This window comes from Archaeoglobus neptunius, from assembly GCF_016757965.1.
Taxonomy (GTDB): domain Archaea; phylum Halobacteriota; class Archaeoglobi; order Archaeoglobales; family Archaeoglobaceae; genus Archaeoglobus; species Archaeoglobus neptunius.
Genome location: NZ_JAEKIW010000015.1, coordinates 1 through 56347 on the forward strand (window position 1 = coordinate 1; position 56347 = coordinate 56347).

At 46.2% G+C, this 56347-nt stretch carries 57 protein-coding genes, 1 tRNA gene and 2 pseudogenes (1 of these 60 cut by a window edge); 38 read left to right on the forward strand and 22 right to left on the reverse strand.

All coding sequences use genetic code 11. The annotated features are described in order from the left end of the window. Window positions 1-107: pseudogene (locus JFQ59_RS11075) on the forward strand (IS481 family transposase); the annotation flags it as partial. Window positions 108-219: 112 nt separating this feature from the next. Here JFQ59_RS11075 and JFQ59_RS12835 read toward each other — a convergent pair. The 8 genes and pseudogenes from JFQ59_RS12835 to JFQ59_RS11110 all read right to left on the reverse strand — a co-directional run. Beyond that, window positions 220-333, reverse strand: a pseudogene (locus tag JFQ59_RS12835) (stage II sporulation protein M); the annotation flags it as partial. A 161-nt stretch (window positions 334-494) separates the two neighbouring features. Continuing rightward, window positions 495-567, reverse strand: a tRNA-Thr gene (locus JFQ59_RS11080). 37 nt (window positions 568-604) lie between these two features. Next, window positions 605-1120 (reverse strand): nicotinamide-nucleotide adenylyltransferase, encoded by a 516-nt coding sequence (locus JFQ59_RS11085; RefSeq protein ID WP_202320560.1) that lies wholly within the window; start codon window positions 1118-1120, stop codon window positions 605-607. 21 nt (window positions 1121-1141) lie between these two features. After that, complete coding sequence (iorA, locus tag JFQ59_RS11090) at window positions 1142-3016, reverse strand: indolepyruvate ferredoxin oxidoreductase subunit alpha (RefSeq protein WP_202320562.1); 1875 nt, start codon at window positions 3014-3016, stop codon at window positions 1142-1144. Between the two features lie 70 nt (window positions 3017-3086). Continuing rightward, complete coding sequence (paaI, locus tag JFQ59_RS11095; protein WP_202320564.1) at window positions 3087-3494, reverse strand: hydroxyphenylacetyl-CoA thioesterase PaaI; 408 nt, start codon at window positions 3492-3494, stop codon at window positions 3087-3089. Between the two features lie 136 nt (window positions 3495-3630). Further along, window positions 3631-5565 (reverse strand): type B DNA-directed DNA polymerase, encoded by a 1935-nt coding sequence (locus tag JFQ59_RS11100; protein ID WP_330999882.1) that lies wholly within the window; start codon window positions 5563-5565, stop codon window positions 3631-3633. Between the two features lie 7 nt (window positions 5566-5572). After that, the gene (locus JFQ59_RS11105; protein ID WP_202320568.1) at window positions 5573-5833 is read right to left on the reverse strand and encodes a hypothetical protein; all 261 of its coding nucleotides are present in this window, start codon (window positions 5831-5833) and stop codon (window positions 5573-5575) included. After that, complete coding sequence (locus JFQ59_RS11110) at window positions 5834-6340, reverse strand: hypothetical protein (protein ID WP_202320570.1); 507 nt, start codon at window positions 6338-6340, stop codon at window positions 5834-5836. It abuts the gene before it with no gap. An 81-nt stretch (window positions 6341-6421) separates the two neighbouring features. Here JFQ59_RS11110 and JFQ59_RS11115 point away from each other — a divergent pair, with 81 nt between their 5' ends. Both JFQ59_RS11115 and JFQ59_RS11120 read left to right on the forward strand, forming a co-directional pair. Next, window positions 6422-7513, forward strand: coding sequence for an ORC1-type DNA replication protein (locus JFQ59_RS11115; RefSeq protein ID WP_202320572.1), 1092 nt, complete (start codon window positions 6422-6424; stop codon window positions 7511-7513). A gap of 35 nt (window positions 7514-7548) precedes the next feature. Then, complete coding sequence (locus JFQ59_RS11120; RefSeq protein WP_330999883.1) at window positions 7549-7827, forward strand: transcriptional regulator; 279 nt, start codon at window positions 7549-7551, stop codon at window positions 7825-7827. On the opposite strand, the gene JFQ59_RS11125 is transcribed toward JFQ59_RS11120, so the two are convergent. Further along, window positions 7824-8459: a PD-(D/E)XK nuclease family protein gene (locus JFQ59_RS11125; protein ID WP_202320576.1), complete on the reverse strand. Its 636-nt coding sequence runs from the start codon at window positions 8457-8459 to the stop codon at window positions 7824-7826. The genes JFQ59_RS11120 and JFQ59_RS11125 overlap by 4 nt on opposite strands. A 50-nt stretch (window positions 8460-8509) precedes the next feature. Here JFQ59_RS11125 and JFQ59_RS11130 point away from each other — a divergent pair, with 50 nt between their 5' ends. Both JFQ59_RS11130 and JFQ59_RS11135 read left to right on the forward strand, forming a co-directional pair. Then, window positions 8510-9040: a YfcE family phosphodiesterase gene (locus tag JFQ59_RS11130; RefSeq protein ID WP_202320578.1), complete on the forward strand. Its 531-nt coding sequence runs from the start codon at window positions 8510-8512 to the stop codon at window positions 9038-9040. Continuing rightward, window positions 9037-9741 (forward strand): molybdopterin synthase catalytic subunit, encoded by a 705-nt coding sequence (locus JFQ59_RS11135; RefSeq protein ID WP_330999884.1) that lies wholly within the window; start codon window positions 9037-9039, stop codon window positions 9739-9741. The genes JFQ59_RS11130 and JFQ59_RS11135 overlap by 4 nt, the downstream gene beginning before the upstream one ends. Here JFQ59_RS11135 and trm14 read toward each other — a convergent pair. Beyond that, window positions 9726-10817, reverse strand: coding sequence for a tRNA (guanine(6)-N2)-methyltransferase (trm14, locus tag JFQ59_RS11140; protein WP_202320580.1), 1092 nt, complete (start codon window positions 10815-10817; stop codon window positions 9726-9728). The two genes, JFQ59_RS11135 and trm14, sit on opposite strands and share 16 nt — an antisense overlap. Before the next feature lie 71 nt (window positions 10818-10888). Between trm14 and JFQ59_RS11145 the strand changes: the two genes are divergently transcribed. Together JFQ59_RS11145 and JFQ59_RS11150 are read left to right on the forward strand one after the other, a co-directional pair. Beyond that, entirely contained in the window at window positions 10889-13480 is a 2592-nt protein-coding gene (locus JFQ59_RS11145; RefSeq protein WP_230972477.1) for an ATP-dependent helicase, read from the forward strand. Then, window positions 13467-14339 (forward strand): UbiA-like polyprenyltransferase, encoded by an 873-nt coding sequence (locus JFQ59_RS11150; RefSeq protein WP_202320582.1) that lies wholly within the window; start codon window positions 13467-13469, stop codon window positions 14337-14339. Before JFQ59_RS11145 ends, JFQ59_RS11150 begins: the two co-directional genes overlap by 14 nt. Here the strand turns inward: JFQ59_RS11150 and JFQ59_RS11155 are convergent. Next, the gene (locus JFQ59_RS11155; protein WP_202320631.1) at window positions 14336-16756 is read right to left on the reverse strand and encodes a CDC48 family AAA ATPase; all 2421 of its coding nucleotides are present in this window, start codon (window positions 16754-16756) and stop codon (window positions 14336-14338) included. The genes JFQ59_RS11150 and JFQ59_RS11155 overlap by 4 nt on opposite strands. A 73-nt stretch (window positions 16757-16829) precedes the next feature. Here JFQ59_RS11155 and larC point away from each other — a divergent pair, with 73 nt between their 5' ends. Next, window positions 16830-18011, forward strand: a complete 1182-nt coding sequence (larC, locus tag JFQ59_RS11160; protein WP_202320584.1) for a nickel pincer cofactor biosynthesis protein LarC — start codon at window positions 16830-16832, stop codon at window positions 18009-18011. Continuing rightward, window positions 17989-18645, forward strand: coding sequence for a DNA repair and recombination protein RadB (gene radB, locus JFQ59_RS11165; protein WP_202320585.1), 657 nt, complete (start codon window positions 17989-17991; stop codon window positions 18643-18645). The genes larC and radB overlap by 23 nt, the downstream gene beginning before the upstream one ends. A gap of 3 nt (window positions 18646-18648) precedes the next feature. Here the strand turns inward: radB and pth2 are convergent, their stop codons facing one another. Both pth2 and JFQ59_RS11175 read right to left on the reverse strand, forming a co-directional pair. Next, the gene (gene pth2, locus JFQ59_RS11170; protein ID WP_202320586.1) at window positions 18649-19002 is read right to left on the reverse strand and encodes an aminoacyl-tRNA hydrolase; all 354 of its coding nucleotides are present in this window, start codon (window positions 19000-19002) and stop codon (window positions 18649-18651) included. Next, window positions 18992-19261, reverse strand: a complete 270-nt coding sequence (locus JFQ59_RS11175; RefSeq protein ID WP_202320587.1) for a DUF5749 family beta-barrel protein — start codon at window positions 19259-19261, stop codon at window positions 18992-18994. The genes pth2 and JFQ59_RS11175 overlap by 11 nt, the downstream gene beginning before the upstream one ends. Window positions 19262-19379: 118 nt before the next feature. On the opposite strand from JFQ59_RS11175, the gene JFQ59_RS11180 reads away from it, so the two are divergent. From JFQ59_RS11180 to ligD, 4 genes are read left to right on the forward strand one after another with little or no spacing between them, the layout of a single operon-like run. Further along, window positions 19380-20735, forward strand: coding sequence for a B12-binding domain-containing radical SAM protein (locus JFQ59_RS11180; RefSeq protein WP_202320588.1), 1356 nt, complete (start codon window positions 19380-19382; stop codon window positions 20733-20735). Between the two features lie 39 nt (window positions 20736-20774). Beyond that, complete coding sequence (gene mer, locus JFQ59_RS11185) at window positions 20775-21773, forward strand: 5,10-methylenetetrahydromethanopterin reductase (RefSeq protein ID WP_202320589.1); 999 nt, start codon at window positions 20775-20777, stop codon at window positions 21771-21773. A gap of 56 nt (window positions 21774-21829) precedes the next feature. Beyond that, window positions 21830-22597, forward strand: a complete 768-nt coding sequence (ku, locus tag JFQ59_RS11190; RefSeq protein ID WP_202320590.1) for a non-homologous end joining protein Ku — start codon at window positions 21830-21832, stop codon at window positions 22595-22597. Continuing rightward, window positions 22594-23550, forward strand: a complete 957-nt coding sequence (ligD, locus tag JFQ59_RS11195) for a non-homologous end-joining DNA ligase (RefSeq protein ID WP_202320591.1) — start codon at window positions 22594-22596, stop codon at window positions 23548-23550. Before ku ends, ligD begins: the two co-directional genes overlap by 4 nt. Here ligD and JFQ59_RS11200 read toward each other — a convergent pair. Then, complete coding sequence (locus JFQ59_RS11200; RefSeq protein ID WP_202320592.1) at window positions 23543-24460, reverse strand: ADP-ribosylglycohydrolase family protein; 918 nt, start codon at window positions 24458-24460, stop codon at window positions 23543-23545. The two genes, ligD and JFQ59_RS11200, sit on opposite strands and share 8 nt — an antisense overlap. A gap of 76 nt (window positions 24461-24536) precedes the next feature. Here JFQ59_RS11200 and JFQ59_RS11205 point away from each other — a divergent pair, with 76 nt between their 5' ends. Then, a complete protein-coding gene (locus JFQ59_RS11205; protein ID WP_202320593.1) occupies window positions 24537-24926 on the forward strand; it encodes a response regulator in 390 nt (129 codons plus the stop codon). On the opposite strand, the gene JFQ59_RS11210 is transcribed toward JFQ59_RS11205, so the two are convergent. After that, a complete protein-coding gene (locus tag JFQ59_RS11210; protein WP_202320594.1) occupies window positions 24923-26041 on the reverse strand; it encodes a GAF domain-containing protein in 1119 nt (372 codons plus the stop codon). The genes JFQ59_RS11205 and JFQ59_RS11210 overlap by 4 nt on opposite strands. A gap of 69 nt (window positions 26042-26110) precedes the next feature. Next, window positions 26111-27319: a tRNA guanosine(34) transglycosylase Tgt gene (gene tgt / locus JFQ59_RS11215; protein WP_202320595.1), complete on the reverse strand. Its 1209-nt coding sequence runs from the start codon at window positions 27317-27319 to the stop codon at window positions 26111-26113. Between the two features lie 120 nt (window positions 27320-27439). Here tgt and JFQ59_RS11220 point away from each other — a divergent pair, with 120 nt between their 5' ends. From JFQ59_RS11220 to JFQ59_RS11235, 4 genes are read left to right on the forward strand one after another with little or no spacing between them, the layout of a single operon-like run. After that, window positions 27440-27955, forward strand: coding sequence for a TetR/AcrR family transcriptional regulator (locus JFQ59_RS11220; RefSeq protein ID WP_202320596.1), 516 nt, complete (start codon window positions 27440-27442; stop codon window positions 27953-27955). Beyond that, window positions 27952-29376, forward strand: a complete 1425-nt coding sequence (locus JFQ59_RS11225) for a COG1361 S-layer family protein (protein ID WP_202320597.1) — start codon at window positions 27952-27954, stop codon at window positions 29374-29376. The genes JFQ59_RS11220 and JFQ59_RS11225 overlap by 4 nt, the downstream gene beginning before the upstream one ends. Before the next feature lie 3 nt (window positions 29377-29379). Then, on the forward strand, window positions 29380-30075 hold the full coding sequence (locus JFQ59_RS11230; protein WP_202320598.1) for an ABC transporter ATP-binding protein: 696 nt from the start codon (window positions 29380-29382) through the stop codon (window positions 30073-30075). Continuing rightward, window positions 30059-32389, forward strand: coding sequence for an ABC transporter permease (locus tag JFQ59_RS11235; protein WP_202320599.1), 2331 nt, complete (start codon window positions 30059-30061; stop codon window positions 32387-32389). Before JFQ59_RS11230 ends, JFQ59_RS11235 begins: the two co-directional genes overlap by 17 nt. Before the next feature lie 2 nt (window positions 32390-32391). On the opposite strand, the gene JFQ59_RS11240 is transcribed toward JFQ59_RS11235, so the two are convergent. The 4 genes from JFQ59_RS11240 to JFQ59_RS11255 form a co-directional block, all read right to left on the reverse strand. Next, complete coding sequence (locus JFQ59_RS11240) at window positions 32392-32883, reverse strand: C-GCAxxG-C-C family protein (RefSeq protein ID WP_202320600.1); 492 nt, start codon at window positions 32881-32883, stop codon at window positions 32392-32394. A 39-nt stretch (window positions 32884-32922) separates the two neighbouring features. Then, complete coding sequence (locus tag JFQ59_RS11245; RefSeq protein ID WP_202320601.1) at window positions 32923-33237, reverse strand: AzlD domain-containing protein; 315 nt, start codon at window positions 33235-33237, stop codon at window positions 32923-32925. A 4-nt stretch (window positions 33238-33241) separates the two neighbouring features. Next, window positions 33242-33883 carry an AzlC family ABC transporter permease gene (locus JFQ59_RS11250; RefSeq protein ID WP_202320602.1) on the reverse strand — a complete coding sequence of 214 codons (642 nt, stop codon included), beginning with the start codon at window positions 33881-33883 and terminating at the stop codon, window positions 33242-33244. Window positions 33884-33965: 82 nt separating this feature from the next. Then, window positions 33966-34211, reverse strand: a complete 246-nt coding sequence (locus JFQ59_RS11255) for a hypothetical protein (protein ID WP_202320603.1) — start codon at window positions 34209-34211, stop codon at window positions 33966-33968. 50 nt (window positions 34212-34261) lie between these two features. Between JFQ59_RS11255 and JFQ59_RS11260 the strand changes: the two genes are divergently transcribed. The 12 genes from JFQ59_RS11260 (at window position 34262) to JFQ59_RS11315 (ending at window position 46080) form a co-directional block, all read left to right on the forward strand. Then, window positions 34262-35077 (forward strand): metallophosphoesterase, encoded by an 816-nt coding sequence (locus JFQ59_RS11260; protein ID WP_202320604.1) that lies wholly within the window; start codon window positions 34262-34264, stop codon window positions 35075-35077. Between the two features lie 72 nt (window positions 35078-35149). Further along, a complete protein-coding gene (locus JFQ59_RS11265) occupies window positions 35150-35614 on the forward strand; it encodes an NADH-quinone oxidoreductase subunit J (protein ID WP_202320605.1) in 465 nt (154 codons plus the stop codon). Beyond that, complete coding sequence (locus JFQ59_RS11270; protein WP_202320606.1) at window positions 35611-35931, forward strand: NADH-quinone oxidoreductase subunit K; 321 nt, start codon at window positions 35611-35613, stop codon at window positions 35929-35931. Before JFQ59_RS11265 ends, JFQ59_RS11270 begins: the two co-directional genes overlap by 4 nt. Further along, complete coding sequence (locus tag JFQ59_RS11275) at window positions 35928-37391, forward strand: complex I subunit 5 family protein (RefSeq protein WP_202320607.1); 1464 nt, start codon at window positions 35928-35930, stop codon at window positions 37389-37391. Before JFQ59_RS11270 ends, JFQ59_RS11275 begins: the two co-directional genes overlap by 4 nt. After that, on the forward strand, window positions 37388-39310 hold the full coding sequence (locus JFQ59_RS11280) for an NADH-quinone oxidoreductase subunit 5 family protein (RefSeq protein WP_202320608.1): 1923 nt from the start codon (window positions 37388-37390) through the stop codon (window positions 39308-39310). Before JFQ59_RS11275 ends, JFQ59_RS11280 begins: the two co-directional genes overlap by 4 nt. Continuing rightward, window positions 39307-40521, forward strand: coding sequence for an NADH-quinone oxidoreductase subunit N (locus JFQ59_RS11285; RefSeq protein WP_230972478.1), 1215 nt, complete (start codon window positions 39307-39309; stop codon window positions 40519-40521). Before JFQ59_RS11280 ends, JFQ59_RS11285 begins: the two co-directional genes overlap by 4 nt. A 3-nt stretch (window positions 40522-40524) precedes the next feature. Next, window positions 40525-40899, forward strand: coding sequence for an NADH-quinone oxidoreductase subunit A (ndhC, locus tag JFQ59_RS11290; RefSeq protein WP_202320610.1), 375 nt, complete (start codon window positions 40525-40527; stop codon window positions 40897-40899). Beyond that, entirely contained in the window at window positions 40892-41944 is a 1053-nt protein-coding gene (gene nuoB / locus JFQ59_RS11295) for an NADH-quinone oxidoreductase subunit NuoB (protein WP_202320611.1), read from the forward strand. Before ndhC ends, nuoB begins: the two co-directional genes overlap by 8 nt. A 5-nt stretch (window positions 41945-41949) precedes the next feature. Next, window positions 41950-43182 carry an NADH-quinone oxidoreductase subunit D gene (locus JFQ59_RS11300; RefSeq protein WP_202320612.1) on the forward strand — a complete coding sequence of 411 codons (1233 nt, stop codon included), beginning with the start codon at window positions 41950-41952 and terminating at the stop codon, window positions 43180-43182. Between the two features lie 11 nt (window positions 43183-43193). Further along, window positions 43194-44294 carry an NADH-quinone oxidoreductase subunit NuoH gene (gene nuoH / locus JFQ59_RS11305; protein ID WP_230972479.1) on the forward strand — a complete coding sequence of 367 codons (1101 nt, stop codon included), beginning with the start codon at window positions 43194-43196 and terminating at the stop codon, window positions 44292-44294. Beyond that, window positions 44291-45046 carry a 4Fe-4S binding protein gene (locus tag JFQ59_RS11310; RefSeq protein WP_202320632.1) on the forward strand — a complete coding sequence of 252 codons (756 nt, stop codon included), beginning with the start codon at window positions 44291-44293 and terminating at the stop codon, window positions 45044-45046. Before nuoH ends, JFQ59_RS11310 begins: the two co-directional genes overlap by 4 nt. Further along, a complete protein-coding gene (locus tag JFQ59_RS11315; protein ID WP_230972480.1) occupies window positions 45043-46080 on the forward strand; it encodes a Coenzyme F420 hydrogenase/dehydrogenase, beta subunit C-terminal domain in 1038 nt (345 codons plus the stop codon). The genes JFQ59_RS11310 and JFQ59_RS11315 overlap by 4 nt, the downstream gene beginning before the upstream one ends. Here JFQ59_RS11315 and JFQ59_RS11320 read toward each other — a convergent pair. Both JFQ59_RS11320 and JFQ59_RS11325 read right to left on the reverse strand, forming a co-directional pair. Beyond that, window positions 46077-46643, reverse strand: coding sequence for a DUF447 domain-containing protein (locus tag JFQ59_RS11320; RefSeq protein ID WP_202320615.1), 567 nt, complete (start codon window positions 46641-46643; stop codon window positions 46077-46079). The two genes, JFQ59_RS11315 and JFQ59_RS11320, sit on opposite strands and share 4 nt — an antisense overlap. After that, window positions 46640-47482: a triphosphoribosyl-dephospho-CoA synthase gene (locus JFQ59_RS11325; RefSeq protein WP_202320616.1), complete on the reverse strand. Its 843-nt coding sequence runs from the start codon at window positions 47480-47482 to the stop codon at window positions 46640-46642. The genes JFQ59_RS11320 and JFQ59_RS11325 overlap by 4 nt, the downstream gene beginning before the upstream one ends. A 68-nt stretch (window positions 47483-47550) precedes the next feature. Between JFQ59_RS11325 and sucC the strand changes: the two genes are divergently transcribed. The 8 genes from sucC to JFQ59_RS11365 form a co-directional block, all read left to right on the forward strand. Further along, a complete protein-coding gene (gene sucC, locus JFQ59_RS11330; protein ID WP_202320617.1) occupies window positions 47551-48687 on the forward strand; it encodes an ADP-forming succinate--CoA ligase subunit beta in 1137 nt (378 codons plus the stop codon). A 4-nt stretch (window positions 48688-48691) separates the two neighbouring features. Continuing rightward, entirely contained in the window at window positions 48692-49564 is an 873-nt protein-coding gene (gene sucD / locus JFQ59_RS11335; protein ID WP_202320618.1) for a succinate--CoA ligase subunit alpha, read from the forward strand. Beyond that, the gene (locus tag JFQ59_RS11340) at window positions 49561-50187 is read left to right on the forward strand and encodes a S4 domain-containing protein (RefSeq protein ID WP_202320619.1); all 627 of its coding nucleotides are present in this window, start codon (window positions 49561-49563) and stop codon (window positions 50185-50187) included. Before sucD ends, JFQ59_RS11340 begins: the two co-directional genes overlap by 4 nt. Window positions 50188-50295: 108 nt before the next feature. Then, on the forward strand, window positions 50296-50862 hold the full coding sequence (locus JFQ59_RS11345) for a hypothetical protein (RefSeq protein ID WP_202320620.1): 567 nt from the start codon (window positions 50296-50298) through the stop codon (window positions 50860-50862). Between the two features lie 162 nt (window positions 50863-51024). Further along, a complete protein-coding gene (polC, locus tag JFQ59_RS11350) occupies window positions 51025-54450 on the forward strand; it encodes a DNA polymerase II large subunit (RefSeq protein ID WP_202320621.1) in 3426 nt (1141 codons plus the stop codon). Window positions 54451-54486: 36 nt separating this feature from the next. Beyond that, on the forward strand, window positions 54487-54903 hold the full coding sequence (locus JFQ59_RS11355; protein WP_202320622.1) for an Lrp/AsnC family transcriptional regulator: 417 nt from the start codon (window positions 54487-54489) through the stop codon (window positions 54901-54903). 33 nt (window positions 54904-54936) lie between these two features. After that, a complete protein-coding gene (locus JFQ59_RS11360) occupies window positions 54937-55728 on the forward strand; it encodes an enoyl-CoA hydratase/isomerase family protein (RefSeq protein WP_202320623.1) in 792 nt (263 codons plus the stop codon). Between the two features lie 31 nt (window positions 55729-55759). After that, on the forward strand, window positions 55760-56347 hold the 5' portion of the coding sequence (locus JFQ59_RS11365; RefSeq protein ID WP_202320624.1) for a hypothetical protein. Its footprint extends 456 nt past the window's final position; the window shows 588 of its 1044 coding nt (coding positions 1-588); its start codon is at window positions 55760-55762; the stop codon falls past the right edge of the window.

The following is a 56347-nucleotide window of genomic DNA, read 5'->3' on the forward strand; positions in this document are numbered from 1 at the left end:
ACATGAGTCTGAATTTTGATGAACTTGAGACTCCCTATCAGGCTTTTCTCAGGAAGTTGCCTGCTGAAAGGGTGTTTGAGTACGGAAGGTGGTTGTTTGAAGAGTGAAATTATTTCGGGATATCACACTCTCCGGCAGATCAACTTTTTCGAGGGGTTTAAACACTCCCGTTTTCGTACACGACCTCTATGATTTTTTCCATATCTCTATTCCAAACCTTCAAATACCTTTTGCCCCCATGGCTCTGGCAATTCTCAGAGTAATGTTCGCTTCGACCCAAGCTGCTATTACGATTAAGATGATGGAGATCAGGGCGAGGGTTAGGTACTCCTTGGGTTATTGTGTTTTTGAGATTGATACTAGCTGTATCTCTAAAAGCTGGTTTTCTCAGTAATATATCAGAGAACCGGAATTCAGATTTCATGGACAAACCCATAGAAGCGGCAAAACACGGGTTTGAACCTTTCATAACAAGCCAGATCCAGAAAAACATAAGCCGCCGGCGGGATTTGAACCCGCGACCTGGTGATTACGAATCACCCGCTCTGCCAGCTGAGCCACGGCGGCGCCTTTTGAGCCTCATCCTCAGGTCATAAAAATTTTGCTAATCCATGCTTGCAGCTCTTCTTATCCTTTCAACACCGTTCAGCTTACTGATAATTTCAGCAACAGCGTCTGGAACCAGCTTCTCCCATTCTCCACCCTCAAGCATCAGCCTCCTGATGTAACTGCCCCTGTATTTGTTTCTCTCAAACTCTGGAGGGCTTAGTACTTCGAGTCCGGCATCCCTGAATACCTGAGCAATGACAGGATTTCTGGTTATTATGGCACCGACAGCGGGAACAAGATTTATGATGTAGAAGGCATGGCCCACGTAAACGCTCATTGTGGGGACAGTCGCCGTAACGATCCTGCTCAGATCAACATTCTCTGACCTGAGCGCCTCTCTTATCATCCAGATTCGCTCTCCGGCGGTAAAGGGATTGAGTAGTGTGTGACTTTCGTCAGCCATTCCGACAAGCAGAACGAGCTCATCAAAGTCGTTCAAGGCCCATTTGACAACTCGAAGATGGCCGTAATGGAAGGGCTGAAACCTTCCAAATATCAGCGCTCTTACCATGAATAGAAATAAAAATTCTGGTTAATTACTCTTTCTGGGCTTTATTGCCCTGTTCGGACATATTTTTGCACACACTGCACATCCAACACAGAGGGATTGATCTATTGCAATCCTTTCACCATCAAATATCAGGGCTGGGCAGGCAAATGTGTTTACACACTCCATGCAGAGAGTACAATCCTCTGTAACTGTGTACGGAATAATTTTCTTCCCCTCCCTTTTTCTAGCTCTGGTCCATAGAATTGCGCAGGGCTGTCTGGCTATAACGACTGCCACTCCATCGTGGTCTAGAGCTCTTTTGAGCGTATCAATCATTTTTCTCACATTGTACGGGTTGACAACCTCAACAAAACTGACACCGCAACCTCTCACGATATTCTCGATCTTTACAGCCTTTCCAGCTTCTCCACAACCTCTGACTCCCGTTCCCGGATGAGGCTGATGACCTGTCATACCTGTTGTTGAGTTGTCGAGAATTACCAGAACGAACTTCGCATTGTTGTAAACCGCATTTATGAGGGCCGGTATTCCTGCATGGATAAAGGTGGAATCTCCAATTGTGGCGATTGTACTGTCATTGAGTACGTGTGCAAGGCCGTTAGACACTCCAACGCTTGCACCCATACATATCGTTATATCGACACCCTCAAGCGGTTTGTTTATCCCCAGAGTATAGCATCCTATATCGCTGGGTAGTGCAGCATTTCCGATCATGTCGACAACCCTTCTGATTGCGTAAAACGAAGCGGAATGGGGACATCCCGGACATAGAACTGGTGGTCTTGGAGGAGCTTTTGTAGAGATTTTTGCTGCTTTTGCAGTTATTTTTTCGTAATCTCTGCTTGGTTTAATTCCGAGAACCCTTGCAATACCCACCTCAACCCTAGGAATATCGTACTCGTAGTTCATCGGCATGTATCCGTTCATTTTTCCGTAAACCTCCGCTTCCGTCATTGCTCTGACGTGCAGCTCGACAAAAGGATCGACCTCTTCCACGATAATAACCCTCTTCATCTGGGAAACAAAGTCCTCAATTAGTTTTTCCGGAAGAGGATGCATTGAGGAAAGCTTCAAGGTGGGCAAGCTGACACCTAAATTTTCCATCGCCTCTTTGGCGTAAGCGTAACTTAATCCGCAAGCTATTACACCCGTGTCTCCGTCTCCATCATCAATCCAGTTTATTTCAGACTTGTTGAAATAACTCATAATTTTGCTGAGTTTCTCCAGAAGTACCGGCTTCAGCCTCCTAGCGTGGGCAGGTAGGACAACGTCAGTATCCGGATGTTTCTCCCAGTCCACCCTACTGAATTCTTTTTCAGGGATCTTTCCCAGCTCGACCAAGCCGCTTGCGTGACTCAGCCTTGTGTAGCTTCTAAAAATCATCGGCAAACTAAATTTTTCGGAAAGTTCAAAACAGAGCTTGGCATAATCTTTGGCCTCCTGAACACTTGAAGGCTCAACAACGGGAAGCTTTGCAGCCATTCCATACCATCTGTTGTCCTGCTCGTTCTGGCTGCTGTGCATTGTGGGGTCATCTGCAGTAACAAGAACAAAACCGCCTCTCGCCCCAACATACGCAAAGCTGAAAAGAGCATCTGCTGCCACATTCACACCTACGTGCTTCATCGTTACCATAGCCCGTTTACCAACAAGAGAGGCACCTATAGCAACCTCAAAGGCAACTTTTTCGTTGGATGAGTATTCCATATAGAAATCCATCTTTCCTCTCAAAACTCTGCATGCACTGCTGAGTGTATCGGCAATTTCGGAAGAAGGAGTGCCGGGATAAGCAGCAAAAACATCAATTCCGGCTTCAATGGCCCCTCGTGCTATCGCCTCGTTTCCGAGAAGAAAGACCTTTTCTCCCTCGGCATCCTTGACAACATCCTTTAACATAGTCAGGGAGTTTATTTAGAGATTATAACATTTGCCCTTTGGCCAGCTTAGCCACTCTGTTTCCGCTGATTTACAGGGGAAGTTCTCTATCCAAGCGAAAAACCGTTCCCTTTGCAAGAGCAAGCAGTTCATTTTTCGAGTTCCTTACCTCTATTAGGTAGGTTGCAGTTCTTCTCCCTGAATTCACCTCCTTTGCCTCAGCAAAAATCCTTTCACCGGCTGATGCTGTTTTCATGTATGTGATGCTGACCTCAAGGGCCAGAGAAATCTTTCCATGACTGTTGCTCGCAACAGCAAATGCAAGGTCAGCAAGAGTGAAGATTACGCCACCATGACAGACATCGGCGGCATTGAGATGTTCCTCCTTAACCTCCATTTCAACCTTTGCGTGACCTTCTGAGACCTTCACCAGTTCTGCTCCGAGCAAATCAAAAAGCCTGTCCCTTCTTCGCATGAATTCTCCAACTTTTCCTATCATTGGGGTCGGTTGAGGCTGGCTGAATATAAATTATTGTCAAACTCACTCATTATGATTATAACTATAGTAATAATATATTAACCAAAAATTTAAATACATTGAAGCTTAATTTGTAATATGAAGATCGTGCTTGAAGTTAAGGACCTGATAATTCTTGCGTTGATCGCTTTAATACTGGTTTCCATTCAGCTAACTCTGTTTGGGTAAAATTTACTGTGAAGTTTATTTCGTGCCATGCTCTGTTGAGTAGCTTGAGGTAATACCGGTAATCGAAATCTGAGAAATCCTTAATTCTTACAATGCGTTTCTGGGAATCAACAACAACATACTCGATCAGCATTCCTGGTGATATCTGTCTCCCTGCCCTTCTGTATTCCCTCAGCACTCTGGACTCGATGCAGTCCCTCCTGTAATCGACCCTCCCGACAGCCTTTTTTATGACCAATTCAGCAGGATCGGCAAATCTTAGGTTATCAGCGAATTTGCGATAGGTGTCTCTCAATCGAGGAGCCAGTTTTTTGATATCCTCCAGATTCTCCGCTCTGGAGAGAATATCGAAGCACCGCAGTTGCATTTTTCTGATGTATTCCGGAATATCCCTTCTCCTCATGGCAACTCCGCGAATTCTCATCTCCCCATTTGAGAGTCTGCCGTAATATCTGTTGTAAGCCCCTTCGCCATCCTTCATCGGAAGAAAGGTGATCCAGTTGTACATTTCCAGCTCTGTGAGCAGGCCAGTCTTCTTTTCCACCCGCTCTTTAAGCTTCCATGGGTCACCTTCACCGGAAATCCACAAACAGTCTATTATACCATGAAGAACGCTAAATCCCATCTCTTCTGCAATCCCCTTGCTCTGAAGAAGTATCTCCCTGCCAATCCTGTTTATCTCTTCGTGGACTTCTATTCTGCCAAACTTGGCATTTCTGTATCCCGTGTAACCAAAGCAGGTAACTAGCATCCATTTCAGAATGGAGTCCAGATCCATGCACCTCATTCTCTTCGTTTTTATCCGCATGCTGAGGAGGGGACTCAGAACCTCAGCAAGGAACCCCCTCTTTCCATTTCCGTGAATGGTTTCAGGGGACAGGTTGTATTTTACAATAATTGACGGATACATTGATGTGAAGTCGATCTGCCATACATTCTCGTAAACACCGGGTTGGGGCTGAAAAATCATCCCGCCCCTGTCAGCAATTCTAAGCTCTGAAAGTGTTTTCACCCTCTCTGCGTCACTTTTTCTGAACGGGACAGCTATATCCCTTCTTAAAGCCTCAAAAATTTCGTAAAGTGAAATCAGGGATCCGGGACTGAAGCGGGATGCAAGATTGGGGGATATTGCAGCCAGACGAGATGCAAGAAGTACACCACGAATTCCGCCTTCTTTGAAATTGAAGCTTCCAGTATCGATTAGTATTCTCCCCTCGGGAATGAGTGCCTCTCTTCGCAATCTGGCCTTTCCGTAGCTCCAGTAGGACTTCTGGGGAAGCTTTCTGAACTTTCCCGTTCTACTTATGGTGTTCTCAACACCGCATTCTCTGGCTATGGAATCTATGCGTGGCATCCAGAAGTCAGCATCTGTAAGAAGGATTATGTCGGGGTTTGAGGACTCAATGCACGAGAGCATGTCTTTAACTGCATCTTTCTCACCCCTCGCCATTCTTTCGCCATCAACACGTATTTCGTTAATTCTGTTGTCACCTCTGATTGAAATCTCCATTATCGTGAAGGGCAAGTCAAATTCGATCTCAAACCTTTTTCCACAGTCTTCGAGTATGTGGGAGCATGGAAAAACGTTCTTTTTAGCCATGACCTTATGTTCGAGTCTTACATCAACGTTAAACAGCTTTGAGTCTTTTGTCTGCCTCTCCACCTTTTCAGCAACCTTCCTCCCGGCATAAATTTTGTAGCCATTAACCGTACCGTATATGGTTTTTATCTCGCAATCTTCAACCCTGTATCTGCTTTCAAGATTCTCAAGCATCTCGTAGTGCAGTGAAGCATCTGGCAGATATAAAAGAAAGTAGTTTTCAGCCTTTACTGTGTGTTTTCTGACCCTGCTGCCCCTCTTCACCCAGAAATTAACACCTTTTTTCCATGAACTGCAGTCCAGAACCCACATTGGTATCGAGCTCCTTAAGCAGCTCGATGAGTACTGAAAACACTGCAGCCTCCAGTGGATCGCTGAAGGCGTAGAAGGCCTCGCTGCTGTGTTTTTTGATCATTTCAGCTAACTTTTCAGCGTAAATTCTCTCCTCCTTTTTCAGAGCTTTTGATGTCCTCAGCCACCTTTCAGCCATCTTTTTAACCTCCATCCTCACACTTGAAACGCTCCTACCCATTCAGAACACCTCCAGAGTCAGTTGCCCCGATATTTTAGGATAGAACCGCTGAGTCAATCCGTTGACTCCCACATCGGCAATATAGTATCCTCCCGCATCCTCCTCAACGTAGATGTATCTATCGGCAAGATTTGTTATGAAGTCGAAGATTCGATCTCTTTCGGTTGTGAGATATATCAGAAGCCTGTCTCTGCCGATCTGTCTCAGAAGCATCACAAAATCTTCAAGGGTGTAGAAGCTGCAATCTTCAAAAAGCAGTGGATCGTGTTCGATGAACACCGTGTCCTCGTAAGAATTGAGCAGTATTTCCATGACCTGGTGTATTGTAAAGCCCCTTCTGATGTGCAGATTTCCGTCTATTCTGTCGATAATGGATGAGTGGTTTCCACAGATGTACATGGACGGAAATCTACTGTCGGCGCTTCTGATGCTTTTTGCGCAAACTTCAGCCGGTGCTGATAATGCCGTAAATCCACCATCTATCTGGACTGACAGTACCTCTATCATGTAAGGTAATGCGTCCCGGAAAATAAGAAGTTCAACCCCCGGATGCAAGTGAAAAAGATTATACATATTGAGGTATGTTTTATGTCAATGCTCTCATGGGACGAGAGTCTGTTCAGAAATATTGAAGTTTTCGACCCTGATTACATACCAGATGAAGTTCTGTTTAGAGATGGGCAGATAAGACAGCTCGTCTCATGCATAAAACCCGTTTTCCACAGCTCATCTCCCATAAATGCCTTCTGCATTGGCCCACCATCCACTGGAAAAACCTCGACAATAAGGTATGTTTTGAGAGAGGCCGAGGAGGAGATTGAGGGGTTCAAGTACTCATACATCCGTTCTCCAAGGTTCAAGGAGCCTTACAAGATTTTTGCAAAAATATTTCAGGATGTTATTGGACATCAAGCTCCTGCGACCGGAATAAGCAAGACTGCGATGATGGATAGGGTCTGGAGAAATCTTGAAGACCCTCTTGTGGTGGTTCTGGATGACGTGAACTTTCTCAGCAAAAATTATGCTGACGAGGTTCTTTACGAGATACTCAAGGCTCCTGAAGAGTACGGGGTGAAGGTGGGGGTTATTGCTGCTGCAACCGACATACGGTTTCCGATGCTTCTCGATCCGTTTGTAGGCGCCATTTTTCACTATGTGGAAATTCACTATCCCACCTACACTTACTCTGAGGTGAGGGAGATACTTAAAAAGAGGGTCGAATACGGTTTTATACCGGACGTTTTTGAAGAGGAGGCTTTTGAGAGGGTGGTGGAGATAGCTCACAATGCAGGGGACGTCAGATACGGGATATATCTCTTAAAAGCTGCCGGTATGAACGCAGAAAGCAGGGGGAGCAGAAAGGTGCAGGTTGAGGATGTGGAAAAGGCAAATGCAGGGGAGTCTCTATCCTTCATTGCGAAGATAGTTTCCGCATTAAACAGTGAGGAGAGGGCGGTTTTGAGGATTATATACTCTCAAGAGGAGATTTCGACAGGGGACCTGTACGATCTGATCCACAGTGAGGTCAGAATGGGATACAGGAAGTACTACAACGTTCTTGAGAAACTGGAGAGACTCAGATTAATTGACATTGCTTTTGGTGACAAAGGAAGGGGAAAAACAAGGTACATCTACCGGAAATTTGATCCTGAGGTGGTGGAGAAGGCTCTGGAGTTTTAGGAAAATTCCAAATAACCTGTATGAAACTTTTTTGCGTGGCTCTGGTAGAGAAGGTGATAGGTCTTTTAGAAAATCAGAGCGGGCTCTCTGTCAGGGAGATCTGCATTGCCCTGCAAATTGAACCCGAAAGGGAAAGGGAAGTATATGGGGTTTTGAAAAAAGCTGCGAAAGTTCTGAAAAGAAAGGGGAAAAGGCTTCTGATGCAGCCTCCGAGATGCAAGAAATGTGGATTTGAGTTTGAAAAAATGAGGGCAACAAAATGCCCGAGGTGCAGGAGTGAGTGGATAGAGGAGGCAAGATTTTTCATAGATTAAAGGAATTTGGAGGCAAACGTTTCCGGCTTTGAGTGACATTCCTCTTTAAAATTGCACAAATCGCAGTATTTGCTCTCCCTTTTTTCCGGAAGAAAGCCCCTCTCTACCATTTTGACCCTCTCAATAAGCTTCAACACTCTTCTTTTCGTTCCATAGCCAGTTTCAGCACTTCTCAGGTCTCCCGAATAGGCGTAGTAAATCCTCGCTCCATCAAATCCGATTAATGCTGCAAATCCAGCCTTTATCACATCTCTCAGCCACACACCCTTTTCCGGAGGGTTAAGGGAGATGAACAGCGGGACATCTCTTTCCCCATCCCTCACGATCTCATCAACAACCATACCAACACCGAGCTTCTCGGATCTGACGTAAACATCAAAGTCAACAGTGCGTAGGCCGTGATCTATGTAAACAAACTTTTCTGCAGCTCTTCTGAAAACACCCTCGTCAAAGTTTTCATAGAGAGATCTTGTTCTGCTTTCGGCCCATTCTAGATCGAATCCCTGTCGAAAACTGAAATATATTTCCCTCACAGCATGTATCTCCGCAAAAACGTTCTCTCCAAAGTGGATACGGTAATAGCAAAGTCTCGGACATGTTAGATAGCTCACAACATGGCTTAGTCCTATCACTGCAAAACATCGCCACCAACATTTTTAACCCTGTCGGTTAGTTTTAACACATGAAAAAAATTCTTGCGATCTCCGACACTCATCTTAAAGACTGGAACATTCCCGAAAGGCTTGATGAGATGATGAATGATGCCGATATGCTGGTTCATGCCGGAGATTTTGACAGTTACGCCGTTTACAAAAAGTTCTCAGATTATGATCTAGTGGCGGTTGCTGGAGACAGCGATGATGAAAAGATCAGAGAGGAATTGCCCGATTCTGCAGTGTTCGAAGTGGAGGGAGTGAGGTTTGGTGTTGTGCACAGGGGGAATTACATTAACCAGTTTCACGACCTCATATACAGAGCGATGGAACTCAATGTCGACGTTCTCGTATTCGGCCATCTACATCGTTTTGTACTTGAGGAAGTGAGGGGGAGAGTCATCGTCTGCCCCGGCAGTCCGACAAGCCCGAGACTTTCTGTTGCTAGCTGTGCAGAGATTATTGTTGATGGGAGCAAAGTTGATGTCAAATTCCACGTTGTACAGCCGCTGTTTTGTGGGATGGATACCTTGAAAGCTTTAAGAGGTGGTTGTGGGTGAGGGTGTTTGTGCCTGAAAACTGGGATGAGATTAAAGAAGAACTGTCAAAACACGGAAGGGTTGTTGAAGTGAGAAAGGGGAACGGTGAAGGAGAGTGCTGCGCCCTTATTGGCAGGTCGCTTAGAATGATTGCCGGACCAAAAAATATGAGGGACGCTCTTGAAACCCTTGCAGATCTGGGTTTTGATTTTGCGGCAATAATTGGCTTTGACTTTGAGTTGGAGGGGCTCGAAAAAGGCATCGGTTTTAAGATTCCCCGAGTGAGAAGTGTAGAAGAGGCTCTTAACGCTCCTGAAGTTGAGTCCCTGAAATCCATTGTTCTCAAAACCAAATGTGTTGATGGAGTTGAGAGGTGCGGGGCAATAGGTATCTTTGTGGGTTTCGTGAGGAGGAATTCCGGTGGCAAGAAGGTAAGGCAGCTTGAATACGAGACTTATGATGACCTGCTTGAAGAGAAGGCAAAGGAGATAGAGGAGAAGATAAAAAGCATGCCAGGAATCGTTAACGCCAAAATATATCACAAAAAAGGGGTTCTTATGCCAGGCGAGGACATCGTTTATATTGCGGTGATGGGCGAGCACAGAAAAGACATATGGGAGCCGTTGAAAAAGGCAGTAGAGATAATGAAAGAGGAACTGCCGGTATGGAAAAAGGAGGTTTACGAAGAAGACGGCGAAATGTGGGTTCACGATAAGGAATAGAGGAGGATTTTTGTCAGCAATCCACCGTACTTAACGAACCTATCGTGAATTAACTCGAGTCCCACTCTCTCCGCACATTCCTCAAATATTCTGTACTCTGCAGTGATCAAAACAAGTCTGTCGTTCATGCACTTTTTAGCTGCAATGGCGAATTTTTCGTACAGTAGCCTTATGGCACTCTTTTTCCAGATTCTCAGACCGTAAGGCGGATTGGTGGCGATTATGTCGTAACTTCCGCTCAACTCTGTGGCATCACCGAGACTGAATGTTATTGTGTCTGCAACCCCAGCACTCTCGGCGTTCAGCGTTGCACCCTCGAGATGTTTCCTGAATTTCTCAGTTCCGTAGAGTTCCATTCTGATACTGGAAATTTTTTCACTATCGTTCTTGGTTATCTGGCAAAGATTCTCGTAAGCAAAACTCCTTTTGTTGGGGACGTTCCTGCCCATTAGCGCAGCCTCTATCGGAATTGTCCCACTCCCGCACATCGGATCGATAAGCGATTTTTTGGGATTCCACCCAGCAATTTTCAGCATTGAGCAGGCAATTGTTGCGTTGAGATGTGCAGGATGGTTGTAGACCCTCCACCATCTTCTGTGCAGGGCGTCATCACCGGTTGTGTCAATACCAACAAAAAACTCGTTTTCCACAACTTCCGCCCGAATGATGACGTCAGGATTGTTCAGATTGACCTTCAGTCTTTTTCCGTAGCTTTCCTGAAAACTGTCTATAACAGCCTGTCCCGCAACTCTTGCAACATCAATGGATGTAAAATTGTGAGTGCCACTTCTCATGCTTCTTATCGCAAAGCTTTTTCCGTTGAGAAAATCAAATTCAAGGTTCTTCACCGCACTGTAAATGTCATCGAGACCTGAAAACGTCCCCCTGTAAAGCAAAACGTTCAGCCTTTCAAGGGTTCTCGAATACCTGTTAATCCTATCGATGAGTTTTCTGCTGCCCTCAAAAAACAATCTTCCCTTCCCTACCCTTATTTCTGTAACATCACCCCCAAGCCTCCTGACTTCCTCCGCTGCAACGTCCTCAAGTCCCGGAGCGAGTGTTGCGTAGAACTTCACCGCTCACAGTATGTCCACCTTACAGTTTATAATTTTCCCAAAACACTTTTCTTCACTGGTAAATAGGATGGATGGTGATCGTAGAGGGAAAGCCATACACGAACGAGGAAATACTGTCAATCCTGCATCCTCTCGTAGGAGAGTGGTTTCTTTCAAAATACTCTGATTTTACCCCTCCTCAACGCTACGCCATTGTGGAGGCTTTTAAAGGTAACAACGTACTGATCACGTCTCCTACCGGAAGTGGGAAAACTCTTGCTGCTTTCCTGTCGGCGATAAGCATGCTTGTTGATAGAGCTGAGAGGGGTGAGCTGGAAGATAGGGTTTACGTCGTCTATGTTTCACCACTCAAGGCTCTGAACAATGATATAAAGAAAAACCTTGAAGAGCCGCTCGAGGAAATTTACAAACTGGCAGAGAGAAAGAACGTCAGGTTGCAGAAAATTAGGGTCGCCGTTAGAACGGGAGATACCGATGCTTCAGAGAAGCAGAAGCAGATGAGAAAACCACCCCACATCCTCATAACCACACCCGAAACGCTTGCCATAATTCTGTGCAGCCCCAGGTTCAGCAAATCTCTTACGGAAGTGAACTTTTTGATTGTGGACGAGATACATGCGATGGCTGAGAACAAAAGGGGTGTGCATCTGTCTCTCTCGGTCGAAAGACTTCAGAGAATTCAAAAAGGGAAGATGGCAAGGATAGGGCTCTCTGCAACGATTTCCCCGCTGGAGGAGATTGCAAGATTTCTCGTGGGCTACGAGTACGGGGTGGAAAGGAGCTGCATTGTTGCCGATGTGACATTTGAAAAACCCGTGGATATCAGGGTTGTATCTCCGATAAACGACTTTTTTGGAGCGAATGCTGATGAAATAAGTGAAAGGCTGTACGATCTGCTGGCAGACTATGTTAAAAACTCAAAAACGACCCTGATATTTACAAACACCAGAAGCGCAACAGAAAGGGTGGTGTATCATCTAAAGAAGAGGCTAAAGGATTTCCCGATTAAGGCGCATCATAGCTCTCTCTCAAGAGAGGTCAGACTTGAGGTGGAGAACGGGTTAAAAAATGGGACCCTGAGATGCGTGGTTTCATCCACAAGCCTTGAACTCGGTATTGACATCGGATATATAGACCTCGTAATTCTTCTGGGCTCTCCAAAAAGCATAAACAGGGCACTGCAGAGAATCGGGAGAAGTGGACACAGACTGCACGAGGTAAGTGTCGGAAGAATCGTGGTTGTGGATCAGGATGATCTCATAGAGTGTACGGTTCTTGCTGAAGAAGCGAGAGAGAGAAGGCTGGACAGGATCAGGATACCGAAAAAGTGTCTCGATGTTCTCTGCCAGCATGTCGTGGGAATGGCCATTGAGAAAGTATGGACCGTTGACGAGGCCCTGGCCGTTATCAGGAATGCATATCCGTACAGAGAGTTAACGAGGGAGGAATTTCTGTCAGTTTTGAGGTATCTCTCAGGCACATTTTCAGAACTCGAAAAGAAAAGGGTTTATGCGAAGATATGGTTCGATGAGGAGGAGGGTGTTTTTGGTAGGAGAGGCAAGCTCATCAGGCCGATTTATTACCTCAACACAGGAACAATACCCGACGAGGTTGCGGTTAAGGTCATAACGAAGGATGGAAAAAGAGTAGGGAAGGTTGAAGAGGAGTTTGCCGAAAATCTCGTTCCCGGCGACATCTTCGTACTCGCCGGAAAAACATTCAGATTCCTGAAGGCAAAGGGAATGAGCATAATCGTTGAAGAGGTGGAGGGGGAGAGACCAACTGTTCCAAGCTGGTTCAGCGAGCAGCTTCCTTTGAGCTACGATCTGGCATGCAGGATCAGGGAGTTCAGGGGATGGATGGAGAGAGTTCTCGAAGAAAAAAGCCGTGACGAGGTGATCGATCTCCTCATAAAGAATTACGGAATCGAAAGTAATGCTGCAAATGCCATATACCGCTACTTCATGGAGCAGAGACTTTTCAGTGAGATACCAACGGACAGAAAGCTTGTAATTGAGAAATATGAGGGTGAAAGAAACTACTACTTTTTCCACACACTTGTGGGCAGGAGGGCCAACAGTGCAATAGCGAGGGTTTTTGCATACAGAGCAGGTATGATAAAGAACTGCAATGTTCAGATGGGTGTGAACGATAATGGTTTCGTGCTGATACTCCCTGAAAACAGGAGATTGAGTGATGCGGAAATTGAAGGACTCTTCATGCTGCCGAACTTCAGGGAGCATCTCAGGAAGGCTCTGGACAGAACTGAACTCCTCAGAAGGAGGTTCAGGCATGTGGCAGTAAGGAGTCTGATGATCCTTCGAAACTACATGGGGAGGGAGAAAAGTGTCTGGAGGCAGCAGTTCAGCGCAGACTCAATCCTGAACTTTTTGAAGCGTTACTTTCCCGACTTTCCCGTCTTGAAGGAGACCTACAGAGAGATAATGGAGGATGCCATGAACATCGATGATGCCATGGACTTTCTGGAGAAGGTTGGAAAGGAGATTGAGCCTGTAATTGTAAGAACGCCGTATCCAAGTCCATTTGCCTTCAATCTGTATCTGCTTGGAGACCAGGATGTTGTGCTTATGGAGGACAGAAGGAAGGTTCTGCGAGAACTTCACGAAAAGGTCATGGGTGTGATACAGAATGCACCGAATTAAGATGTATCTGGACTTCATTAAAATAGAGCACACCCTGTTTGCCCTGCCATTTGCATACGCCGGGGCATTTCTCGCTGCTGGCGGGTTTCCGGATCTAAGGGTGTCCTTTCTGATTTTAACAGCCTTTACAGGGCTCAGAACTGCTGCAATGGTTTTCAACAGGATTATAGACCGGGAAATAGATGCCAGAAATCCCAGGACAGCTTCAAGACATCTCCCGGCCGGATTGATTGATCTGAAGGAAGCTTATGCGATAGCAGTTGTATCTCTGGCCATTTACTTCCTCTCGGCGGCTTTGATAAACAAAACAGCTCTTCTGCTTTCACCAATTCCAGCAATTACCGCATACATTTATCCCTATCTGAAAAGGTTTACGTGTCTCTGCCACTACGTTCTCGGCCTGAATCTCGCCTTTGCCCCTCTCGGGGGTTGGATAGCCGTAACAGATTCCGCAGACATCTTCGGCAGCGAACTGATTCCGGCATTGATCGGAATTGCTGTTATCTTCTGGGTGGCGGGCTTTGACATTATCTATGGACTCCAGGATATAGAGTTTGACAGGAAAGCGGGTTTGCATTCTATCGGCGCACACTTCGGTGTTAAAACCGCAATCTGGGTTTCGAGGATCAATCACATTGCTTTCTTTGTATTTGTTTCCATTGCGTTCTATATCTACCGTGCCGATCTGGCACTGGCCTTTCTTCCGGTAATTGGAATGCTGCTGTTTTACGAGCACTTTACGGTGAGAAAAGGATGGGACGAGGCAAAAATTCAGATTGCGTTTTTCTACATGAACGCTGCGGTTAGCGCAACCCTTCTCCTGTCGATCTTTGTTCAGGTTCTTAAAAATAAATTTTAGCCGTATCCAACGAATGGCTTTGTGGCCATCTGTATTCTCTCGGTTTTCATCCTCTCCTCAAATCTCTCGTAGAAGCTTAGCATGGTCTCGTTGATGCTCGGCTTTACCTTCTTTATTGCTTCAAGGAAATGCCTCATTTCAACCTTTTCCGCATTCACGTTTTCTCTGATTGCGATCATCACCGCTTCCCGGCATACTGCTTCAATGTCCGCTCCAACGTATCCTTCTGTTATTTCGGCAAGCTCGTCAAGGTCCACGTCATCTGATAGTGGCATGTTTCTGGTGTGTATCCTGAGTATTGCCAGTCTGCTCCTCTTGTCCGGTGGTCTGACGAAAACGAGCCTGTCGAATCTCCCCGGCCTGAGCAGCGCAGGATCAAGGATATCTGGTCTGTTGGTCGCACCTATCACAACAACACCGTGCAGTTCCTCAAGCCCATCCATCTCGGTTAGGAGCTGATTAAGAACTCTTTCGACAGCCCTGCTACCCTCATCAACTCCTCTCAACTGGGCAATAGCGTCAATCTCGTCAAAGAATATTATACACGGAGCGACCTGTCTCGCCTTCCTGAATATCTTTCTCACAGCCTTCTCACTCTCTCCCAGCCACTTGCTGAGTATCTGCCCACCCTTGATGCTGATGAAGTTAGCCTCGCTCTCGTTGGCAACCGCCTTGGCGATCAGAGTTTTACCGGTTCCGGGCGGTCCGTAGAGCAGCACACCCTTTGGCGGCCTTATCCCAAACTTCTTGAACTTTTCAGGGAACTTCAGTGGCCACTCAACCGCCTCAATGATCTCTCTTTTCACGTCCTCCAGTCCACCCACGTCCTCCCAGCTTACTTTGGGTATTTCGACAAAGACTTCTCTCATTGCTGACGGCTCAATCTCCCTTAACGCTTCCATAAAGTCCTCCCAGGTAACCTTAATGGACTCAAGGATCTCCAGAGGAATCTCGTCCTCATTTAAGTCGATCTGCGGGAGAAATCTTCTCAGAGCCTTCATAGCTGCCTCCTTGCACAGGGCCTCGATGTCCGCCCCAACGAAACCGTGAGTCTGATCTGCAAGACTGCGCAGCATTGACTTTGTTATTTCCGCCTCAAGATCAGACAGAACATCGCTGGGAAGGAGATTTTTGGCCGCCGCCTCTATTTCCTCTGCAGTTTCGGAGTTTTTAACCTCGTCATAGAAGAAATCAAGAGTTTTCAGCACCTCAACGTCATCAACGTTTTTTCTGTATCTCTCTATTGCGTCAAGGACAAATTCTCGTGCGTATTTTGGCTCAAGAGGCATGTTTCTGGTGTGTATCTGGAAGATCTCGTATCTCCCTTCCCTGTCCGGAACTCCAATCTCGATCTCCCTGTCAAATCTGCCCGGTCTCCTCAGGGCAGGATCTACAGCGTCTATTCTGTTGGTGGCTCCGATAACGATAACCTGTCCCCTCTCTTCAAGTCCGTCCATCAGTGTCAGGAGCTGAGCCACAACCCTTCTCTCAACCTCCCCCGTAACGTCCTCCCTTTTAGGAGCTATTGAATCTATTTCATCAATAAAAATAATCGAAGGCGCATTCTCCTTTGCCTCCTCGAAAATCTCCCTCAATCTCTGCTCAGATTCACCGTAAAATTTGCTCATTATCTCTGGACCGTTAATTGTATAGAAGCTCGCTCCAATTTCATTGGCAACCGCCTTGGCGATCAGAGTTTTACCGGTTCCGGGCGGTCCGTAGAGCAGCACACCCTTCGGCGGCTCAATCCCAAGCCTCTGGAAAATCTCGGGATATCTCAGGGGCAGCTCTATTACCTCCCTGACCTTCTGAAGCTCATCTTTCAGACCACCGACATCCTCATAGGTAATCCCTGCCTTTCCGAATCGCTCAAATCCCTTTGCCGGCCTGTCCCTGTAAACGACCTTGGTGGATTCATCAATTACAACCGGACCTTTGGGCTCAGTTTTAACTGCAACGAACACTACCGCCTGATTCTGCTGGTTGTATCTTCCAAAGCCTGAGAGGGCCGGAGCTCCAACAAGGGGTACGAGATCCCCCTCAACGACAGGTCTTTTCAGAAACTGATGTTTGAGATATTCTCCAATATCAACTCCGTAAATTCTTAAATCCATCTTTTTGAGTGGAGCAAGAATAACCGTTTTTGCTGGCTGATATTCAACTCTCCTGACTTTAACGACATCCCCCACTCCAACTCCCGCATTCTCCCTGATGAACCTGTCAACCCTTATGATGTTCTTACCCCAGTCTCTTTTTGGGGCTCTCCAGACCTTTGCAACGGTTTTGCGAGCCCCTTCTATTTCTATAATATCACCGGGGGATATCTGGAGCTTCAACATTGTATCAGGATCCAATCTGGCGATTCCCCTACCCGAGTCACTCGGATAGGCCTGATTAACTTTGAGCGTGATTTCCATCTCCACCACCTGCTACTATTTTTTAACCTAAACAGTTTTTATTTTGGAGATAAAAAAGGCTTGTGGTGGTTTGATGAAAGTCGCAATATTTGATGCATTCAACGGTGCAGGAGGAGATATGATAATCGCCTCCATGTTGGATGTCGGTATCAGAAAATCAGAGATTGACGAAATTCTCTCCTCAATAAATCTCAAAATTGACTACAGAATTGAAAAAGCTGACGTTAAGGGGATACGTGCGAGGCGGATCAGGGTAATGGAAAGGGGAAGGGTTAAAAGAAGTTTTGAGGATGTTGTATCCATAATAAAAAGCTCCGGCATTGATGGAGAAGTTAAAAATGACGCATTGAAAATATTTGAGATTCTGGCGAGAGCTGAGGGAAGGGTACACGGAAAAGATTACAGAAAGGCAGTTTTTCATGAGGTTGGATCTGATGATGCAATTTTCGATGTACTGTGCTCGGCAAAAGCGTTCAGAAATCTGGCCGATAAAGGGTACAGCTTTTTTGCAAAACCCATCAGAGTCGGGAGCGGCTTCATTGATTTTTCCCACGGGAGGTATCCCGTCCCATCCCCGGCGGTTCTTGAGATCCTGAAGGATGCGAAGATAAAGATTCTGATGGAGGGAGAGGGGGAGCTGCTGACGCCCACCGCTGCGGCAATCCTCTCGTATTACTGTGATGATTTTCCGCCGTTTCCGATGAGGATCGAGAATGTTTCCTACGGCGCTGGTAGCAGGGAGACGGAGGTGCCGAATGTTCTTAGGTTGATTCTTGGCAAGGTGGAACTGCATGATAGCATAGCAGTGATAGAGACGAATCTTGACGATGTGAGTGGAGAGTACATGGGGTATGCGATGGAGAACCTGATTCAAGTTGATGGCGTGCTTGATGTAACAACAATTCCGGCTTTTGGTAAAAAAGGAAGGCCGGGTTTTGTGATGAGAATAATAGCGAATCTGGACAGAGCTGAGGAGGTGGCTGAGGAAGTGATGAGACAAACCGGAAGTCTCGGAGTAAGAATAATACCGGTTTACCACCGACAGATAGCTGAGAGAGAAGAGTACAGGATGAAGGTGAAAATCCGGGGCGAGGATTTTGAAGTAAGATTTAAACGCTCTCTTCCTGAGTTCAGGCACATGAAGCCAGAATTTGATGACATTGCTATGATCGCCAGCAGGCTTGATATCCCGATTCATGAGGTTTACCGAAAAGTGCTGAGGGTGCTTGAAAATGCTGATACCGAGTGGAAGTAAGTGTGTTGACTCTTTACTCGGAGGTGGGGTTGAAACCGGAACGGTGACGCAAATCTATGGCCACAGTGGTACCGGAAAAACAACTCTCTGCCTGATGTTTGCCAAAAATGCTGCAAAGGAGTTCAAGGTGGCATTTATTGATACCGAGGGCCTGTCTGCCGAGAGGGTCAGGCAGGTTTTCGGTGATGTCGGTCTTTTCGCCAACGTTTTCGTCTATGAGGTTTATCAGTTCAGACAGCAGGGGGTCGCTTTGAAGGAGGCAGAGAAGCTCTGCAGGAGTGAAAATGTCAGGTTAATCATCGTTGATTCCTTCACATCGCTCTATCGCAGTGAGCTTGAAGATGAGGGCAGGCAGCTCAGAATAAAGAGGGAGCTAACCTCCCAGCTCACGTATCTGCTCGGAGTTGCAAGAAAACACGATGTTGCTGTGGTAATAACCAACCAGATGTACACCGATGTTAAGACCGGCATGGACAGACCGCTGGGAGGGCCGAGCATAGACCATCTGTCCAAGGTCATTCTGGCGCTGGAGAGAAGCGAAGACGTCAGGAAGGCCACGTTGATAAAACACAGATGGATGAGGGAGGGGACAAGCTGCTTTTACCGCATAACTGACAGGGGAATTGAGCCCTAAAGATTACTTCAGCAAGGGAAGGTTTCCTGTAACCCTGTCAATTTTCCTCTCCTCGTCCGGACCTATAACGATGGCTGTAACAGTTCCGGGTGGAATTTCCGTTAAACCTGCATCCTGAACAACACCTGTTACGAGTCCGAGAGTTTCAGCCCTAACCCTCACCCCCATGAGCTCTTCCAGACTCTTAACCTTAAGAACGATCTTCTTCTGCCCTTCGTCAAGCCACCTTCTTCTCAAATCAGGAGAAGATCGGATATAACCAATAACTGCAGCATGAGCAACCTGAACTGCCAGCTTACCTCTCGACAATTTTAAATCGTCCCTTACAACAATCACCTGTTTTAATTCATTCTTCATCTCCAAAACCATATGATCTCAGTTCTTCAAGCGTTACAGGCTTTGATTTCTCCTCTATCCACCTTCTTCCAGCTTCCTTTGCCTCCTCCTCATCAAACTCTGAAAGCACTATTTTATCTGCTTCAACACTTTTTATACAGGCTTTCGGAATTGCCAGAAATTCGGCGCCAACCTTCACTATTAGTCTGTCCCTGTGAACGTCAATGCTCTCTCCGAAACTCACACTGTCCTTGAAAACGTACTTGCATATCAGGTCCATGTTGGGAATTGACTGGAAATTTTAAATCTTTTGCTGATGAAGATTGAATTGGGACTTAAGCAGACCACGTATTTTCCGGGCAACACTTTTTATACTATTGGGAACAATTAATAATTATATGATCGCTCTCCTCAACCCCAACGCCAACGTTGAGGTCGTGAAAACCCTTGACATATCCACTCCACCCCTCTCTCTTGGTTATCTGGCGGCAGTGTTGAGGAGGGAGGGTTTCAGGGTAAGGGTAATTGATGACCTTGTGGAGAATGTGGGATTTGAGGAACTGCTGAAGAGAGTAAAAAATGCACTGGTGGTTGGAATAACTTCGACAACCCCGACATTCAGCTCAGCCATGAGATATGCGAAAAAAATAAAGGAGGCCCTTCCAAACATACAGGTCATTCTGGGTGGTGTGCACGTTACTTTCAAACCCTACGACCCATTAAGATCTGGTTACGTTGATGCAGTCTGCATTGGAGAGGGAGAGGAGACTATAGTGGAGGTGGCCGAGAGGGTGGAGTCCGGAAACGGGCTTGATGGTGTTAGAGGTATAATTTACAGGGACGAAAGCAGAATCGTTAACAACGGGCCAAGAGAGCCAATCAAAAACCTTGACTCCCTTCCATTTCCCGCATATGACCTGATGCCTCTTGACAGCTACAGGATATTTGGATACAGGCTCGGACATTTTCCGGTCATAACATCTCGCGGGTGCCCATTTGGATGCAGATATTGCAGTTCCTCCACCTTTATGGGGTTTAGATTCAGGGCTAGGAGCGCCAAAAACGTGGTTGATGAGGTAGAGTGGCTGGTGAACGATTACGATGCAGAACACATAGCCTTCAGCGATGACACATTCACCCTTAGCAAAAGAAGGGTCGAGGCAATCTGCGAGGAAATCAAAAGCAGGGGGCTGGACATAGACTGGAGCTGCTCTTCCCGGGTGGATACAATTAATGAAGATATGCTGAGAAAGATGAAGGATGCTGGTTGTTCAGCGATTTATTTTGGTATTGAGTCTGCAAGTGAGACAATACTTGAATTTTACAGGAAACGAATAAATCTTGAGAAAGCCATAAAAGCGATAGAGCTAACGAGAAAAATAGGGATTTCGGCCATCTGCTCCTTCATCATCGGAGCTCCGATGGAAAGAAGGGAGGATATGGAGTCCACATTAAGGCTTGCCCTTAAAATAGACCCGGATTACGCACAGTTTTCCATATTAACCCCTTATCCGGGGACTGAAATTTACCAGGAGGCAAGGGAAAGGGGCTGGTTGCTCACCGAAAACTACGATGAATACACGGCAGGAAAACCTGTACTGAAAAACTTTTACATGTCTTCAGAGGAAGTTTACAGATTTTTGAAGTACTGCTATCTTAGATTTTATCTCAGACCCAGATTCATTATCAGGGAGTTTAAAAAGGGTCATTTCAGAGTCGTTTGGGGAATTCTAAGGAAGACATTAAAAGTTTAAAATCGAAAAGATTATTTGCCACTCTGTTTGTTACCTTCTATGAAATTTGGTATAGAGTTTGTTCCAGATATGAAGTACTACGAGCTTGAATACTATGTAAAACTGGCTGAGGACAGCGGTTTTGACCACACATGGATTACGGACCACTACAACAACAGAAATGTCTATTCGATGCTGACAATTCTGGCCCTGAAAACAAGAACAATAAAACTCGGGCCTGGTGTTACAAACCCCTACCATATCAGCCCCGCTCTGACTGCATCTGCTATAGGAACAATAAACGAGATCAGCGGTGGAAGGGCGGTTCTTGGAATCGGAGCGGGAGATAAGGTAACCTTTGAGAGGATCGGAATCAGCTGGGAAAAGCCACTCAAAAGGATGAGAGAGGCCGTTGAGATAATAAGAGAGCTTACAAGCGGAAAAACCGTGAAGTACGATGGTGACATATTCAAGTTCAACGGGGCCAGACTCGGGTTCAAACCCGGTGATATTCCGATATACATCGGTGCACAGGGTCCAAAAATGCTTCAGCTTGCGGCAGAGCTTGGAGACGGTGTGCTGATTAACGCTTCACATCCAAAGGACTTCGAAGTTGCCAAGGAGAACATCGATGCCGGATTGTCAAAGGCCGGAAAGAGCAGAGATGCTTTTGATACAGTTGCGTATGCATCAATGAGTGTGGACAAGAACAGGGACAATGCAAGGAATGCAGCAAGGATTGTTGTGGCGTTCATCGTTGCCGGAAGCCCGCCAACCGTTCTCGAAAGACATGGTCTCAGTGAGGAAGCGGTGAACGGTGTGAGAGATGCTTTGAACAACGCATTCACAAAGGGTGACTGGGGTGGAGTGGCGAAGAGTGTGACCGATGAGATGATAGACATATTCTCAATCAGCGGCACCCCAGATGACGTTGTGGAGAGAATCAACGAGCTGTCAAAGGCGGGAGTAACGCAGGTTGTTGCGGGGAGCCCAATTGGACCCGATAAAAAGAAGTCAATCAAACTGATTGGAAAAGAAATAATTCCAAAATTTAAATAATTCAATTTTTTGATTTAATTGGTAAAATTTATCTCATCTTACCCATAGTATATTTCATGAGAGCTACCTGGAAGGGAAACATATCCTTTGGACTGGTTACGATCCCTGTGAAGGTATACAGTGCAGTACTCCCAAAGGAGATAAAATTCAATCTCCTCCATTCTGCAGATGGTGGCAGGATCAGATACAGGAAAGTTTGCGAGAAATGTGGCAGGGAGGTATCGAGTGATGAAATCGTAAGGGGTTTTGAAGTGTCGAAAAATGAGTATGTCATCCTGACTGATGAGGATTTTGAAAAGATCCCTCTGAATACGGTCAGAACTATAGAGATCAAACAGTTCTTTCAGCCAGAAGAGCTGGGGATCATATACTACAGCAACTTTTACTATGTGGTGCCGGACAAGGGTGGAGAGAAGGCGTACTACCTTCTCAAGAGGGCGATGATTGAGACGGAAAGCATGGCTGCCGGTAAGATGAGTATGAGAGGTAGAGAAAACCTTGTGGCTTTGAAAGCCTTTGATGGTGGATTGTTGCTGGCAACTCTCCATTACATTGACGAAATAAGAAATCCCTACGAGGTTGCGGGATGGGGTACTGAGGTAGAGGTTAGTAGCGAGGAGCTCGATCTTGCTAAAAAGCTCATTCTAGCCATGAAGAAGCCTTTGAAGATTGAGGAGTACAGGGATGAGTATAAAGAGGCTTTGATGCAGCTTATAGACGCAAAGTTAGCAGGAAAGGAGATCGCCGTTACTGGTGGTGTTGAGGAAGTAGAATCGCTGATGGATGCTCTTAAGGCAAGTCTTGAGTCTGTTAAAGGTGCATGAGCTGGTTTGACAAAAAGATAAGGCCGATGCTTGCAGTCAAAAGCCAGCCTTTCAGCAGCGAGGATTACATTTACGAGATAAAGTGGGACGGGACGAGATGCATAGCGTTTGTCGATGTTGAAGGCAAAAGAGTCAGACTTCAGAACAGAAGGCTGCTCGACATTACATATCGATATCCGGAAATCGATTTTTTATCTCTGAACCAGAATGCGGTACTGGATGGTGAGATCGTCGTCATTAAAGAGGGGAAACCGTCTTTTTCTCTTTTGCAAAAAAGGGAACATGTTGAAAGCAGGTTTAAAATAGAAATCCTCAGCAAAACAATTCCAGCGATATATGTCGCCTTCGATGCACTTTACACTCAGAAGGACGGCTGGATAATTGATCTGCCATTGATGGAAAGGAAAAAAGCTCTGGAGGAGGTTGTGGCCGGGTCAAAAAGGATATGGAAGGTAAGATGGATTGAGAAAGCCGGTGAAGAATTTTACAAGAGAGTTAGAGAGTTAGGACTTGAGGGAATAGTTGCAAAGAAGAAAGATGGCAGATACCTGATCGGTAAAAGGAGTGATCTCTGGAGGAAAATCAAAAAAAGACAGACTATGGATTGCATAATCGTTGGGTGGATTGAGGGCGAGGGTGAACGTGAGAGGTTTTTTGGATCACTCGTTCTTGCGGCACACTCAAACGGCAGGCTCGTGCATGTTGGAAATGTTGGTACCGGGTTTGACAGGGATTTTCTCGTCTGGTTTTCAGGAAAGCTGCGGGAGATAGAGGTGAAGACTCCGCATTTTGAGATAGGCAGGAAAGACGTGCACTGGGTTAAGCCCGTGTATGTGTGTGAGGTAGAGTTCCTGGAGCTTACTGAGGAAAACAAGCTCAGAGCACCGGTTTTTCTGAGATTGAGGGATGATAAAAGTCCTGAGGAGTGTAAAATCGATGAGGGTGTTAAGTGAGCTTTACTATCCTAATATGAAGGTCGTAGAGTCTGTTTGCAAGCTCTTCGAGCTTTTCTCTATCTTTAATCTTTCCCAGCCACCTGTCGGGAATATCAAACCCTGCTGCACCCTTCAATGCCCCGCATATTGCAGCAATGGAGTCAGAGTCCCCTCCTGCGTTTGCTGCCAATATCAGTGAATCCTCAAAATTTTCACCAGAAAAAAACGCATAAAATGCCATTGGCACTACATCAAGGGCCGACATCGTATTTCCGAGCTTTTCCACCGCAAAGTCAAGTTCTTTATCTGCAATTTCATAGGCGTACTTTATTTTTTCAGCCAGAAGGCTGTCAACAGGATCGACCCTTTTTAAAACTTCAGAAAGCATTTCCTCCTCGCTGAAATCGAGGAGATTGCATGCTATTCCAATTGCTACAGCTATGGCCCCACCGACTGCAGCCGTGCCCCTGTGAGTTACAATGGCCGACAGCTCGGCATATTTCTCTACCAGATTAAAGCTGAAATGATACACAAGGCCAACCGGAGCGACCCTCATCGCTGCACCACACGTATCACTCATAACACCAGCTCTACTCCATGGTATCCCACTTAACAGATTTGAAATGGCTCTGGTGGAACTCGGGCCAATCCTTCTGCTTTCTGTGGAGAGAAACCACGTCTTGAGTTTCTCTGCAAAGTCCTCAGGATTGAAATATGTGGTTTCAAGGATAGAACTGGCAAGAATCATCATCTGCTCCGTGTCATCCGTCCATTCACCTTCTTTCAGGTCGCCGTAGGGCGAAGGAAAAAAGTCCCTGATCTCCCCGTAGATTTGCTTTACTGCCTCTCTCAATAGCCCCTCTGCAGGCATTCCAAGGGCATCTCCAACGGCTATCCCAGTGATACAGTTTCTGAACTTTTTATCCATCAACCAACTCAATGGCAAGGGAAGATATAGTTTTTTTGCAGTAAACCACATATATAAGAAAGTTTCAGTATAAATAATGAAAAAACGTGTACTGATTGTCGACAACGATCGGGCAGTGGTTGAAGCTTTCAAGGACTTGCTTTCTGAAGGCTATGATGTGGCGATCGCCTCAGATGGAAAAGAAGGAATCGAGGCCTTCAGGACATTCAAGCCCGATCTGGTGATCGTTAACATGCTGATGCCCTCAGTTGAGGGGGTTGAGGTTGACATTCCACTGCCGCTGATGAACGGTGTTGAGTTTACAAGAGAGATTAAGAGGATTGATCCGGACATCAAGGTTATAGGCATCTCTGCCTTTGCCGCACACAGGGGAGATGAGTTGCTTGAAGCGGGGGCAGAAGATGTTGTTAAAAAGCCGCTAAGTAAGGATGAACTGATCAGCATAATCGAAAGGCATATACATTAGGGCCCCCTTTTCCTGAGATATTCCCTGATTTTTTCCGATTCCACCCAGCCCTTTTCCAGTCTTTCAACGAGTCTTGTTATTCTTGAAAGCTGTTCGGCTATTTTTTCTGTGGCATTCCTGTCTTCAACAAAGGATTCCACAAAACCATGTGCAGCAGCCAGAGGATTGCGGATGTGATCCACCAGAATGGCGAATTGCTCAATATTTTTATCCAGTTGTTCAATCAATCTTTCTTTTTCTTTTTTCAGTCTTTTTAGGGCAATTCCATACGATATGATTGCAGCGATGCGTTCGAGCAATTCCTTCTCCTCCTCGTCAAAAGCATCCTCCTCAATTGCGTAAACATTCAGAGAACCAAAAGTTGAATCCTTGTAGATGAGCGGAAGAGCAATTGACGATCCAAAACCCCTTTTCGTCGCCTCGTCCTTCCACATAAAGTCCGATCTCAAGTTACCCTTGATCACGATTTTTCTATCCCTGATCGCTCTTCCCGTTGGCCCCTGCCCGAGTGGTGAATCGTCCCACCTCACCTCAACTTCCCTGAAATAATTGCTCCCGTAGCCGGCGACAGGCGAAACACTACCGTCCTTGTTGGCGTATCCAATCCAGGCGTGTGCGTATCCCTCGTCCACGATTGTTTCACAGACTTTTTCCAGAATCTCCTTCTCATCCTCGGCCATTAGCACGGTTTCGTTAACTCTGGCCAGAACCCTAAACGCCCTCTCCACTCTTCTCCTGGCCTCAAGCTCATCCTTTATCGACTTCTCGTAGATCTCCGAAACTACCTTTAGAACCTTACTCTGGAATCTGACCAGATCGATTACAGTCTCCTTGAAGGTTACCGGGTCAGCAACAGAAGCCAGTTTCTCAACCAGAAGAATCGTTTTTGAAAGAGCATCTGATGGTTTATTGCCGCTTTTTATTATCCTCTCAACCAGCTCCAAATCAAGCTGTTTCATGACTTTCTCTACAGTTTTATCCCCCGAAAGCAGAGCAACGATCAGATTTCTGACCAAAGGTCTGGCAGTTTTTGCGATATCGGGAGGCAGATCCTTTGATACTTCGCTGAACCATTCTTCGAAAACCTTTTCTGCGACATCCGGGGGGACTGACATTGATATTACCTGAGGTCAATACAATTAATATGCCTATCGTTATAACCATCTGTATAACAAAACTTAAAATCACCCAACCCCAAGCCATACCCTCTTGAGCTCGTAAAAGGTGCCCTCTTCAATGGACCTTCTGATTTCATCCATGAGGCTCATGATGAAAAAGAGGTTGTGATAGGTGGCGAGTCTAAAGTACAGGAGCTCGTTGGACGTATAGAGGTGTCTGAGGTAAGCTCTGGAGTAGTTCTGACAGACGAGGCATTTGCACGTCCTGTCCACGGGTCTCGTATCCTCTCTGAATCCGGAGTTTTTTATGTGAATCCGGAACTTGTTTTTCCTGTTTCCACCCTCAGCCGGGCTGATGTAGAGATGCCCCCTCCTTGCCCATCTTGCAGGAGCGACGCAGTCGAACATGTCCACACCTCTTTCTGTGCAGTTGAACAGGTCTTCGACTGCCCCAATACCCAGAAGATGTCTTGGCTTCTCCTCGGGCAGCAGTGGAATCACCCAGTCCAGAATGTTTAGCATATCCTGCTTGCTCTTGCCCAGTGAGCCTCCAATTCCATAGCCTGCAAACTCCCTCTCCGCCATAAATCTTGCAGATCTCTCCCTTAAATCCCTATACTCTCCCCCCTGTACGACACCAAAAAGTGCCTGTCTCCTGTCGTAGTATTCCAGACATTCCTCAGCCCATCTGTGGGTTCTTTCCAGAGCTTTCTCTGTGTAGGCTCTGTCTGACAGGGGAGATGTGCACTCATCAAAGGCGAAAATAATGTCAGAACCAAGATTTGACTGAATTTCCATGGATTTTCTTGGTGTTAGCTCAACAATCCTGCCCGATTTTGGGTCTTTAAATCTCACTCCCCTGTCAGTTACAGAAGCAAGCTTTTTCCTCTCCTTCTGAATTTCCTTCAATCTTTCCTCCTTCAGACCCTCAAGAAATATGTTGTTGGCTATTTTTCCCACCCCGTGCTCCATCCCAAAGCCCAGTGAAAAAGCCTGAAAGCCACCCGAGTCCGTTACGATCGCCCCATCAAAGTTCATGAATTTGTGCAGCCCGCCAAGTTCCCTGATCAGCTCGTCGCCCGGCCTGAGGTGGAGGTGATATGTGTTTGCCAGAATAACCTCCACACCCATATCCTTCAGATCCCTGTTATCCAGGCCTCTGATGGCGCCCAGAGTTGCTACGGGAATAAAGACGGGAGTTTTAAAGCTACCATGACGGGTTTTAATCTTTCCAGCACGCATTCTGTCGAGAGTGTGTTTGATTTTGAACCTCATTCTGCGTTTTAGTTGGTTTTAAATTTTTAAAGATTGCCCGACTTTCTGGATCGGGGATTCTTTCAGAATGTCAGCCGAAGATGGTGGAAAGATTTATATTATTTGATCGGCACTCAGAATATGACTGACCAGTCAGTTAAAATCCTCGATGCAGCCTTAAAGCTTTATACAGCCAAACCACCTCATGATGTTAGCGTTGAAGAAATTGCGAGAGAGGCAGGAGTTTCGAAAAGTCTCATCTTCTATCACTTCCGGAACAAGCAAAATCTGATAAAAGCCACCGTACTGCATGCGTTTAACCGCATTCTTAATGAGTTCAATCCTGAAAGTCTCGAAGATTTTGTGAACTACGGAGTAGGTTTCATAAAGCAGAGGAGAGAGCTAATCGAGTTCCTGTTCTATGCCTTCGGCTACCTTCAGGGCGAAGTGGAAGAGGTTAAGACTGCTTTTGAGGAGGCGATGAAAAAAATTCAGCCGCTCTTTGAGGGGTGCCGGTATCCGAAAGAAACCGCCCTGGCTATCGCCGCAATGCTTGATGGGCTGTCCATTTATTCGCTGTACTGCGACATCGGAGAGCCTGACAGGTACAGACGAATTGCACTGGAGTTTGTTGAAAGTCAGAGGGTGAGAGAATGAGGATTCTGGTTTTTCTTTCCTTCCTGTTGTTGGTTGCCTCTGCAAATGCCCAGCCAATTGTGAGTGTCGGCTACCATACAATACCGGAAAAACCCTCGCCAGGCTACTTCATCATTTCAATAGATATTTCAAATTCGGGTACCGATGCCAGAAATCTTGGGCTGCTTGTTCAGGAGAACGAGGATGGGTTTTATTTTATTGACAACGGAGAGAAGAAATCGATCCTTTTCCTGAATCTCGGAGACCTCTCTGCTGGCAGCACCTCTGTTCAGATCAAGGCATATGCTGAGAAGTCCGGGATATACTCAGTAAGGGTGAAGCTGACGTACACCAACAACAGCGAAAGCTACGCCATAAATTCAATTTTTGGCGTTCTGGTTTATGCATCCCCTTTTATCTACACCGGGGATGAGATATCCCTGAAGCCGGGGGAGAGCAGGGTTGTGAAGCTTGAAATCAAAAATACGGGTGGAGGCGTTGAAAGCGCTGTATTAAGCCTCATATCGGATTACGTAACATCAAAGCCTGTTTTGATTGAATCGTGGCGTGGAGGAGAAACCAAAACGGTCTATATGACTGTAAGCGCTGATAGAAATGCGGCGGAGGGTGTTTACGAGGCGAACCTGAGACTGAATTACAGGTCTGAGTTTGGTGAAAGCGGTGTGGAGAATGTACCTGTGATTCTCAGAATAACTCCTGTTCCGAAAATCAGCATTAGGGCCCATACAATTCCGGAAAAGATCTACGTTGACTCGGACTTTACCCTTCAGCTCGTCCTCACATCCAGAAACTCTAATTTCAATAACCTGTCGGTGAAACTTGAATTGCCTGAAGGTTTCGAAGGAGAATCTTCAAAGTACATAGGTAGGCTCGATTCCGGAGAGAGTGTTTCGACTAACCTATCTCTCAAAGCTCCGAAAAAGAGCGGGAACTACAGACTGAGTCTCGTACTCTCAAACGGCAACATGAGTCAGAAATACGACATACCGATTTACGTGGCCGAGTACGGAAAAATTTCCATAGACCTTGCAGGAGTTTACACCTCACCCCAGGAAGTTCACGCAGGAGAGAGTTTCAAGCTATCAATTCAGCTTGAAAACAGCGGAAAACAGGATGCAAAAGCTGTTGAGATCAGACTGATCTTTCCTGAGGGGCTTGAGGGGAGAGACAGCTACTTTATAGGCACCCTCGAAAGCGGCGACTCTGCCACTGCCACATTCGAGCTTAAAGCTCTGGCTGACGGCAATCATGAGGTAAAGGCCAGAATCAGCTACATGGATCAGGCCTTTGAAGTACACGAAAAGGAAAGGAGCTTCACGGTTTACGTGTTTTCCTCAAACTATACGGCAGAGATACTGGCGGCGGTTTTCATTCTGGTTGTTGCTGGGATTGCAGCATACTTTAAGTTCGGGAGGAAGTAAGCGATGCTTGAACTGAGGGATGTGTGGAAAACCTACAGAATGGGAAAGGTGGAGGTCAATGCGCTGAGGGGAATAGACCTTGAAATTGAGATGGGTGAGTTCGTGGTTGTGCTGGGCCCTTCTGGCTGCGGGAAAACGACGATGCTTAACATTATAGGTGGGATAGACCGACCTACGAAGGGGAGCATAATTTTCGATGGCGTGGACATATCGCAACTCGACGACAGGGATCTGACGTTGCACAGAAGGAAGAACATTGGATTCATATTTCAGTTCTTCAATCTGATACCCACCCTAACAGCAATGGAGAACGTTGAGATTGCCGCTTCGCTGGTTGAAAAACCGAGAGATACAATGGAAGTTCTGGAGATTGTTGGGTTGAGAGAGAGGGCGAATCATTTCCCTTCTGAGCTGAGCGGTGGAGAGCAGCAGAGGGTGGCAATAGCAAGGGCACTTGTCAAAAATCCACCGCTGATCCTTGCAGATGAACCGACGGGAAGCCTGGACTTTGAAACAGGAAAGACCGTTCTTCAGGTAATGAGGGATATAAACAAGAAGGAAGGGGTGACCTTTATCCTCGTCACACACAATTCAGCGATTTCTGCCATTGCCGACAGGATAGTTCACCTCAAGGACGGGAGGATAGACCGCATAGTTGAAAATCCATCCCCAATGGAGCCGTATGACCTCAAGTGGTAAAATTCTCAGGACCAAGCTTTTCAGGGATGTTAAATCGCAGAAAAGTCTGTTTGTAGCAACGATCTTCATCCTCTTCCTTGGAATAATGCTATTCTGCTCTTTCTACCTGGCGTATCTCAACCTCCACGACACATACGAGAGCTTTTATGAGAGTTCGAATTTTGAAGACATCAGTGTAAGGGCTGCAGAACTCAGTGAAGAGGATATTCACAAGATAAAGAAAATAGATGGTGTTCTTGACGTTCAGCCGAGGATGGTTGCCGATGGAAAGGTTGTCGTTAACGGCAGAGAGTATCCTGCCAAGGTAATTTCCCTTCCAGAGAATGAGAGGATAGACAGGCTTTACATCGCAGAAGGGAAGAAAGGATTTGCTGTGATTAAGAAGTTTGCAGACTACCACGGTCTCCAGCCCAACGTCCCGCTGACCGTAAGGCTGGGTGAAAGGGAATACAAGGAGAAAATCTCAGCCCTTGTTTACTCTGCCGAGTTTATACTCATTTACGAGGAGGGAGAAGAATCCTTTACACCTTCTCCCGGTAGTTTCGCCATCGTTTACATCCCGGAGAAGGATATGCTGTCACTCGGCCAGAAATACAACGAACTGAAGATTAAGGTAAGTGATGAGAGCAGGAAGGATGAGATACTGAGCAGGATTCTCCAGGTTCTTGGAAACAGGGTTGAAGAGTTCCACACGGATGAAAAACAGGTAAGCAGAAGACTCCTGCAGGAAGACCTCGAGGGATTTAAAAGTCTGGCGGTCCTTTTTCCAGCTTTCTTTCTTCTGATAAGCGTCTTTTCAACTTACGCTCTCCTTTCCAGAATCGTTAGATTACAGTTTGGAAATATTGCAGTTATGAAGGCTCTTGGATTCACGGAAGGAGAGATCCTGAGGCACTACATGTGGTATCCTGCACTTGTCGGAATTTCTGCCTCAATTGCTGGAGTGACCGCTGGCTACGTTGCATCACAGATACTGACGTCCGAATACGTGAAGTTTCTCAATCTGCCCTATTTTGTATCAAAACCCCACCCGGAAATCTTTCTTGCTGCTGTGGTAACAGGCATACTCACACCCCTGATTTCCGGCCTTTTTGTTGCAAGAAACGCAGCGAAGATCAACATTGTCAGAGCTTTGAGGGGTTATTCAGAGGAGACATTTGGAGAGGGGTTTACAACCTTAATATCAAAATTTTTCACCAGAATTTTAAAATTAAAACTGATATACAGCCTTGCAGTAAGGAATCTTGCAAGAAACAGAAAAAGGACAGCAATCTCGCTCTTCAGCATTGTTGCCTGCACGTCATTGATCCTCAATTCCATGGTTTTCATCGACTCCTTCGATTGCGTTATGAATCTGCAGTTCGGGAAGGTCTATTCATACGATGTGAAGGTAAACCTCCAGAATTATGATGATGGAAAAATTCTGGAAAGGATAAAACACATGGATGGAGTTCTTTATGCAGAACCACTAGTCGAGACTGTTGTTTCCGTTGAGAAGGGCGGGGTTGTAAGCTCAACTCTTTTAATCGCCTCTCATTTCCAGAACCTATACAACGTTTACAACGTGAAGGGGGAAAAGCTGATAGCTTCGCATGGCATAATTTTTTCGACAACTGCGACAAAAAACCTCTCTCTCGTCAATGGCGAGAAGGTGACGCTGTACACAGAATTTGGAAAAGTTGTTGGAGAGGTTGAGAGTCTTGAATACATTCCGCTGTTTCCCGTAGCGGTGACAAGCCTCGACTACTTTGATAGTATTACCGGAAACAGGGGGTACAACACCATAGTTGTGGATGCCGAGGATGGAAAGGTTCTGGAAGTTGCTGAAAAGATAAGGAGCATTGATGGTGTTAGGAAAGTCAGCACGACATCCGAAGCTCACGAGTCTGTAATGGAGATTATGGGGTTCTTTTATGCGTTTGTTACATTTTCGTTGCTCTTTGGAGCATCCCTTGGCTTTGCAGCGATCTTCAATACAACAACAATAAGTGTGATCGAGAGGAGCAGAGAGTTTGCGACACTCAGAATGCTCGGATATACACCAAAAGAGATAGCGCTGTCCTTGATCTTCGAGAGCATAATTCTCGGTTCTGTGGGGTTACTAATCGGACTGCCAATAGCATACTCTACAGCCTACGGATTTTTCACATCCTTTGAGAGTGAACTATACTATCTTCCAATGGTCATATATCCAAGAACATACATTTTGACCGTGGTCGCAGTCTTTTTGGTGGTTTTTCTGGCTTTGATTCCTTCAATTAGGCGTGTGTCCAGAATGGATATCTCAAAGGTAACGAAAGAGATTGTAAGCTGAGTTTATTTCTCCCTGTGCAGTTCAATTATCTCAACGGCTTTTCCTGCCGTCCATGCAACGACATTTGAACAGTACTCCATCATGTTGCTGTTTACAGCCTCATTAAACTCCTTCGGATCCCAGAGGTTGAACGATCTTCCCATGAGCTTTTTCTGCACGTCCTGGCATCTGCAACTACCGAACTCCCGAACATACTCGTCATGCAACTCCTTTACAAGCCTGTAGGCTTTCATTGCCCTGAACATGTCGCCAAAATTCTCCCTCTCCCTCGGAAAGAGATAGCTGATCACCATCGATGCTCCGACCAGTGCACCACAGCTGCCATCTCCTGTTAGTCCGAGACCATCTGCAAGACCAGTCCCAGCTCTGAAAACGCTTTCACTCCAAATTCCGAGGCTATCGAAAATTGCAGCAATTGTGCTCTGGGCACAGCCGGTATTTCTCATTTCATACTCCTTCCCGAGTGTGGAGGCAACATCTCTTTTTGATGTCATGGAAAAAGTATTTTATTATTTTTTGTTAAAGTTTTTCCTTCAAACCTGGGACAGATAGTAGGATAACACCAGATGTGCCATCACACCAGTAAGCACGGAAACACCCAGATTTTCCCATTTTCTGTAGGTCGCAAACACAAAAGCCAAGGCCACAATGCCTGTCACCTCCTTTTTCGCCTCAATCGGAAAAGACACGAAAGAAGTGACGAATAGCGCCGAAAGTATGGCCGTTGACGAGTGCACGATCAAATCCCTGTCGAATCCTCTGAGTCTTTCACCAAAAATCATCGGCAAAAATCTTGTCAGGTACGTACCGACTGCAACCAGTATTACTGCAGCATAGCCTTCCAGCATTCTCTCACCTCCTCATTTTGAGCATCAATGGCGTCAGGATGGCTGCGAGCAGTATTCCGGTGGAGGTGCTGCCTAAATAGTGGAACAGCAGTGCTATGCTCCCGCCAATAATTGCAGATAGCGGTCTGGAATTCCGGAGATTTGAAATCAGGAGCACGAAGAACAAAGCGGTGAGTGAGAACAACAGGGAAGGGGCCAGAATTTTATTTGAGAGCAAAACTACTCCACTGAGAACTCCAATGACCGTTCCTGAAACCCAGGAAAGATAGGCTCCGACCTCCAGACCCAGCACGAATCTCTCATTCTTTACATCTGATGAATTATCCAGAGATACGGCAAAAACTTCATCTGTCAACCCAAATGCTGTCAGAGCCGGCCTTCTGATCTCAAATTTCTGAGAGAGGATGTAGCCATACACAACGTGCCTCAGATTTAAGATTACCGGGATAACCACAGCGTTTACAAGGGAGTCGGGAAATAATGAAACCAGCGCAAACTGGCTCGCTCCAGCAAATATCAGAACTGATGCGAGAATTGCCTTAACCTTGCCGAACCCCAGCGAAACTGCAACCACTCCAAAGGTCATGGCAACAGGTAGATAACCGATTACTATGGGAAAGCTGGCGACGAGACCCCTTCTGAACATTCTTGCCCATCCTTTATTTCAGAATAAAAATGTGTCTGGCATCGCCGATTTAAAGATAGTTGAACAGATTATCAACAGAAATTTAATTCCTGAAGCCCTGCAATTTCGCTCTTTCGTACTCTTTGTTTATCTTCTCCAGCTCTCTCTCCTCAACGTATGGAATTACTGCACCGCATGAAAGACAGAGCCACGGATACGGGTACACTCCTCCACCAAGCCTCGAAAGACCTTTTCTCCACGGTTCCTTCCAGAAGTATCTGGCATATCCCGCCTGTTTTGTCCTTCCTTTAATCATGATACCCCCACAGAGCGGGCACTTCTTTTCCATGACATGTCAATGAGAGCGCAATTTATTAGTCTTTGTGTATCACATTCAGCATGTACCTCACCGAGCTGATTGAGGAAGCTGCCAGCAACATGCCGAAAGAGAAGATGGTAATAATTGAGGAGGATTTCGTTACAGTCATAGGTGATGTGCATGCAGACATTGAGGCTTTAAATATAATCGAGAAGAAAATTAAAGGTTATGCAATTTTTCTCGGTGATTACGCAGATAGGGGAAAATACCCGATTGAGTGTTACGAGAAAATTCTTAAACTCTTTCTGGAGGAGAGAGCTCTGCTTTTAAGAGGTAACCACGAAAATACGGGTGTTTATCCTCATGAACTCCCATATCAGCTTGAGGAGAGGCTAGGTGAGGAGGGGAGAGAGATCTATGAATTACTTGTTAAAATGTGGCAGAAAATGCCGGTTTCAGCCCTCATCGAGAACAAGTTGTGGCTGGCCCACGGTGGAGTTCCCACAAAAAAATGCATGATTGACGTGGATGGATTGAGGTTTTCAGAAGTCTCAAAACCAGATGAGTACACGATGCTTGAGATCATGTGGAACGATCCTTGGGAGAGGGAAGAATGCGGGGAAAATCACAACAGGGGTGTGATGTACTTTTACGGTAAAAAGGCAACGGATGTGCTGCTTGAAGAGCTTGGTGTTAGGGCTGTAATAAGATCTCACGAGCCAAAGAAGGTGCTCAGAGTGGAACAGGATGGCAGGGTTATAACCATTGGCTCCTGTGCAAATCCCTACGGCATTGATGAGTTCGCAGTACTTCTGATTGACCTCAGCAGAGACTTTGGAAACGGCTGGGATATCGCCAGAAAGTTTGGAATGAGGTTCTCAATTTATAACGTTTAAACTGCCTTAAAAAGGTAGGATTGTTCTACTGATTTAGTAAAATTTATTAGTTTGTGGCTTTGAGTTGCTGACATGAACATCGAGACACTGATAATTGCTGTCGCAGGCGTTTTTGCAGTTGCATCATCCATCGGTGTTCTGCTGACGAAAGATAACTTCTACGCTGCCTTGTACATGTCGGTTACCATGCTTTTCGTAGCAGCGATTTACGCAGCCTTCAATTTGCAACCGGTGGTTGTTATAGTGGCCCTCATTTTTGTTGGGGCAGTTGGGATAGTTACGGTGGCTGTGGCTGCAACCTACAGGGCTAGAGTATCACGGCAGGTGAGTCTGTTTTGGACGCTGCCAGTCATCATCGTCTTCGGGATTTTGGCCTACGCCTACTACGGCCTTGCTGTTGAAAACCTGGAGATAACGAATCAGGGGGTGTTTTCAGCACTGCCAACCGATTACTTCTTTGTCGTTGTGTTCCTCTTTTCACTCGTTGTTGTAATGATGCTATCCGCAGTAAAACTTGCACGGGGGGTTGACCTGTGATCGATGTAGGGGTTTCTCAGCTTTCCGTAATTTTAACTGTTTCCGGAGCGATTTTACTGATTGCTTATCTGACAGCGGTTTCATCCAAGGACCTCATAAGACTTCTCATAAGCCTTGAACTGATGTTCGCAGCAGTATTTCTGGCTATTCTACCATTGTTCTCCATAAATCCCTCTATGGCGTATGCAGTGGCCATAGTTACTGCGTTTACAAGCAGTGGTGAATTGCTGGTCCTGATTACCGCCATAATAATGCTCGACAGAAGAAAGAGAGGTATAGAAGTCGAAAAGGTGGCTGTGGGAGGGGATAGCATATGAGTTTGGAAAATACTCTGGCAATTTCAATTCTAATTCCCCTTTTCGTGACCTTTATTCTACCGGCACTCAAACCGAGGATCGCAACTTGGGTTTCTGCGATGTCCTTCCTCATCCCCATGGCGGTCACTCTCGGCCTTCTCATCACCCTTCAGGAATTCGAAATCCCGCTGATCAATCTCGGCCCTCCAATCGGAGATTTCTACCTTCTGGTAGACCCGATAAGCAACGCCTTTGGTTTCACCATTTGCCTTGTCTCAGCAATGGTTGCCCTCTACTCATGGCCCTACATGAAACACAGGTTTGAAGAAATGCTGGAAGCTGGAGAAACAAAGGATACAAACTGGGAATTCAGAAAATACTGGTTCCTTTACAATCTGTATGCTGTTGCGATGCTCTGGCTGGTTTATGCAGGTAATCTCATTCTGCTCTACATCTTTCTCGAAATATCCCTCCTGGCATCTTTCCTGCTAATCTACATGTACGGATACGGCAATAGACAGTGGGTCGGGATACTGTACTTCGTCTGGACGCATATCGCAGGAGTTCTTGCTCTGCTTGGATTTCTCATGGTTGGTTTCGAAAATCAGACCCTCGCCCTTCACAGCCTGAAGGTTATTGGGTTTTTACCGTGGCTCCTGATATTCCTCGGAATGCTCGTTAAGCTTCCAGGTCTCGGGCCGCACATATGGCTGCCATGGGCACACGCTGAAGCTCCAACACCTGTCAGCGCTCTCCTAAGTCCCCTGACTGTCGGTCTTGCAGGATACGTCCTGCTCAGAATTTACATGGTGGATTCCTCGTTTATTACCCAGTACAGGGACATCATAATTGCGTACGCAGTAATTTCAAGCGTCTATGCGGGATTTTCCGTTTTCAAGCAGAAGGACTACAAGAGGCTTCTTGCCTACTCGACGGTATCCCAGATGGGATACGTTTTGATAGCACTCTGCCTCGGCAGTTACGGGCTTGTTGGTGTGGTTATACAGTACATGAGCCATGCTTTTGGAAAGTCAATCCTTTTCATGACTGCGGGTGCGATAATCGCCTCATTCCACGGCTTAAGAGACGTTAACAAAATGGGCGGAATGCATGAATACGTACCAACAGTGGCAAATGCGGCGTTACTGGGTTTCATGACTCTGAGCGGTATACTGACAATAGGGATGTTCGGAGAGTTCTACATTCTTGCAGGACTGACCCAGATATACGGTTTCAATCTTTCTGTGATTCTGGCAGTTGTGCTCGTCTTCACAATTTCTGGGCTTTACAGCTTCTATACCATGAAAATAATCTACTACGGAAAACCTGCCGGATACGAGAAGCCGAGAATAAACAGGTTGCTGGACTTTCCGCTGTATGTAATAGCATTCTTTAGTATTGCGTTCATATTTCCACCGCTCTCCACAGCACTGCTCAACGGAATGAAGATTCTATTCGGAATTGGAGGTGTGGTACCATGATGGAGCTCCTGGCCTTGTTGTTCTTTTCACCAATCATAGCCAGCTTTCCAATAGCAATAGCCTGGGGCATGGATCCCAGACCTGATTGGGCGAGAAAGCTGCCGGTTCTTTCTGTCCTGGGCCTCTTCATCTCCCTCTGTATTGCCATCTACATCCTGTTCAATGTTGGTGAGCTATCTCCCGAGGCTGAGCCGATAAAGTATACAGTTTACTGGCTCCCGGAGTTCAACATCAATTTTGTCTTCATCTTTGACTACCTCAGCAAGCTCATGGGTGCTCTGACTGCAGTGATAGCATTTCTGATTGGGGTTTACGGTCTCGAGTATATGAGAGATGACTACAGGCTTGGCTGGTACTGGTTCTTCTTCAATCTGTTTACAGCATCAATGCTTCTTGTTGTTTACAGCGACAACCTCTTGATGCTGCTAATAGGCTGGGAAGGTCTTGGCATAGCCTCATGGGGCCTCATCGGGCACTGGTTCAGGGACGATGATGAACTCAGCTATGTTGGGATTCTGAAAAGGAAAGTAGCAGGACTGAACATGTTCTGGTCACCAAGCACCGGTGGATGGAGAGCGATTTCGACAATTAGGGTTGGAGATATGCCAATGTTCTTTGCTATCGGTGCCCTTTTTGCGCTTACAGGAACTCTCAACATCAGCGAAATCCCGTGGGCGGGACTGGAGGAGAAGATTGGTGTTGTTGGCATTGTTATCCTCATGATTGCTTTTCTGATGGGGCCCTTCACCAAGTCAGCTCAGCTACCTTTCAGCGAATGGTTGATGACGGCCATGACCGGCCCAACAACCGTCAGTGCATTGCTGCACTCTGCAACGATGGTTGCTGCCGGAACCTACCTCTTCATGAGGCTTAGCTGGTATATAGAGCCCTGGAAACTGCACCTTGAGGGTTACGAATACGTGTACATCCTCGTCCTGTTCCTAGGCCTTGCATCTTCCCTCTACGGTGCTCTCGTTGCAACAAGTTCTCTCGAGAGAAAGGTTCTGCTTGCAGCATCGACGATGTCCAGCCTTGGCCTGATGTTTGCATCCGCAGCAGCAAGCTACTGGATCGGGAAGTTTGCGATTTTAGTTGCATTCTGGTATCTGATCACCCACGCCTTTGCAAAGGCAACTCTCTTCCTAGTTGCCGGACACCTCATTCATGAAACCCACGACAGGTTCCTTGGTGGTGATACCGAGGTTGCGAAGAAGCTCAAGGCCGCATTTGTCGCTACTGTGGTGGCCACAATATGCCTTTCGGGGATACCGCCGTTTACCGCATACTGGGTAAAGTCCGGAATGGATGGAGTGATGCACACTCTCGAGCATGAGTTCGGTTATATACCTCTGGTACTGCTCGTAACGATTTCTGCAATTTACTCCGGTTTCCTCGGTAAATTCCTGAGCATGAACTTCTTCAAGGGTAAGAAGGTACATCTGCACCTTCACGGCGGGGAGATAATGAGCTCCGCATACCTGGTCATGGTCTCCATGCTCTTCGTGATACTCGGACTGTATCTTACCGCCCATGTGGAGCCGTTCAGGGAGTTCTTCCAGGAAGGGCTTGTCACGTCGTCTTTAACTGTGGGCCTGATAGTGATTGCTGCGTATTCGATAGGACTGTTTAAACCACAGATTGAGTCTCCGGTTGGGAAATTCTTGGGAGATAGAATGTATATGATGTTTCTGAACGACTACATAGTTCCAAAGTTTGGATGGGCAGTTGCAAGGGTGGTCGAGTATGGAAACAGGCTTATTGACTATACCTGCCACCAAGCAATTCCACAGATGTTTGAGGTATACTCCGTTGGTATAAGATTCATTCAGAATGGGAAACTTGAGAGGTACCTCCAGATCGTTATAGGGTTCGTGATGCTGATTGTTGTGGTTGCTGTGGCAGCGGGGTGGATATTATGATTACGGAATTGCTTGCATCTCTGATTATCCTGGCTCTAGGATCTGCAGCAAGCTATAAAGACAAGAGAATCTCATTTGTACTCAGCATTTTTGCAGTCCTTCTGGTGGCAGTTTCAGGAAACGCCATCTATTCAGCGCTGATAGCATTCGTTGCAGTTCTGAACCTTCTCTCTCTGTTTGTGATAAGGGAGAATCAGATTGCAGGCTCTGACTATGCAATGATTGGCATAATGGCGGTTGCTACACTTTACGCCTTTGTCGTTGATGACCTGGCGGTTATGCTAACTTTATTCGTTGTGGTTTCAGTACCGACCTACCTGCTGGCGATGGTGAGTGACAAGGGAGTGAATGTGGATGTTGGCATCAAGTACGTCACATTTATGGTCATAGCGACCGTACTGTTTCTCATAGGCGCGGTGCTGCTTTATTCTGCCAACTCCAACTCCCTGATATATTCAATAGCCTTCCTGATGCTCATTGTTGGTCTGTGCATGGAGGTAGGTGTCGCTCCTGTACACGAATGGGTTCCGGATGTGTTCTCCTCTGCCGATCCTATCCCTGTCTCAATAATCGCCTCACTTGCCAAATTTGTCCCGTTCATAATTGCCTACAAAATAATTATTGCAACAGCGACGCCATCCATTGGCATGCTGATGCTGATTGTAGGTTTAATCGCAGCCGCTTCCATGTTCACAGGAAACATTGGCGCTCTGACCACCAACGATCCAAGCAGAATTCTTGCCTACTCGACTGTTGCAAATATGGGTTACATTCTAGCAACCTTTGTTGCGATAACTGCAGGAAAGGAGTATGTTTACTTTGCCATTGCAGGAGGTATTCTGCAGCTATTCGTAAATTCATTTGGCAAGATAGGCTATTTCGCAAGCATAAAGAATGGCGGAACGTCTCCCATAACCGCATACATGCTCACGTTCTCCTTCATCGGTCTACCACCTTTGATGGGGTTCTGGAGTAAGCTCTTCATAATCTACTCTCTGGTCTATTCAAGCTACATCTGGCTGGCAGTGATTCTTGTGCTGAATTCGGCCATCTCTGTACCGTACTACGTCAGGCTGGCAAGATTGCTTGGAACAGGATGGAAGTTCTCACTGGCCAATGCAGTGGTGCTATTTGCAAGTGTGGCCATGCTTCTAACTCTGATACCGCCAGTGTGGTTTGTAGATGTGGTTTCATTGATGAAGGGGGTGTGATAAATGACCCTGGTTGAAAATGCCCTGATTGTGGTGATCGTGATTGCAGTGGCTCTGATTACCGATGTTGCGGTGCTTTTACTGGCGAAGCTTTTCCCCAGATATCGCCCAACAGATGTTAAGATGTCAAGATTTGAGGCGGGCAACCCGCCACTCGGCATTCCCAAGTGGACTCTGCCCATGCAGTACATCGGCTTCATGATAATGTTCATGGCGTTCGAACCCATTCTCGTATTGCTTTTGCTTTTCTCAGGTGCACCAACTCTGGATGTATTTGCCTTAACGATTCTGGCGTTCCTTCTGATGCTACCGGCAATTTACGTGGCCTATCACTACTCACTTGAAATTGCAAAACTCAGAGGTGATGTACATGGATGAATTTGTCGATTTCATAAGAAGCGGTCCACTTGGGCCCTTGAAGAAGTGGGGGACGAGATGGAGTTTGTGGCCGGTTCACCTCGTTACTGCCTGCTGCGGGGCAGAGCTTGCACACGCATTTGCCTGTGGTTATGATGGTGAACGTATAGGAGCGCTTAACTACGGTATCGCAAGGCAGACGAATCTGATAATTGTGGAAGGTGCGATTACAAGGAAAATGGCAAAGGTTCTTAGAATCACGTGGGAACAGATGCCAGACCCGAAGTTTGTTATTGTAATGGGAGCGTGCGGTCTGCAGGGCGGCATTTTCTGGAATGGATATCACATGGTTAAACCGTCCGATGTCGTTCCCGTTGACTTTTTCATTCCAGGATGCCCGCCCACTCCCGAGGCGTTGCTGAGGGGAATCAGACAGCTTCAGGAAAAGATTGTTACGGGTGAAGCAAAGACCTCGGCAGTTTTTCCAGAAGTCCCCCTCGAAAGTGGAAGAAAGCCGAGAGTCCTGCCGAGAAGTCCGAAAAGGATCTCAAAGGCTCCTGCTGTGATCGTCAACGTACCAAAAAATGTTGAGTGGGAATACGGGCAAAAGCTGGTTGGGGAGATAAAAGCGAAGGTTGATGCTCTCTCTGTAACGATAACGGGTAAAAACAGAATTGCAATAAAGGTCGGGAGGGGCGATATCCCTAAAGCTGCAATGAAGCTCAGAGAAATTGGCTTTGACCATGTCAAGAATGTAAATGTTATTGATGTTCCAAACGAGGACAAGTTCATAGTGGAATATTACTTCTCCAGCTACAGCGTTAAAGAGCTCATGCCCGTGCTGGTTAATGTATTTGCGGATGTTCCAAGGGAGAATCCGAAAGTTAAAAGCCTTGCAAAGATGTTTCCGAGTGCGGACTACCTTGAAAGAGAGATGCATGATTTCTTTGGAGTAGTGTTTGAGGGTAATCCGTGGACGGGCAGGAAATTCCTTCTGGCTCCAGATGCTCCTGAATATCCACTGAGGAAGGACTTCAAACTTGAAGAAGAGGTATACTCGAGGTGATGAAAATGGAGGAGTACAGCATTGATGTCCCGGTCACACCTCCTGCCGAACTGAGATCGCTGTTTATCCCAATCCCTCCCGAGTATGTAGAGGATGCATACAAGAGCGACGACTTCCTTGTTCTGGTCGGCCCTCAGCATCCGGGAAGCGGTCACATGAGGCTTATAGTAAGGGTAAAGGGTGACATAATCCAGGAGGTAATCCCCGATCCCGGTTATGTCCACAGGTCGATGGAGAAGCTGGCAGAAAACAGGCTCTACATTCAGAACATACCTCTGGTGGAGAGGCCGGCAATTATGGATGCCGCAAACTTCAATTTGGGTTATATCAGGGTGATCGAAGATGCTCTTGACATAGAGGTTCCTGAAAGAGCCAAGTACATCAGAACAATGCTCGCAGAGCTTTGCAGGGTTGGAACCCATCTGTACGATGCTGCAATTCTTGCAGTGTTCATTGGACACACAACGGGCTTCATGTATCCGTTTGGGATCAGAGAACTGATCTGCGAGGCGCTTGTCAGAGTCACCGGTGCGAGATTCACATCCTCATTCATAATACCGGGCGGTGTGAGGAGAGATGTTGATGAGAGCACGCTGAAATGGATCTATGACATGACGCTGGCGATGGAAAAAAGAATCAAATCGTTCGAGAGGATATTTATCAAGAACCCGACTGTAATAGCAAGACTGCAGGATGTTGGAGTACTGAGCAGGGAGGAGGCAATAAAGTACGGCGTTGTGGGTCCGTTTCTGAGAGCAAGCGGTGTTGAGTATGATGTGAGGAAAGTTGAACCCTATGAGGTTTACGATGAACTTACGTGGGAAATACCCGTTTCCGATGCAGGTGATGGCTACAGCAGGTTCCTCGTAAGAGTTAACGAGGTTTCACAGAGTTTGAGTATAATAAGGCAGTGCATCAAGCAGATGCCTGAAGGCAGGGTTATAAGCGAGCAAATCTCTGAAAACGGAAGCGACATAAGGGGATCTTTCTATGACAGCCTGAGTAACATCGTCCTTCCTTCTGGAGAATACACAACACTGACTGAGGGTGCCAGAGGGACGATAATCTTCACCATTGTGAGCGATGGAGAGTCCAACGTTCCGTACAGGGTTAGAATCGTGAGTCCGGGATGGCTCTACCTCAAGGGATTCATGGAATCGATGAAGGGTGAAAGACTGGCAGATTTGCAGGCAATTTACGGAAGTTTCGGCTACTTCCCGCCGGAGGCTGATAGGTAGGGGTGATGGAGATGGTTGTAGAAATTCTAAACTATATTTACCAGATCTTCTCTTCAAACATGATGAACATTCCGCTGATTGCACCAATAGTCGACTATCTGATGAAAATACCTCTGATTAACATAATAGTTGCCCTGATACTGTGGAAACCCTTTTTCTCAGTGATAATAATGCCTGGACTGGCAGTCCTGATGGTTTATCTGCTCTACATCGTGTGGTACGAAAGAAAGCTAACCGCAAGGATCCAGTGGAGAGTGGGACCTCTGGAAGTTTTCAGACCTTTAAGAGGGGCAATTCAGGCTCTTGCGGATGGTATCAGATACTTCTTCCAGGAGGCCATAATTCACAGAGATGCTCACAGGCCCTATTTTGTTCAGCTTCCCATACTTGCCTTCATTCCTGTGCTGCTTCCGCTGATATTCATTCCTGCGGGCAGTGCTGTCGGAATATACACTCCATACGCAATCCAGCTAATCGTAACGTTCATAGCTTTAATTCCGATAACGATAGTGGCCATAGGCTGGGCTGCAAACAACAGATTTGCCTTTATAGGCTCTGTGAGAGAGGCCTTCATGTATTTTGCCTATGAAGTGCCGCTCCTGATAGCTGTAATCTCCATGATCTTCCTTTATGGCAGCGGTGATCCATACGTTGCAGTTGAGAAGCAGGGAATAATTCCCGGAGCAGTTCTCAACCCGGTGGCCTTCATTGTTTACATAATTGCAATGCTCATGGCCACATCTCGTCTGCCGTTCGAGATTCCAGAGGCAGATCAGGAGATTGCATTCGGTCCATTTGTTGAGTATTCGGGCATCCTTTTCGGTCTTGTCATGGTTCTGGCATATGAGAAGCTCTATATCATGACACTGCTCTTCACAATCCTCTTCCTTGGAGGGTGGAACGGAATTTACTTCCCGCTCCTGGGAGATCTGAACGGGCCGCTGTGGATGACGATAAAAACCTTCGTTGTGATTTCAGTACTGGTCATTGTAAGGTCGATATACGCCAGATACAGACTTGACCAGGCGCTGAGAATTAGCTGGACATCAATGCTTGCACTCTCCATAATTGCCCTGATAATTGGTGGAGCTGTCGGAGTGTGGTTGTCATGATCAGGCTGGGAAAAGTTAAAACGGACCCTGTTGAGAATCTCAAAAGACATGCGGAGGCGATTGGAGAAGCTGTAAGGCAGGCAATCAAGCCTGACAGAATTACAGTTGAATATCCGAGAGAAAGGAGGAGATACCCTGAATGTTTTAGAGGCTTTATTATCTTTGACAAGGAAAAATGCATAAGCTGTTACAGATGTGCTCAAATCTGCCCTGCGAATGCTATCCAGATGGAGTATTATGATAACGCCTACCCGGGGATAGACTACGCAAAGTGCATTTTCTGCCACTTCTGCGTTGACAGCTGTCCGACCGGTGCTCTCAATACAAGCAAGGTTCATGATGTGGCATTCAAGACGATGGAAGAAATGAAACTGAGCACAAAGAACATAATGAAAATCCCTGAGGTGGTCAGGGAAGAAAAATTCACGGTTGACTATTACGTTGACAAAAACGTATGGAAACTTGTGAGAAAGAAGGAGCTGGACAGACTTGAAGTTGAGCCCAAGCCTGTAAAGGTTAGGGAAAGAAGGGCTGCCTGCATCGAACCTGAAAGCTGTATCGGTTGCAGACTCTGTGCCAGTGTATGCCCGCAAAATGCGATTGTGGTTGAAAGGTGTGAGATCAGCATAGACGAAGAAGTTACGGGGACTGGATGTGTTCTTGAAGTTCACACTGACAGATGTACCGGTTGCGGACTCTGTGTGAGACAATGTCCGATGCAGATTTTGACCCTTCAAGAGGTGGGAGAATGATGGCGAGAGAGTGGCAGTTCCCTCTGCCAGAAAAGAAGCACAAGAAAAAATACTTTGGCAATCTGAAGATTGAGGTGATTGACACTGGGTACTGCTGTCACTGCGCCGCATGCGCGTCAATCTGCCCGGTGGAGGGAATAACAGCCGGAGACGCTCCCATAGACTTTCCCAACTGGATTAAAGAGTGTGTGGATTGCGGCGCATGTATTAAGGTATGCCCCAGATGGGACTACACTCCGAAAAACGGTCTTGGAGAGTACACGGAACTTGTTGCTGCAAGATCGAAGAGATTTGTGGGGCAGGATGGGGCAATGGTTACAGAATTCACAGCCTCAGCCCTCGAGATGGGCATAATCGAAAGGGCGATTTTCGTTGCGAGAGACTCCAACTGGAGGACGAAGATAGTTACTGTAAAGTCTCCAGAGCAGCTCTATGATCGCAAGATTACTGGAACGAAGTACTCTTATGCGGACGTTTTGCCTGCTTTGAAGGAAGCAGTGTTGAAGTCGGAAGCTGTGGGTTTTGTTGGAACCCCATGCATGGTAACTGCTGTCAGGAAAATGCAGAAAGCATTTAAGAAATTTCAAAGAGTAAAACTCTCCATCGGTCTTTTCTGCACTGAAAACTTCTATCATCACCAACTTTACGAATTCCTGCTTGAGAAGGCAAACGCAGACTTGAGAAATGCCGTTAAAACGGACATAAAGAAGGGAAAGTTCATTGTGGAGATGAAAGACGGCAGCAAAGTGAGGATACCTGTAAAGGACTTCGAAGAAATCATCCCTTCAGGATGTAAGGTGTGTCAGGATTTCACGGCAGTGGACAGCGATGTCAGCATCGGAAGTGTTGGAAGCGCAAACAGATTCTCTACAGTTATGGTCAGAACTGAGGTTGCGAAACAGATTCTTGATTACATTAAAGAGAAAGATTATGCTGAGTTCAGGGAGCCAAAGCTCGAACTTGTACAGAAGCTCTGCGATCACAAGATAAAGATACACCCGTGGCCACCCAAGAAAAAGAAAGAGGAAGATTAAATCTTCTCCAGAATTATTTTAAAAGCATTTTTTTCTTTCTCAGATCCACATTTCCGTGCAATTTCGCTGTAGTATACTATTCTGTTTTTCAACTCTGCTTTTTTAGCCTCATCCTTTATCGCAACAAACCTTGTAGCATGCACAAGAGCCTCAATCACGGCGTTGAACCCCCTGTTAACTGCCCTGAATTGCCTCTGCAAAACCTCACCATCAACAAGTTCCAGCACTGCATAACCCCCCTCAAGTCTGGCGCTGAACTCGCACCATGCCATTGCCCCTTTGATAACCGGTGGATTGATTGATTCGAAGTATTCCGGCCCCAGATCATCAAATGAGGCCAGTGCGAATATTACAGCATCCCATATAACATTCGCAAATAGTCTCCCTTCTCTTTCCACGTTCTCTCTTGTATGTGATCTGTAAAGTCTGACTCTGGCCATTCTTGAGCTGCAATCCTCAACGATGATTCCGATGGGGGCAGTGTTTAGACTGCCGTCAGCTTTTCTGGTAATGGCGATTATCTCGTTTATACCTTCGGTAAACCCAAAATCCGCGAGTCTCACACTCTCCACCCCTCCACAATTGCAAGGTATATTGACGAGGCGGTCAAATCCGCTATTGTACCTGGATTTGCCCCATCTTTTAGCAGTCTTTCATCAAGCGCTCTGATCTTATCCGGACTGCCGGCGGCGTTTTTCGAATACTCCATAATCTTTTTTGCGTAATCAAACCCCTTCTTTGCGATTATGAGAGGATCCGGATAGCGAGAAAGCAGAGAATGGTAGAGAGAAACTATCGTTTCGTTTGGATCTTTATCTGAACTCAGAATGAAGTCCGCACCGGCAAGACTGATGGGATAACCGTCTGTAAGCTCTTTCGCTATAAGATTCTCTCCAGGAGCAAGCTTCATCCATCCATAAATGTTTACTCCACTCTCAGCTATCTCCCTCTCTGTCCCGGAACTCTGGAGATTCATTTTCTCGGCGCCTATCACTCTCGCTTTAGCAAGTTTAAAGGCGTCGAGAACTCTCAGACTGTCTTCGTAATCTGTTCTTTTCAGATTTTCAACAGCCACGTTTGCCATACCATCCTTATCTCCAGCTCTCCACGCTGAAACCAGAGGAACCAGCAATAAGAACGCGCCGAAATGAACATTCTCTGCCCTGTGCCATTTCATGCTCTCTCTCACGGCCATCAGGATACCCTCCCCGATTCCCATTTTGCCCTCCGCAACCTCCAGAAATGCCGGATATGCGCCAACAGAGGAGGCCAGAAACTGCTCGTACCTCAAATCTTCAAAATTATGCTCTCTATCGACATTTCCGGCTTTGGGATTTCCAGAGACTTCCAGAAGCAATGAGAGGCAGGCCGCCGTGGCAGCGTCACTGGGCCTTCTGAGCATAACCAGCGTATCTGAGAGGTTAAAAATTCTTTTCCGCAAATTTAATTTACTTCTTAATGACTGATTTTATGAGACTTCATGAGTATCAGGCGAAGCAAATTTTCTCCAGACATGGGATTAAAACTGCAAAGGGAGAGATAGCTGTAAGTGTTGATGAAGTGGAGTCAATAGCGAGAAAACTGGGTGGAAAAGTTGTCCTAAAGTCTCAGATTCTGGTGGGTGGTAGGGGAAAAGCAGGAGGGATAATGAAGGCATTCAGTGTTGAAGAGGCTGTTGAAAAGGCAAAGGAGTTGTTTGGCAAGATTATAAAGGGTCATGTCGTCGAGAAAATTTACGTTGAGGAGTTGGTGCAGATTGAGAGGGAAATGTACGCAGGACTAACTGTCGACAGGGCAGGAAAGGGAGTTACGGCAATTCTCAGCTCCGTTGGTGGGATGGACATTGAAGAGATCGCTGTTAAACATCCGGAGAAAATTGCAAAGGTAACAATAAACCCCAAATGGGGACTCTGGGATTATCAGATAAGGCAGCTTCTGATCAACTCTCAGATGCCGAAAGATTACTGGAAAGAGGTGAATGCAATATTGAGAACTCTTTACAGCATCCTTATGCACTATGAGGCGGAGCTTGTTGAGATAAATCCCCTTGTTGCAACTCCGGAAGGCCTGATTGCTGCAGATGCAAGACTGAACATAGACGATAGTGCACTATTCAGACATAGGGAGCTTGAGACCTTCAGAGACTATACCGAAGCTGACCAGACGGAGAGAATCGCAATGGAGAAGGGTCTGAACTATGTAAAGCTTGATGGTACCATCGGAGTTCTTGCCAACGGTGCAGGAATGGCGATGTCAACAATGGACCTGATATATCTTCAGGGTGGAAAACCGGCGAACTTCCTGGATATAGGTGGTGGAGCTTCAGCAGAGGTTGTGAGGGAAGCTATGAATCTGATACTGATGGACAAAAATGTTAAGACTGTTTTCATAAACATCTTTGGTGGGATTACGAGGTGTGATGACGTAGCAAGAGGTTTGATACAGGCACTTGCAGAGATCTCGGTTCCGATCGTCGTCAGACTGGCAGGAACAAATGAGGAAGAGGGCAGGAGAATAATGGAAGAGTTTGCAAGAGAAAAAGAGAACGTTCATATTGTGGAGACGATGGAGGAGGGAGCCAAGAAAGCTGTTGAGCTTGGGAGGTGATTTTATGGCAATAATTGTGAATGAGAATACAAGAGCGATCGTTCAGGGTATAACGGGATACCAGGGCAAATTTCACGCTGAGAGAATGATGAAGTACGGTACCAAGATAGTTGCTGGGGTTACTCCCGGGAAAGGAGGGAGTGAAGTTCTTGGTGTAAAGGTTTACGATAGCGTAAGGGAAGCTGTAGAGAACACCGGTGCCAATGCGTCCGTGATATTCGTTCCTGCAGCATTTGCTGCAGACGCCGTAATGGAGGCTGCGGATTCAGGTATTGAGGTTATAGTATGCATAACCGAAGGAATTCCGGTTCACGATGAGCTCAAAATGTACTGGAGGGTTAAGGAGGCAGGGTCTGTGCTGATAGGCCCCAACTGCCCCGGGATAATCAGCCCCGGAAAGTCACATTTGGGGATAATGCCAACCCAGATTTTCAAACCCGGTAGTGTGGGCATCGTTTCCAGAAGCGGAACCCTGACGTACCAGATAGCCTATAACCTGAGCAAGCTGGGCATCGGCCAGTCCACCGTTGTGGGGATAGGGGGTGACAGGATAATAGGTACTGACTTTGTTGAAATCCTGAGCATGTTCGAGGAAGATGCCGAAACAGAGGCGGTCGTGCTGGTTGGAGAGATCGGGGGTAGGGATGAAGAGGTGGCTGCAGAGTTCATAAGGGAAGAGATGTCCAAGCCGGTGGTCGGTTACATTGCGGGCCTCACTGCTCCACCGGGCAAGAGAATGGGGCACGCCGGAGCTATAATCGAGGGAGGAGTTGGAACTGCAGAGTCAAAAATAAGGGCTCTGGAAAAAGCAGGCGTTGAAGTAGGCAAAACCCCAATGGAGGTAGCTGAGCTGGTTGCAAAGCTGTTTAGGAAATGAGGCTTGATGTACTGCTCGTAAAGAAGGGCTACTTCAGTACCAGAAGTAAGGCGAAGGAGGCGATTAGGAGGGGATTCGTTAAAGTCGATGGAAGGGTCGTGACCAAACCCTCAACGGATGCTGATCTCAATGCCAAAATCGAAGTTCTCGTTGATGAGAAACCAAAGGGTTACTGGAAGCTGAAGGAAATAGATAACCGTTTCAATCTTTTTTCCGGTAATGAGGTTGTTCTCGATCTCGGAAGCTCTGCAGGAGGATTCCTGCTCTATGCCAGCGAAAGGGCGAAGTGGGTGTACGGAATAGAGTACAGCAGAGAGTTTGAAGAGCAACTGAGGACCATAGAGAAGAGCAAGAACAACGTAAAGGTCTTTATTGCGGACGCATTTACCTTCAACGCTTCAGTTCTCCCTGAATTTGATCTGATCCTGAACGATCTGACCCTACCATTTTCCTCCTCAATGATTGCCCTCAAAAATTTTTTGCACAATCTGAAATCTACTGGTTATGTGTTATTTGTGCACAAGGAGGGAGATGGTGAGCGGGCAGATTTCCAGAATTTAAAAGTTGTTGACTCCTTTTCTTCAAAAAACAGGAGAGAAACGTATTATCTTCTTCGCAGATAGTGTATATCATAATCACAACTACAATATCCAACATTTTTATTGATTAATAGCGAAAAAATTAAATAGTGCGCATTACATGAAATGAATGTAAGAGTGGGGGTGTTAGCTGTGAGACTGGCCATATGTGCGGGAATAGTCATCTTACTGGTTGCTGGTTCGCTGCCCGTTATGGCGGAGGACTTCAGCATGAACGGTACGGAGTTTGCAGCAGCATTTATATCCAATACAATATCGAATCTGGACCTGGGATCCAAGGCGCTCAAGATGTTTTATGCAGTTAATACTACAGATACAAGCAGCAACCTCTTCCAGAACCTGTGGGGTTTGATTTACGGTGGAGTCCTGGTTGCGGGATGGAACAATCAGGTTACGGCACTGGTTCTTGACGAACTGGCGAACACGAGCAATACCAACCTCGATTCAGCGAGAACGAATATCTCGACTGCGATAAGATACATCGCCACAAACACAACAACAGTGTTTGGAGATACTGAAGGAAGCGCAGGACTTTCTGCCCTGCTTAAGTATCAGGTCAAGGCGCTGGAGAACAGGTCGGTGGAATACAACGGAGAACCTCTGATCCAGGCGTATGCAAAGGCAATTGCAGATACGATACACGATAACATACTGTTCATGATGGAACTTTTCAAAGCAATACCAGAAGCACTGAGCTGATTTATTATTTTTATATTCATCTTTAAGTATTAACAATTAAAGTATATACAGGACCTTTTTGGTTATAGGGCTCAAGGATTGGTGTAAATAGAATAGAAAAGAGTGATTATATATTCTCCGCAATCCAGAAACTTTAATTTCTGATGTGTAAATGGTAAAAAGATGAATCTGACTCTTGATGCTTTCTTCCCCCTGTTCGAATCGGAGCCAAATCTGGATTTCTGGAGGTTTAAAGAAATAAGAAAATATCATGATTTACTTTTAGCAGAACTTGAGCGAATTTATAAAATTGCGGAGGCTGCGAGGCAGAAAGGACTTGATCCAGAGCCACATGTTGAGATACCTGTTGCGAAAAATATGGCCGAGAGAGTCGAGAAGCTGATGGGCGTTCCGGGACTGGCAGAAAGAATTATCGAGCTTGAAGAGGAAGGAGTCAGCAGAGAAACCATTTGCTTCAGGATTGCTGAGGAAATTGTTGACGGAAAGTTTGGAGAAATGCCGAAAGAAGAGGCTATAGATAAGGCTGTGAGGACGGCAGTTGCTATAATGACCGAGGGCGTTGTGGCAGCCCCGATTGAGGGGATAGCGAGGGTTAGAATCGACAGTGAAAATTTCTTGAGAGTTTACTACGCAGGCCCAATAAGGAGCGCAGGGGGTACGGCTCAGGTTATATCTGTCCTTGTTGCGGATTACGTTAGGAGAAAGGCTGGAATTGGAAGATATCAGCCAACTGAGGAGGAAATTTTGAGATACTGCGAGGAAATCCCGCTTTACAAGAAGGTTGCCAATCTTCAGTATTTGCCCAGTGACGATGAAATCAGGCTGATAGTCTCGAACTGCCCGATTTGCATTGACGGTGAACCAACCGAAGATGCTGAGGTGGCTGGCTATCGCAATCTACCGAGAGTGGAGACGAACAGGGTGAGGGGAGGGATGGCCCTCGTTATTGCGGAGGGTATAGCTCTCAAGGCTCCCAAACTTAAAAAGATGGTGGATGAAATAGGAATAGAAGGCTGGGAATGGCTGAACAAACTGATTAAAACCGGAGGGGATGAGGAGAAGGAGGAAAAGGTCGAGATTAAGCCAAAGGATAAGTACCTCACAGACATAGTTGCTGGCAGACCCGTTCTGAGTCATCCCTCAAGGAAAGGGGGCTTTAGACTCAGATATGGAAGAGCCAGAAATTCTGGCTTTGCGACGGTAGGCATAAATCCTGCAACGATGTACCTGCTTGACTTTATCGCTGTTGGGACCCAGCTAAAGATAGAGCGCCCCGGAAAAGCTGGAGGTGTTGTACCCGTTTCTTCGATTGAGGGGCCAACTGTAAGGCTGAAGAACGGGGATGTTGTGAAAATAAGGACTCTCAGTGAGGCAAAGGCATTTAAGAATGACGTGGAGAAAATTCTCGACCTTGGAGAGATTCTGATAAATTACGGTGATTTTCTCGAAAACAACCACCCTCTGATTCCATCTTCATATACCTACGAGTGGTGGATTCAGGAGGCAGAAAAAGCAGGTTTAAGGGGAGATTACAGGAAAATCAGTGAAGAAGAGGCGTTAAAGCTGTGTGATGAGCACGGGGTACCTCTTCATCCCGATTACACCTATCTCTGGCACGACATTGAAGTTGAGGAGTACAAGTATTTGAGAAATTTCGTTTCGGACAATGGAAAGATAGAGGGTAAGCACGGAAAAAGTTCCCTGATACTCCCTTACGATGCAAAGGCAAAGGACGTTCTTGAGAAGATACTGATAGAGCACAAAGTCAGGGAAACCCACATCGTTATTGAGCAGTGGAGGGCATTTATAAGATGTCTTGGTCTGAACGAACGGCTGGAAAGAGTTGGAGAGGTCAGTGGAACAGACGTTCTTGAAATTATAAATTCGGTTTCAGGAATAAGAGTGAGGGCGAAAGCGCCTTCAAGAATTGGTGCGAGGATGGGCAGGCCAGAGAAGGCAAAAGAGAGAAAAATGAGTCCTCCTCCACATGTTCTCTTTCCCGTGGGTCTTGCAGGGGGAAATACGAGAGATATAAAGAATGCCATCAACTATACGAAGGACTACAATTCTGTAAAAGGTGAGGTTGAAGTTGAGATCGCTCTGAGAAAATGCAAGAAGTGCGGAAATGAGAGTTTCTGGCTAAAGTGTGACTGCGGTGGACTGACCGAGCAGGTCTACTATTGCCCCTTCTGCAAGATAAAGAATCACAGCAGAGTCTGTGAGAGATGCGGCAGGGAAACCAGAGGATATGCCAGGAGAATCGTGAACATAAGGGAGTTGTATGAAAAGGCAATTGATAATCTCGGGGAGTACGATAATTTCGGAACAATAAAGGGAGTGCTCGGAATGTCTTCAAAGATCAAAATGCCTGAAAGACTTGAAAAAGGAATTTTGAGAGTAAAGCATGAGGTTTTTGTGTTTAAAGATGGTACAGCCAGATTTGATGCCACAGACCTACCCATAACTCATTTCAGACCCAGAGAAATTGGAATAACGGTGGAGAAGCTGAAAGAGTTGGGATATGAGCGAGATTGCTCGGGAATAGAACTGAAAAGCGATGATCAGATCGTTGAGCTTAAGCCACAGGACGTGATACTACCGAAAAGAGGGGCAGAGTATCTTCTCAGGGTGGCAAATTTTATAGATGAGCTTCTGGTAAAGTTCTACGGAATGGAACCCTTCTACAATGCCAGTTCAATTGAGGATCTCATCGGGCATCTCGTGATCGGTCTTGCACCCCACACCTCCGCCGGCGTTTTAGGAAGGATAATCGGTTTTTCTGACGTTCTTGCAGGATATGCTCATCCTTACTTCCATGCAGCAAAAAGAAGAAACTGCGATGGTGATGAGGATTGCTTTATGCTGCTTTTAGACGGGTTGCTCAACTTCTCGAGGAAATTTCTGCCGGATAAGCGTGGAGGGCAGATGGATGCCCCACTGGTTCTGACAGCCATAGTTGACCCCAAGGAGGTAGACAAGGAAGTGCACAACATGGACATAGTTGAGAAGTATCCTCTTGAATTCTACGAAGCCACACTGAGGTTCGTGAATCCAAAGGACGTTGAGGAATACATCGAAAAGGTAAAGGACAGGCTGAAGGATGAAACAAGATTCTGTGGGCTTGGATTCACCCACGATACTGAGGATATAGCCGCCGGAGTAAAGGAGAGCGCTTACAAATCACTTAAGACAATGCAGGAAAAGGTTTATCATCAGATGGAGCTGGCCAGGAAAATAGCAGCAGTGGACGAACACGATGTGGCTGAGAGAGTTATCAACGTTCATTTTCTGCCCGATATTATCGGAAATCTCAGAGCGTTCTCCAGACAGGAGTTCAGATGTGTGAAATGTAATACAAAATATCGTAGAATCCCCCTTGTAGGAAAATGCACCAAGTGCGGAGGTAGATTGACACTTACAGTTCACAGCAATTCGATCATGAAGTATCTGGACCTATCGAAATACCTTTCAACGAACTTCAACGTATCGGAGTACACCAGGCAAAGGCTGAAATTACTTGAGCAAGAAATTAAATCTCTGTTCGAAAACGAGAGTGAGAAGCAGGTGACAATATCAGATTTTGTTTGACAATAGAACTATATAGTAGTAGAGTGTAATTAATTTGTGGACGAAAAAGATTTGAAAATACTCGAGATGCTTGTTCAGAATGCAAGGATTCCAAAAACGAAGATAGCGAAAGAGCTGAATGTAACTGAAGCCGCAGTAAGGAAGAGAATTTCCAATCTCGAGAGAAGAGAGGAGATTCTTGGATACAGGGCTATTGTGAACTACAAGAAGGTGGGAATAAGTGCATCCCTTACGGGCGTTGATGTTGAGCCTGAAAAACTGTGGGAGGTAGTTGAAAAACTAAAGAAGATGAGTCAGGTTAAATCGCTGTGGCTCACAACTGGCGATCACACAATCATGACCGAGATCGTTGCGAGATCGGTAAAGGAGCTTTCCGAAATTCACGAATCTATTGCGGATATGCCCGGTGTGAAGAGGGTCTGCCCTGCTGTTGTTACGGACATTCTGAAGTGAAAAAACTTAAATTTAAAGATTATAAATCAGATCATGGGTGTCACTCTTGAGATCGATCCGGAGGATAGCAGAATAGGATGGATAAGGATTCGGACAGAAAAAATTAATCTTCTGAACCGTCAGCTTATGGATGACCTGGAAAATGCGCTTTTATCGGCAGATAGAGATGAAGAAATACATGCAATTCTGATAACCGGCGATGAGAGGTCGTTCTGTGCCGGTGCGGATATCAAGGAGATCGCAAATTTGAGCTTTGAAGATGGCGTAAAATGGTTCTCCAGGTACTACAGAATAATAGATCTCCTCAGGACTACCTCCAAGCCTACAATTGCGGCCGTTAAAGGGATCTGTGTGGGAGGGGGTAATGAAATAGCAATGGCATGCGATCTCGTTGTGGCGGGCAAATCTGCAAGGTTTGGACAGCCGGAGTTAAGGGTCGGATCCACTGCACTCGGTCTGGGGGTGCAGATGCTACCTCTTATTGTGGGAGAAAAAAGAGCCAGAGAAATTCTTTTCACCGCAAAGATCCTTTCAGCTGAGGATGCGTTTCAGATTGGTCTGATCAACAGGGTGGTTGTGGATGAGGAAGTGGAGGAAGAGGCAAGAAAGCTTGCAGTACAGATTCTGGACAACATGAGCCCACAAGCATTTCGGATCGTGAAATCTGCCTTCAAGTTCTGGACAGACCTCGCAATGCTGAATCTGCAACTTGCAAGGGATATTACAGCAATGGTCTGGGCCTCGGAGGAGTTCAGAGAGAGGAGCAGGGAATTTCTGGAAAAGAAGAAGTTCTCGCCTAAAAGGTTCTGGGGCGTTACGGATTAAAACTTATATGAAGGAATCCAAACATAATTACGTGCAGTATCTTCTGTTTCACGACCTCGAAGATGTATTGCCGAATCTTCCAGATGCAAAACCGTCTTTCGGTAGACACAGATATGTTGAAATTCTGGCCGAGTTTGAAGGGGGAGTGGTGGGCAAATATCGGAATGTCATCTTCACCCTTACCACAAAAGATATAAAATTATCAAAAGAACCCATTGTTTCTTTCACTGTAGAATTCGCCAGTGATGATGGGAGCTTCAAGTCCTTCAGGTACGGGAAGTACTCGTGCAATGATAAGATTCTGATTGATGGGGAGTATATCGACGAATTTTTTCATGATTTTCTCCCTGCTCTGCTTTCTGAACTGGGAATAGCAGAGCTCCTACTCAGAGACTGTATCGAAAGAGCACAGTATCTCGCCGAGCGTGAGACAGAAATTGTGAAGGATATAATCAGACTTTCAGATGAGGTCAGAGCCCTCAGTGTCGAAAGACTTGAAGAACTATCATTTGAACTCAGCTCTCTGAGAGCTAAATTTTTCAGCCGTTACATGAGGTTTAAGGACGATGTTGAGGAGATCTTTGCTGCAGTTTCCAGAGCCAGCAGCATATCTTCTTTT

Bases quoted from the DNA above. Each gene is read 5' to 3' on its own strand.
- JFQ59_RS11360 (WP_202320623.1), top strand. From the start codon at position 54,937: ATGGGTGTCACTCTTGAGATCGATCCGGAGGATAGCAGAATAGGATGG.
- JFQ59_RS11200 (WP_202320592.1), bottom strand. From the start codon at position 24,460: ATGGATAAAAAGTTCAGAAACTGTATCACTGGGATAGCCGTTGGAGAT.
- JFQ59_RS11250 (WP_202320602.1), bottom strand. From the start codon at position 33,883: ATGTTCAGAAGGGGTCTCGTCGCCAGCTTTCCCATAGTAATCGGTTAT.
- JFQ59_RS11260 (WP_202320604.1), top strand. From the start codon at position 34,262: ATGTACCTCACCGAGCTGATTGAGGAAGCTGCCAGCAACATGCCGAAA.
- JFQ59_RS11300 (WP_202320612.1), top strand. From the start codon at position 41,950: ATGGAGGAGTACAGCATTGATGTCCCGGTCACACCTCCTGCCGAACTG.
- JFQ59_RS11130 (WP_202320578.1), top strand. From the start codon at position 8,510: ATGAAAAAAATTCTTGCGATCTCCGACACTCATCTTAAAGACTGGAAC.
- JFQ59_RS11150 (WP_202320582.1), top strand. From the start codon at position 13,467: ATGCACCGAATTAAGATGTATCTGGACTTCATTAAAATAGAGCACACC.
- JFQ59_RS11230 (WP_202320598.1), top strand. From the start codon at position 29,380: ATGCTTGAACTGAGGGATGTGTGGAAAACCTACAGAATGGGAAAGGTG.
- JFQ59_RS11155 (WP_202320631.1), bottom strand. From the start codon at position 16,756: ATGGAAATCACGCTCAAAGTTAATCAGGCCTATCCGAGTGACTCGGGT.
- pth2 (WP_202320586.1), bottom strand. From the start codon at position 19,002: ATGAAGAATGAATTAAAACAGGTGATTGTTGTAAGGGACGATTTAAAA.
- JFQ59_RS11340 (WP_202320619.1), top strand. From the start codon at position 49,561: ATGAGGCTTGATGTACTGCTCGTAAAGAAGGGCTACTTCAGTACCAGA.
- JFQ59_RS11255 (WP_202320603.1), bottom strand. From the start codon at position 34,211: ATGGAAAAGAAGTGCCCGCTCTGTGGGGGTATCATGATTAAAGGAAGG.
- JFQ59_RS11325 (WP_202320616.1), bottom strand. From the start codon at position 47,482: ATGCTCAGAAGGCCCAGTGACGCTGCCACGGCGGCCTGCCTCTCATTG.
- paaI (WP_202320564.1), bottom strand. From the start codon at position 3,494: ATGATAGGAAAAGTTGGAGAATTCATGCGAAGAAGGGACAGGCTTTTT.
- JFQ59_RS11180 (WP_202320588.1), top strand. From the start codon at position 19,380: ATGATCGCTCTCCTCAACCCCAACGCCAACGTTGAGGTCGTGAAAACC.
- JFQ59_RS11220 (WP_202320596.1), top strand. From the start codon at position 27,440: ATGACTGACCAGTCAGTTAAAATCCTCGATGCAGCCTTAAAGCTTTAT.
- JFQ59_RS11105 (WP_202320568.1), bottom strand. From the start codon at position 5,833: ATGGGTAGGAGCGTTTCAAGTGTGAGGATGGAGGTTAAAAAGATGGCT.
- JFQ59_RS11240 (WP_202320600.1), bottom strand. From the start codon at position 32,883: ATGACATCAAAAAGAGATGTTGCCTCCACACTCGGGAAGGAGTATGAA.
- sucC (WP_202320617.1), top strand. From the start codon at position 47,551: ATGAGACTTCATGAGTATCAGGCGAAGCAAATTTTCTCCAGACATGGG.
- JFQ59_RS11265 (WP_202320605.1), top strand. From the start codon at position 35,150: ATGAACATCGAGACACTGATAATTGCTGTCGCAGGCGTTTTTGCAGTT.
- JFQ59_RS11310 (WP_202320632.1), top strand. From the start codon at position 44,291: ATGATCAGGCTGGGAAAAGTTAAAACGGACCCTGTTGAGAATCTCAAA.
- JFQ59_RS11225 (WP_202320597.1), top strand. From the start codon at position 27,952: ATGAGGATTCTGGTTTTTCTTTCCTTCCTGTTGTTGGTTGCCTCTGCA.
- JFQ59_RS11110 (WP_202320570.1), bottom strand. From the start codon at position 6,340: ATGATAGAGGTACTGTCAGTCCAGATAGATGGTGGATTTACGGCATTA.
- radB (WP_202320585.1), top strand. From the start codon at position 17,989: ATGCTGATACCGAGTGGAAGTAAGTGTGTTGACTCTTTACTCGGAGGT.
- JFQ59_RS11280 (WP_202320608.1), top strand. From the start codon at position 37,388: ATGATGGAGCTCCTGGCCTTGTTGTTCTTTTCACCAATCATAGCCAGC.
- JFQ59_RS11205 (WP_202320593.1), top strand. From the start codon at position 24,537: ATGAAAAAACGTGTACTGATTGTCGACAACGATCGGGCAGTGGTTGAA.
- tgt (WP_202320595.1), bottom strand. From the start codon at position 27,319: ATGAGGTTCAAAATCAAACACACTCTCGACAGAATGCGTGCTGGAAAG.
- JFQ59_RS11210 (WP_202320594.1), bottom strand. From the start codon at position 26,041: ATGTCAGTCCCCCCGGATGTCGCAGAAAAGGTTTTCGAAGAATGGTTC.
- JFQ59_RS11315 (WP_230972480.1), top strand. From the start codon at position 45,043: ATGATGGCGAGAGAGTGGCAGTTCCCTCTGCCAGAAAAGAAGCACAAG.
- JFQ59_RS11085 (WP_202320560.1), bottom strand. From the start codon at position 1,120: ATGGTAAGAGCGCTGATATTTGGAAGGTTTCAGCCCTTCCATTACGGC.
- mer (WP_202320589.1), top strand. From the start codon at position 20,775: ATGAAATTTGGTATAGAGTTTGTTCCAGATATGAAGTACTACGAGCTT.
- nuoH (WP_230972479.1), top strand. From the start codon at position 43,194: ATGGTTGTAGAAATTCTAAACTATATTTACCAGATCTTCTCTTCAAAC.
- nuoB (WP_202320611.1), top strand. From the start codon at position 40,892: ATGGATGAATTTGTCGATTTCATAAGAAGCGGTCCACTTGGGCCCTTG.
- JFQ59_RS11275 (WP_202320607.1), top strand. From the start codon at position 35,928: ATGAGTTTGGAAAATACTCTGGCAATTTCAATTCTAATTCCCCTTTTC.
- ku (WP_202320590.1), top strand. From the start codon at position 21,830: ATGAGAGCTACCTGGAAGGGAAACATATCCTTTGGACTGGTTACGATC.
- ndhC (WP_202320610.1), top strand. From the start codon at position 40,525: ATGACCCTGGTTGAAAATGCCCTGATTGTGGTGATCGTGATTGCAGTG.
- JFQ59_RS11175 (WP_202320587.1), bottom strand. From the start codon at position 19,261: ATGGACCTGATATGCAAGTACGTTTTCAAGGACAGTGTGAGTTTCGGA.
- larC (WP_202320584.1), top strand. From the start codon at position 16,830: ATGAAAGTCGCAATATTTGATGCATTCAACGGTGCAGGAGGAGATATG.
- JFQ59_RS11285 (WP_230972478.1), top strand. From the start codon at position 39,307: ATGATTACGGAATTGCTTGCATCTCTGATTATCCTGGCTCTAGGATCT.
- JFQ59_RS11115 (WP_202320572.1), top strand. From the start codon at position 6,422: ATGTCAATGCTCTCATGGGACGAGAGTCTGTTCAGAAATATTGAAGTT.
- JFQ59_RS11245 (WP_202320601.1), bottom strand. From the start codon at position 33,237: ATGCTGGAAGGCTATGCTGCAGTAATACTGGTTGCAGTCGGTACGTAC.
- JFQ59_RS11145 (WP_230972477.1), top strand. From the start codon at position 10,889: ATGGTGATCGTAGAGGGAAAGCCATACACGAACGAGGAAATACTGTCA.
- iorA (WP_202320562.1), bottom strand. From the start codon at position 3,016: ATGTTAAAGGATGTTGTCAAGGATGCCGAGGGAGAAAAGGTCTTTCTT.
- polC (WP_202320621.1), top strand. From the start codon at position 51,025: ATGAATCTGACTCTTGATGCTTTCTTCCCCCTGTTCGAATCGGAGCCA.
- JFQ59_RS11235 (WP_202320599.1), top strand. From the start codon at position 30,059: ATGACCTCAAGTGGTAAAATTCTCAGGACCAAGCTTTTCAGGGATGTT.
- ligD (WP_202320591.1), top strand. From the start codon at position 22,594: ATGAGCTGGTTTGACAAAAAGATAAGGCCGATGCTTGCAGTCAAAAGC.
- sucD (WP_202320618.1), top strand. From the start codon at position 48,692: ATGGCAATAATTGTGAATGAGAATACAAGAGCGATCGTTCAGGGTATA.